Annotated in this window: 59 protein-coding genes, 2 pseudogenes and 1 riboswitch (1 of these 62 cut by a window edge); of the genes and pseudogenes, 23 read left to right on the top strand and 38 right to left on the bottom strand. The window is 45.4% G+C overall.

Annotated features, from left to right (window positions below; all coding sequences use genetic code 11):
- Positions 1 to 70: 70 nt before the first annotated feature.
- The gene (locus tag KE627_RS08655) at positions 71 to 616 is read right to left on the bottom strand and encodes a sigma-70 family RNA polymerase sigma factor (RefSeq protein WP_249291331.1); all 546 of its coding nucleotides are present in this window, start codon (positions 614 to 616) and stop codon (positions 71 to 73) included.
- A 219-nt stretch (positions 617 to 835) separates the two neighbouring features.
- Here KE627_RS08655 and KE627_RS08650 point away from each other — a divergent pair, with 219 nt between their 5' ends.
- Entirely contained in the window at positions 836 to 1,321 is a 486-nt protein-coding gene (locus KE627_RS08650) for a YbaK/EbsC family protein (protein ID WP_013727380.1), read from the top strand.
- Positions 1,322 to 1,413: 92 nt separating this feature from the next.
- On the opposite strand, the gene KE627_RS08645 is transcribed toward KE627_RS08650, so the two are convergent.
- From KE627_RS08645 to KE627_RS08620, 6 genes are all read right to left on the bottom strand, one after another.
- The gene (locus KE627_RS08645) at positions 1,414 to 1,830 is read right to left on the bottom strand and encodes a hypothetical protein (RefSeq protein ID WP_013727379.1); all 417 of its coding nucleotides are present in this window, start codon (positions 1,828 to 1,830) and stop codon (positions 1,414 to 1,416) included.
- An 84-nt stretch (positions 1,831 to 1,914) separates the two neighbouring features.
- The gene (locus tag KE627_RS08640; RefSeq protein WP_013727378.1) at positions 1,915 to 2,367 is read right to left on the bottom strand and encodes a hypothetical protein; all 453 of its coding nucleotides are present in this window, start codon (positions 2,365 to 2,367) and stop codon (positions 1,915 to 1,917) included.
- Between the two features lie 3 nt (positions 2,368 to 2,370).
- On the bottom strand, positions 2,371 to 2,817 hold the full coding sequence (locus tag KE627_RS08635; protein WP_056938809.1) for a hypothetical protein: 447 nt from the start codon (positions 2,815 to 2,817) through the stop codon (positions 2,371 to 2,373).
- Positions 2,817 to 3,332 carry a hypothetical protein gene (locus KE627_RS08630; protein ID WP_153188492.1) on the bottom strand — a complete coding sequence of 172 codons (516 nt, stop codon included), beginning with the start codon at positions 3,330 to 3,332 and terminating at the stop codon, positions 2,817 to 2,819. The genes KE627_RS08635 and KE627_RS08630 overlap by 1 nt, the downstream gene beginning before the upstream one ends.
- A gap of 341 nt (positions 3,333 to 3,673) precedes the next feature.
- Positions 3,674 to 5,629, bottom strand: a complete 1,956-nt coding sequence (locus KE627_RS08625; RefSeq protein WP_056938808.1) for a S53 family peptidase — start codon at positions 5,627 to 5,629, stop codon at positions 3,674 to 3,676.
- A 118-nt stretch (positions 5,630 to 5,747) separates the two neighbouring features.
- Entirely contained in the window at positions 5,748 to 6,038 is a 291-nt protein-coding gene (locus KE627_RS08620; protein WP_013727374.1) for a phosphocarrier protein HPr, read from the bottom strand.
- A 543-nt stretch (positions 6,039 to 6,581) separates the two neighbouring features.
- Here KE627_RS08620 and KE627_RS08615 point away from each other — a divergent pair.
- Positions 6,582 to 6,935 (top strand): annotated as a pseudogene (locus KE627_RS08615) (C40 family peptidase); the annotation flags it as partial.
- Between the two features lie 166 nt (positions 6,936 to 7,101).
- Here the strand turns inward: KE627_RS08615 and KE627_RS08610 are convergent.
- From KE627_RS08610 to KE627_RS08595, 4 genes are all read right to left on the bottom strand, one after another.
- Positions 7,102 to 7,425, bottom strand: coding sequence for a type II toxin-antitoxin system YafQ family toxin (locus KE627_RS08610; protein ID WP_225424187.1), 324 nt, complete (start codon positions 7,423 to 7,425; stop codon positions 7,102 to 7,104).
- Positions 7,407 to 7,655, bottom strand: coding sequence for a type II toxin-antitoxin system RelB/DinJ family antitoxin (locus KE627_RS08605; protein WP_153107379.1), 249 nt, complete (start codon positions 7,653 to 7,655; stop codon positions 7,407 to 7,409). The genes KE627_RS08610 and KE627_RS08605 overlap by 19 nt, the downstream gene beginning before the upstream one ends.
- A 101-nt stretch (positions 7,656 to 7,756) precedes the next feature.
- Positions 7,757 to 8,470, bottom strand: a complete 714-nt coding sequence (locus KE627_RS08600) for a TenA family protein (RefSeq protein ID WP_013727370.1) — start codon at positions 8,468 to 8,470, stop codon at positions 7,757 to 7,759.
- 103 nt (positions 8,471 to 8,573) lie between these two features.
- Positions 8,574 to 8,664, bottom strand: a riboswitch (TPP riboswitch).
- A gap of 84 nt (positions 8,665 to 8,748) precedes the next feature.
- Entirely contained in the window at positions 8,749 to 10,065 is a 1,317-nt protein-coding gene (locus tag KE627_RS08595) for an immunoglobulin-like domain-containing protein (protein ID WP_013727369.1), read from the bottom strand.
- Positions 10,066 to 10,357: 292 nt separating this feature from the next.
- Here KE627_RS08595 and KE627_RS08590 point away from each other — a divergent pair, with 292 nt between their 5' ends.
- Positions 10,358 to 10,774: a hypothetical protein gene (locus KE627_RS08590; protein WP_056938806.1), complete on the top strand. Its 417-nt coding sequence runs from the start codon at positions 10,358 to 10,360 to the stop codon at positions 10,772 to 10,774.
- Positions 10,775 to 10,987: 213 nt separating this feature from the next.
- Positions 10,988 to 12,258, top strand: a pseudogene (locus KE627_RS12525) (ISL3 family transposase).
- A 50-nt stretch (positions 12,259 to 12,308) separates the two neighbouring features.
- Here the strand turns inward: KE627_RS12525 and KE627_RS08580 are convergent.
- From KE627_RS08580 to KE627_RS08540, 9 genes are all read right to left on the bottom strand, one after another.
- Positions 12,309 to 14,273 (bottom strand): DUF5776 domain-containing protein, encoded by a 1,965-nt coding sequence (locus KE627_RS08580; RefSeq protein WP_225424202.1) that lies wholly within the window; start codon positions 14,271 to 14,273, stop codon positions 12,309 to 12,311.
- 214 nt (positions 14,274 to 14,487) lie between these two features.
- Positions 14,488 to 15,003: a DUF1836 domain-containing protein gene (locus KE627_RS08575; RefSeq protein WP_013727367.1), complete on the bottom strand. Its 516-nt coding sequence runs from the start codon at positions 15,001 to 15,003 to the stop codon at positions 14,488 to 14,490.
- A 15-nt stretch (positions 15,004 to 15,018) separates the two neighbouring features.
- Positions 15,019 to 15,885 (bottom strand): DegV family protein, encoded by an 867-nt coding sequence (locus KE627_RS08570; protein WP_013727366.1) that lies wholly within the window; start codon positions 15,883 to 15,885, stop codon positions 15,019 to 15,021.
- Between the two features lie 160 nt (positions 15,886 to 16,045).
- The gene (locus tag KE627_RS08565) at positions 16,046 to 16,360 is read right to left on the bottom strand and encodes a plasmid stabilization protein (protein WP_013727365.1); all 315 of its coding nucleotides are present in this window, start codon (positions 16,358 to 16,360) and stop codon (positions 16,046 to 16,048) included.
- Positions 16,360 to 16,611, bottom strand: a complete 252-nt coding sequence (locus KE627_RS08560; RefSeq protein ID WP_013727364.1) for an AbrB/MazE/SpoVT family DNA-binding domain-containing protein — start codon at positions 16,609 to 16,611, stop codon at positions 16,360 to 16,362. Before KE627_RS08560 ends, KE627_RS08565 begins: the two co-directional genes overlap by 1 nt.
- Before the next feature lie 128 nt (positions 16,612 to 16,739).
- The gene (locus KE627_RS08555) at positions 16,740 to 18,680 is read right to left on the bottom strand and encodes an ABC transporter ATP-binding protein/permease (protein ID WP_056939010.1); all 1,941 of its coding nucleotides are present in this window, start codon (positions 18,678 to 18,680) and stop codon (positions 16,740 to 16,742) included.
- Between the two features lie 176 nt (positions 18,681 to 18,856).
- Entirely contained in the window at positions 18,857 to 19,297 is a 441-nt protein-coding gene (locus KE627_RS08550) for a hypothetical protein (RefSeq protein ID WP_056939011.1), read from the bottom strand.
- A gap of 104 nt (positions 19,298 to 19,401) precedes the next feature.
- The gene (locus KE627_RS08545) at positions 19,402 to 19,932 is read right to left on the bottom strand and encodes a helix-turn-helix domain-containing protein (RefSeq protein WP_013727361.1); all 531 of its coding nucleotides are present in this window, start codon (positions 19,930 to 19,932) and stop codon (positions 19,402 to 19,404) included.
- A 92-nt stretch (positions 19,933 to 20,024) separates the two neighbouring features.
- Positions 20,025 to 20,354, bottom strand: a complete 330-nt coding sequence (locus KE627_RS08540; RefSeq protein WP_013727360.1) for a hypothetical protein — start codon at positions 20,352 to 20,354, stop codon at positions 20,025 to 20,027.
- A gap of 153 nt (positions 20,355 to 20,507) precedes the next feature.
- On the opposite strand from KE627_RS08540, the gene KE627_RS08535 reads away from it, so the two are divergent.
- Both KE627_RS08535 and KE627_RS08530 read left to right on the top strand, forming a co-directional pair.
- Positions 20,508 to 21,437, top strand: a complete 930-nt coding sequence (locus KE627_RS08535) for a glycoside hydrolase family 43 protein (protein ID WP_056939012.1) — start codon at positions 20,508 to 20,510, stop codon at positions 21,435 to 21,437.
- Between the two features lie 74 nt (positions 21,438 to 21,511).
- On the top strand, positions 21,512 to 21,886 hold the full coding sequence (locus KE627_RS08530; protein WP_056939013.1) for a hypothetical protein: 375 nt from the start codon (positions 21,512 to 21,514) through the stop codon (positions 21,884 to 21,886).
- Positions 21,887 to 21,963: 77 nt separating this feature from the next.
- On the opposite strand, the gene KE627_RS08525 is transcribed toward KE627_RS08530, so the two are convergent.
- The gene (locus KE627_RS08525) at positions 21,964 to 22,608 is read right to left on the bottom strand and encodes a GPP34 family phosphoprotein (RefSeq protein ID WP_013727357.1); all 645 of its coding nucleotides are present in this window, start codon (positions 22,606 to 22,608) and stop codon (positions 21,964 to 21,966) included.
- Between the two features lie 146 nt (positions 22,609 to 22,754).
- On the opposite strand from KE627_RS08525, the gene KE627_RS08520 reads away from it, so the two are divergent.
- Positions 22,755 to 23,096, top strand: coding sequence for a YisL family protein (locus tag KE627_RS08520; protein ID WP_225423923.1), 342 nt, complete (start codon positions 22,755 to 22,757; stop codon positions 23,094 to 23,096).
- A gap of 260 nt (positions 23,097 to 23,356) precedes the next feature.
- Positions 23,357 to 24,016, top strand: a complete 660-nt coding sequence (locus KE627_RS08515) for a matrixin family metalloprotease (RefSeq protein WP_013727355.1) — start codon at positions 23,357 to 23,359, stop codon at positions 24,014 to 24,016.
- A gap of 356 nt (positions 24,017 to 24,372) precedes the next feature.
- Here the strand turns inward: KE627_RS08515 and KE627_RS08510 are convergent, their stop codons facing one another.
- Positions 24,373 to 25,947, bottom strand: coding sequence for a hypothetical protein (locus KE627_RS08510; RefSeq protein ID WP_056939014.1), 1,575 nt, complete (start codon positions 25,945 to 25,947; stop codon positions 24,373 to 24,375).
- 244 nt (positions 25,948 to 26,191) lie between these two features.
- Here KE627_RS08510 and KE627_RS08505 point away from each other — a divergent pair, with 244 nt between their 5' ends.
- Entirely contained in the window at positions 26,192 to 26,683 is a 492-nt protein-coding gene (locus tag KE627_RS08505) for a hypothetical protein (RefSeq protein WP_225424201.1), read from the top strand.
- 107 nt (positions 26,684 to 26,790) lie between these two features.
- Here the strand turns inward: KE627_RS08505 and thiE are convergent, their stop codons facing one another.
- The 4 genes from thiE to KE627_RS08485 all read right to left on the bottom strand — a co-directional run bounded on the left by thiE (position 26,791) and on the right by KE627_RS08485 (position 30,637).
- Positions 26,791 to 27,447: a thiamine phosphate synthase gene (gene thiE / locus KE627_RS08500; RefSeq protein WP_056939015.1), complete on the bottom strand. Its 657-nt coding sequence runs from the start codon at positions 27,445 to 27,447 to the stop codon at positions 26,791 to 26,793.
- Position 27,448: 1 nt separating this feature from the next.
- Positions 27,449 to 28,264 carry a bifunctional hydroxymethylpyrimidine kinase/phosphomethylpyrimidine kinase gene (gene thiD / locus KE627_RS08495; RefSeq protein WP_013727350.1) on the bottom strand — a complete coding sequence of 272 codons (816 nt, stop codon included), beginning with the start codon at positions 28,262 to 28,264 and terminating at the stop codon, positions 27,449 to 27,451.
- A gap of 200 nt (positions 28,265 to 28,464) precedes the next feature.
- Complete coding sequence (thiM, locus tag KE627_RS08490; RefSeq protein ID WP_056939016.1) at positions 28,465 to 29,253, bottom strand: hydroxyethylthiazole kinase; 789 nt, start codon at positions 29,251 to 29,253, stop codon at positions 28,465 to 28,467.
- Positions 29,254 to 29,776: 523 nt separating this feature from the next.
- Positions 29,777 to 30,637, bottom strand: a complete 861-nt coding sequence (locus tag KE627_RS08485) for an oxidoreductase (protein ID WP_013727348.1) — start codon at positions 30,635 to 30,637, stop codon at positions 29,777 to 29,779.
- A 128-nt stretch (positions 30,638 to 30,765) separates the two neighbouring features.
- Between KE627_RS08485 and KE627_RS08480 the strand changes: the two genes are divergently transcribed.
- The 4 genes from KE627_RS08480 to KE627_RS08465 all read left to right on the top strand — a co-directional run bounded on the left by KE627_RS08480 (position 30,766) and on the right by KE627_RS08465 (position 34,255).
- Entirely contained in the window at positions 30,766 to 31,248 is a 483-nt protein-coding gene (locus tag KE627_RS08480) for a GNAT family N-acetyltransferase (RefSeq protein WP_013727347.1), read from the top strand.
- A gap of 42 nt (positions 31,249 to 31,290) precedes the next feature.
- Positions 31,291 to 32,139, top strand: coding sequence for an aldo/keto reductase (locus KE627_RS08475; RefSeq protein WP_013727346.1), 849 nt, complete (start codon positions 31,291 to 31,293; stop codon positions 32,137 to 32,139).
- A gap of 258 nt (positions 32,140 to 32,397) precedes the next feature.
- Entirely contained in the window at positions 32,398 to 33,783 is a 1,386-nt protein-coding gene (gene rlmD / locus KE627_RS08470; protein WP_013727345.1) for a 23S rRNA (uracil(1939)-C(5))-methyltransferase RlmD, read from the top strand.
- Positions 33,784 to 33,808: 25 nt separating this feature from the next.
- Positions 33,809 to 34,255, top strand: a complete 447-nt coding sequence (locus KE627_RS08465) for a hypothetical protein (RefSeq protein WP_013727344.1) — start codon at positions 33,809 to 33,811, stop codon at positions 34,253 to 34,255.
- A gap of 74 nt (positions 34,256 to 34,329) precedes the next feature.
- Here KE627_RS08465 and glpK read toward each other — a convergent pair whose 3' ends face one another.
- Together glpK and KE627_RS08455 are read right to left on the bottom strand one after the other, a co-directional pair.
- Positions 34,330 to 35,841, bottom strand: coding sequence for a glycerol kinase GlpK (gene glpK, locus KE627_RS08460; RefSeq protein WP_013727343.1), 1,512 nt, complete (start codon positions 35,839 to 35,841; stop codon positions 34,330 to 34,332).
- A gap of 191 nt (positions 35,842 to 36,032) precedes the next feature.
- Positions 36,033 to 36,272 (bottom strand): hypothetical protein, encoded by a 240-nt coding sequence (locus KE627_RS08455; protein WP_013727342.1) that lies wholly within the window; start codon positions 36,270 to 36,272, stop codon positions 36,033 to 36,035.
- 151 nt (positions 36,273 to 36,423) lie between these two features.
- Here KE627_RS08455 and KE627_RS08450 point away from each other — a divergent pair, with 151 nt between their 5' ends.
- Positions 36,424 to 36,630, top strand: a complete 207-nt coding sequence (locus tag KE627_RS08450) for a hypothetical protein (protein ID WP_013727341.1) — start codon at positions 36,424 to 36,426, stop codon at positions 36,628 to 36,630.
- Between the two features lie 889 nt (positions 36,631 to 37,519).
- On the opposite strand, the gene KE627_RS08445 is transcribed toward KE627_RS08450, so the two are convergent.
- Positions 37,520 to 38,140, bottom strand: a complete 621-nt coding sequence (locus KE627_RS08445) for a hypothetical protein (RefSeq protein ID WP_013727340.1) — start codon at positions 38,138 to 38,140, stop codon at positions 37,520 to 37,522.
- A 148-nt stretch (positions 38,141 to 38,288) separates the two neighbouring features.
- On the opposite strand from KE627_RS08445, the gene KE627_RS08440 reads away from it, so the two are divergent.
- A complete protein-coding gene (locus KE627_RS08440; protein WP_013727339.1) occupies positions 38,289 to 38,945 on the top strand; it encodes a YczE/YyaS/YitT family protein in 657 nt (218 codons plus the stop codon).
- On the opposite strand, the gene KE627_RS08435 is transcribed toward KE627_RS08440, so the two are convergent.
- Positions 38,923 to 39,780, bottom strand: a complete 858-nt coding sequence (locus KE627_RS08435; RefSeq protein ID WP_056939017.1) for an alpha/beta hydrolase — start codon at positions 39,778 to 39,780, stop codon at positions 38,923 to 38,925. The two genes, KE627_RS08440 and KE627_RS08435, sit on opposite strands and share 23 nt — an antisense overlap.
- Positions 39,781 to 40,602: 822 nt before the next feature.
- Here KE627_RS08435 and KE627_RS08430 point away from each other — a divergent pair.
- Together KE627_RS08430 and KE627_RS08425 are read left to right on the top strand one after the other, a co-directional pair.
- On the top strand, positions 40,603 to 40,872 hold the full coding sequence (locus tag KE627_RS08430) for a type II toxin-antitoxin system YafQ family toxin (RefSeq protein WP_013727337.1): 270 nt from the start codon (positions 40,603 to 40,605) through the stop codon (positions 40,870 to 40,872).
- Positions 40,873 to 41,043: 171 nt separating this feature from the next.
- A complete protein-coding gene (locus tag KE627_RS08425; protein ID WP_056939018.1) occupies positions 41,044 to 41,997 on the top strand; it encodes an MDR/zinc-dependent alcohol dehydrogenase-like family protein in 954 nt (317 codons plus the stop codon).
- Between the two features lie 248 nt (positions 41,998 to 42,245).
- Here the strand turns inward: KE627_RS08425 and purB are convergent, their stop codons facing one another.
- A complete protein-coding gene (gene purB, locus KE627_RS08420; protein WP_013727336.1) occupies positions 42,246 to 43,541 on the bottom strand; it encodes an adenylosuccinate lyase in 1,296 nt (431 codons plus the stop codon).
- Between the two features lie 228 nt (positions 43,542 to 43,769).
- On the opposite strand from purB, the gene KE627_RS08415 reads away from it, so the two are divergent.
- The 3 genes from KE627_RS08415 (at position 43,770) to KE627_RS08405 (ending at position 46,878) form a co-directional block, all read left to right on the top strand.
- The gene (locus KE627_RS08415) at positions 43,770 to 45,050 is read left to right on the top strand and encodes an adenylosuccinate synthase (protein WP_013727335.1); all 1,281 of its coding nucleotides are present in this window, start codon (positions 43,770 to 43,772) and stop codon (positions 45,048 to 45,050) included.
- Between the two features lie 372 nt (positions 45,051 to 45,422).
- On the top strand, positions 45,423 to 46,394 hold the full coding sequence (locus tag KE627_RS08410) for a GMP reductase (RefSeq protein ID WP_013727334.1): 972 nt from the start codon (positions 45,423 to 45,425) through the stop codon (positions 46,392 to 46,394).
- A 163-nt stretch (positions 46,395 to 46,557) separates the two neighbouring features.
- Complete coding sequence (locus tag KE627_RS08405) at positions 46,558 to 46,878, top strand: hypothetical protein (RefSeq protein ID WP_014939495.1); 321 nt, start codon at positions 46,558 to 46,560, stop codon at positions 46,876 to 46,878.
- A gap of 283 nt (positions 46,879 to 47,161) precedes the next feature.
- On the opposite strand, the gene KE627_RS08400 is transcribed toward KE627_RS08405, so the two are convergent.
- From KE627_RS08400 to KE627_RS08390, 3 genes are all read right to left on the bottom strand, one after another.
- Positions 47,162 to 47,776, bottom strand: coding sequence for a LysM peptidoglycan-binding domain-containing protein (locus tag KE627_RS08400; protein ID WP_013727332.1), 615 nt, complete (start codon positions 47,774 to 47,776; stop codon positions 47,162 to 47,164).
- 208 nt (positions 47,777 to 47,984) lie between these two features.
- On the bottom strand, positions 47,985 to 49,382 hold the full coding sequence (nhaC, locus tag KE627_RS08395) for a Na+/H+ antiporter NhaC (protein WP_056939019.1): 1,398 nt from the start codon (positions 49,380 to 49,382) through the stop codon (positions 47,985 to 47,987).
- A gap of 245 nt (positions 49,383 to 49,627) precedes the next feature.
- Entirely contained in the window at positions 49,628 to 50,182 is a 555-nt protein-coding gene (locus KE627_RS08390) for a GNAT family N-acetyltransferase (protein ID WP_013727330.1), read from the bottom strand.
- An 88-nt stretch (positions 50,183 to 50,270) separates the two neighbouring features.
- On the opposite strand from KE627_RS08390, the gene KE627_RS08385 reads away from it, so the two are divergent.
- The gene (locus KE627_RS08385) at positions 50,271 to 50,660 is read left to right on the top strand and encodes a hypothetical protein (protein WP_013727329.1); all 390 of its coding nucleotides are present in this window, start codon (positions 50,271 to 50,273) and stop codon (positions 50,658 to 50,660) included.
- Between the two features lie 8 nt (positions 50,661 to 50,668).
- Here KE627_RS08385 and trxA read toward each other — a convergent pair whose 3' ends face one another.
- From trxA to KE627_RS08365, 4 genes are read right to left on the bottom strand one after another with little or no spacing between them, the layout of a single operon-like run.
- Positions 50,669 to 50,998, bottom strand: a complete 330-nt coding sequence (gene trxA / locus KE627_RS08380; protein ID WP_013727328.1) for a thioredoxin — start codon at positions 50,996 to 50,998, stop codon at positions 50,669 to 50,671.
- Complete coding sequence (locus KE627_RS08375; RefSeq protein ID WP_081464591.1) at positions 50,973 to 51,734, bottom strand: TerC family protein; 762 nt, start codon at positions 51,732 to 51,734, stop codon at positions 50,973 to 50,975. Before KE627_RS08375 ends, trxA begins: the two co-directional genes overlap by 26 nt.
- A gap of 60 nt (positions 51,735 to 51,794) precedes the next feature.
- Entirely contained in the window at positions 51,795 to 52,415 is a 621-nt protein-coding gene (locus KE627_RS08370; protein WP_056939020.1) for a glycoside hydrolase family 73 protein, read from the bottom strand.
- Positions 52,416 to 52,447: 32 nt separating this feature from the next.
- Positions 52,448 to 53,428, bottom strand: coding sequence for a linear amide C-N hydrolase (locus tag KE627_RS08365; RefSeq protein WP_013727325.1), 981 nt, complete (start codon positions 53,426 to 53,428; stop codon positions 52,448 to 52,450).
- Positions 53,429 to 53,584: 156 nt separating this feature from the next.
- On the opposite strand from KE627_RS08365, the gene KE627_RS08360 reads away from it, so the two are divergent.
- Together KE627_RS08360 and KE627_RS08355 are read left to right on the top strand one after the other, a co-directional pair.
- Complete coding sequence (locus KE627_RS08360) at positions 53,585 to 56,296, top strand: MMPL family transporter (protein ID WP_056939021.1); 2,712 nt, start codon at positions 53,585 to 53,587, stop codon at positions 56,294 to 56,296.
- Between the two features lie 290 nt (positions 56,297 to 56,586).
- Positions 56,587 to 56,901, top strand: the 5' portion of a protein-coding gene (locus KE627_RS08355; RefSeq protein WP_013727323.1) for a C40 family peptidase. The gene runs 177 nt beyond the window's last position; the window shows 315 of its 492 coding nt (coding positions 1–315); it begins with the start codon at positions 56,587 to 56,589; its stop codon lies beyond the right edge, outside the window.

Below are 56,901 nucleotides of genomic sequence, written 5' to 3'. Positions count from 1 at the left end.
TTTGTAAGTCGTTGGCGCCAACCCTTACACTATTACTAACAAAATGAACCCCCAAAAGTGTTACCTTTTTTCAAAAGTTTTTTTGAAGCTTGTTAATAACCCGCTTCCGCCAAGCGTGCACGCACTTTCGACTGACACCACATTCTTTAGCAATCTCTGAGATATTCATCCCATAATCATAAGCAAGTACCAAATATTTGATTTCCTTTGGGTTCAACTCCGTCATTAGCTGTCTTGATAGAATATGCGTGTCATAGTAGCTTACAGAATTTTTCCCATCAGGCAGTTCTGCCAGCGGATCAACATTGTCATCCGGCACTTCAACATGCTCGGTGATCGTGATTTGTTTGTGCAGATAATTGATTAGATCCCAATACACGCCGCGATAGATGTAAGCCAGGTATGATTCAGGCTCTTTTTCCAGGTTGATGGCTCGAATATATTTTTCAACAAAGGAAAGCATCCCTTCTTGAACCATGTCATCATAGTAGGTATTTTGCTTGGAGATATGCAGCTTCTTCAGCACCCCATAGACCACCAGCTCATGGTCGCCGTCTAATAGGAAGTCAAATGCATCTTGGTACAATTCGATTTGCTTGTTGTTACGTTTCATCATGAATCCACCTTTGATTAGATTGGTGATCCATTGGCCAATGTCACAAGCAATGAGTATAGATGGAAGGTGATGGCGGAACAACGTGGGAGATTTAGGCGGCTTAGTGCCTGGTAATCCTGGGTTTGTGGGATTTGGCTGTGTTCAGTGCTGGCGACTTTTCGCTAAAACGCAAACTTTTAGCAACTTTTGCGTATAATATGTATTCAACGAGGTGATTGGATGAAAATGGCGACGGAACAAGAAGCATTGGATTTGTTGGCACAGGTTGGCGTGCACTATCGGCGGGTGGACCACCCTGCCATTTGGACGATGGATGATCCCAATGCACCCCAAGGCCTACCTGAGGTGAAGAATCTGCTGCTGAAGGATCGCAAGTCCGATCAGTTCTATTTGTATCTGGTCGACAATCACCGGGTCGACTTTAAGTCGTTGGCTGAGCAACTGGGGTTGGGCCACAGCCGGCTGAAATTCGCCAGCGAGGAAGAATTGGAATCCCTGCTCGGCGTCGTCTCCGGTATGGTCACCCCACTGGCATTGATGCACGACACGGACGACCAGGTGAAAGTACTGATTAATAAGTCACTGGAATCGATGCCGGAAATCTCTGCTCATCCGAATGTCAACACGGCGACGATTTTGATGTCTTACGCTGATTTGGTGAAGGTGTTGGCTGCCATGGGGAAGGTGCCGACGATGATTGAATAACATCCCCCACTGATTTCTGAGTCATCAATCAAAAAAGTCTAGCGCCACCATTCGAATTCAATCGAAGGTGACGCTAGACTTTTTAGTTGCGCTTAATCCAAGATATCCGGGTACTCATAATGAACGCCTGGTATCTGGAGGGTATTAATCATGTCAATGCCCAAGTAATCGAGAATTCCTTCCGGCACATCCGGCGCGACCAAGACGGCAGCGTTTCTCGAGGCGATGATGCCCTTCTCCAATCGGCGGTCTTTGCCGTCAACTTGGAAGTGGGTCTCGTCCACCGGGTCGTAGGAATAACCCAGACCGGATGGGACGGCACCGGTTAAGACTTCTTCAAGCGCCGTGTCAGGATAATCCTGGTGGTGCTGGATAACCCCAATGATTTCCCCGTGACCCCAGTCAAAGACTGAGAAGGTGCCGTCAGGGTCACTGATAACGTTGGTCAGGTCCGGCACGATTTCTGCTAATTGTTTGCGATCAATTTTACTGTGATCTTCATTTTGCATGTGTCTCACATCCCCCTTCTTTAATGATTCCGGCAACATTCTCACATGATCGATTACAAGATGATACTTGCATCCCGCCACCGACTAAGGATTCCTTTTATCCTTCTCAAATTCAAACGAGTCGGGAAAAGAAAATGACTGAATCGAAATTGCCGGTAAATAATCCAACAGCGATATTTGTCTAACAATCTCTTTAACTCGCGCAGACACGACGGCCATGACCAGTTCGCGAGACATTTCAAAAATGTCATGCTCACTGCTAACTTCACTATCCTCAATTAAAAAGGTCATCATCAAGTCAAATAATACCGATCGATAATTGGTCTTTTCTTCGTCATTTAACTGAGTCTGAACTTTGACGGTAGAGGTAAAGAGAATGTTGGCGTCTTCTTTTGAAATTCGCAAATGCGTGTTACTCAAAGAAGTTTGTCCGACCTCTGAATAGTCTGAAGGGCTGGTCACTCTCTTCTGGTCCGCTTCGGGGTTAATCTTATATTGTAGATTGTTAATTCTATAGTTATTATAACGAAATTTCATTCATTACCTCCAGCCGGTCAAAGATGTCACTTTCTCAGAACTACTATCAAAGCTGACACTCTTAGACAAAGCGGATACAGACTCATTAGCCGCCTGTGAACCCAGATCTTTAACAGGAACAGTAACTGAATCAGAGAGTGACTGAGAATTGCGGATTACGACTGTTAAATCCAAATCATCTTTTTGCTGGTCTTTTGCTTGATTTAACCTTCTAATAATAGAGTGGTATGCGTGCACATCAGTCGAGACACCCATTTCAAACTGCAGAAAAAGTTGTAACGACATCCCCAAAACATTAGCGGTTTGTTTTTGGTCAAGCTTTAATTCATGTTCAAGATTCATGATTTGCTGGGAAAGCTCAAAATACTCAGAATTCAAGAAATTATTGACACGATCTGAATTAAAAAGTTCCTGAAAGTTTTGTTTACGTTGTCTAATCTCATCGTTCATTATTGGGCTCCTCCTTCCAAATGTTTCCTAGAATATGGTGCGACTTTCCATCTTCTAAAAATGTCTTCAGAGAAATGCTGATTTTCAATTTTAGTAATAACGTCCACTGAATCACTGGCTAAGCCATTGGTCAATTCATTCATACGAACCGGATCCGTTAATTCACTTTTGGTAAATCCAAAATGAATATAATAACCGCCAGGTTGGTGTTCTTTTGGATCACTTAGTGTAGGCCTAGAAGTAATAAATAAGATTCGTCGTTTTTCGTATGCAGCATTAATCCGAATTTCATAGCAAGGCCTATCACTACGATTAAGCAACTCGATAATTTTTGAATTAACCAGCCGTCCAAACTTGTCCGTAACGTATGTGCTAAACACCAAATGCCCCTTAGGATCCTTAACCATCTTTTCAATAATGCCGGTATCAACATCATATTTAAGCTGAGACATTTTTGTTAAAATGACAATCAGCTGTCTGAAGGCATATTCATCATTTTGAATTTCACGTTCCACGTATTGATTAAAAATATATTGCTTGTGAGATGGCCAATATGGCAATCCGATCGTAAAGAAGTGTTCCATCACTTAGCCTTCCATATAAGTCTTTCATAGCAAAAATATAAATCTTGATTACATTAACTATGTCTAGAATAATTATAACCTAAGATAAAGTGATGATAAAACAAAAGTTGGCTAACTTGCAATCCATAACCTCGAGTTTGGACGATGACAGGATTATATATCCGGTGAGCAGGATATAGTAATATAAAACCCCTTGAATTAGATTTCTCCAATTCAAGGGGTTCAGTTCTCGTCGCTACCAAGCTCAGCACTCATTGTGACCTTACATATTGCTAATTATTAGCATTGTTGAACTTGTTATAAAGCTTGTTGAAGTTGATTGTGCCAAGTCCAGTAGCCTGGTTGTACAGCTTGCCCGGTTGGCCAGTGTAGTACAAGTTGTCGTTGAAGTCCGCGTCGTCAAGGACGTTAAATGGACTGTCGGATTCTTGGGCGTACTTGTAAATCTGTGGGTTCCAGAAACCGATTGGCGTCTGGCGGCCACTATTCATAACTGCATTAGCAGCGGCCATTTGTGGCGCGGTGAAGCTGGTTCCGCCATCGATCCGCCACAGAATTCCGTTGGCCTTGGTGGCCTTCTTAGTCTCAGGGTTAAAAGTGTACTTCGGTCCGGAAACAATTGAAGCGTAACCGGTCAATGGATCGGCGTTACCGGCAACGTCAGGCAGGTTCCAGCCAGTCTTGGTACCTGTGATGACGTGAGGATTCTTAGTGATCGAGTATTTACCATTCTTGAAGGTCAGGTAGTTCATGGCTCTAAAGGTATTAACCCCCGGAACGCCGATTTGATATCTCGGGGTTGGGTTGATGTCTGAGAAGCCACCGCCACCACCGGCGAAGCTGCTGTATTTGGTGTCATAGGCAGGTCTGGAGTAAGTGTCGCCCCAAGCCCGTTCCTTGTTCACGGAGATCAGATTGCCATCGATAATCTTTTGGTATGGCAAAGTGGTTCCGCCGACTTCAACTTCGTATGGTGAAGTGGACATGATGTGGTTCTCTTTGGCACCTGAAAGTGCATATGGACCACGGTCGCCGCTGGCTTTGAAGACGGTGATTCCTTGAACGGCCGCCTGTTCCAACAGCAGGTTAAATGCGTGACTGTATTGGCTCAGTGAAGCACTTGGGTCAGGCCAGTTGGATTTGGTTTCAAAGGCCGGCGCCATACTGGTGGTGATCTGCTTGTCGTTGTTGTCTGAGACTGCAGTCATGAAGTTGTTGTAAAAGGCTGATGTCAAAGTCGTCTTGGTGCCATACTGAACGGCTGTATAAAGGTCGATCTGGGCCTCTGGCGCAATCGCTGAAGCAGATTGAGCATCCAAAGTGGCCTCCATCTGAGCGGCACTGATTGACTTATTCAAATCAGCTTGAGCCTGAGCCTGGGTCGCCACGGTGTAAATGTGGTGAACCCGGCTGATGTCGTCGTTAACGCCGGCTTGCTTCCAGTAGGTCAGCATGTCGGCATCCCGCACGTCACTATCATTGATAATCCCGATGCGCTGACCGGACCCTTCAAGGCCTTGGTCGTACAAATCATCGACTTGGTAAGCTTTGGCAAATTTGGCAGCACCGTACTTCTTCGAGAAGGCATTGCCGGTGTACTTGATGTTCGGCTTGGTGTCGGTCGTCGACAAAGTGGTCGTGTCACTGTGGGTGGCAGACTTCTTAGTCGTCTTCTTGGCCTTGGTTGCGGTCTTGGTCGTCTTCTTAGTCTTCTTATTTGGGTTCGTCGAATACAGGCCAATCACGGCAACCACCTTATCGGACAACTGTCCCGGTAATTTGTAGGACGTGGTTGGATGATACCCCTTCTTCTTGGCTGGCACGTACTTCGCCTTGAAAGCCTTCTGCAGGTTGGTCGAAGTCCCGGTCAATTTCATCGACAGGTTGCCAGGAAACGCCTGGGCCTGGACGTGATATTTGGCTAAATAATCTTGAAATGCTTGTATGTAACTGTCTGACTGGCCGAATTTGTCTGCGAAGGCACTCGGTGTCAAATATTGATGATACTGGCTGCTGGTTGGATCAACCGTGTTGTAAACGTAGTCGGTCAGCTCGTTCTCATCGCTGGGCTTAAAGGTCACGTTGACAACCGATTTCTTCTCGGCAGCTTTGGCTTGATCGGCGCTGATTGCCAGCCCGGTACCCAGTACCAGCAGGCTGCTTAACGCTGTGATCACAATTTGCTTTCCCCTCAAATGAATCACTCTTTTCTTTAATATAGTATGCATTTATTATACCAATCCAGTGCGGTGATTACTGGAATTTAGTCTTTGAAGCCACATAAAAAGTGGTCGACAAACTGGATTGTCCGACCACTGGATTTGAAGTGCTGGATTTTAATCGACGTTATGCGTCCGCGTCCATGGTGACCTTTTCAACGATCTCTTCTTTTTGGAGGTAGTCCTCGATGCCTGCCATCGCTTCTTTTTCATCATCGCCATTAATTTCAATTTCAATGTAACTATCCTGGGGAATTCCCAGTGACATGACACCCATGATTGACTTGAGATTCACCGTGCGGTCGTTGTACGTTAACGTGACGTCTGATGTATATTCCTGGGCAGCCATGACCAACCGGGTTGCCGGCCGCGACATGATGCCCGTTTCTGCGAGTACTTTGAACCTACTTTTTTCCATGACATTTCCCTCTTTGTTAAAAGTATAGTAACCAGTTAAATTTATTTTATAGTGTAAGCGTTTTCTTACTGATAATCAATACTTTTAGGGTGGTATTGACCAATTTTAGTAAAAAGTATAAAGATTTGAGTATATTTTATAAACCAACCTGGTCATTTTAATGATTTCTAGCGGATCTCACCCAACAAAGTCAACGCTCCCAGAAAATTCTTTAACCTTTCGCTACCAAATCTTTAACACTATTTCAGCCTGACATCTTTCGTCAATAGACCACAAAATTCCTGTAACCTTCTTGAAAAGTTGCGGGCTTATGATGACCCTACCAAATCTAATAACGAGGTGTCTTCATTGAAATTCACGAAATTCATTCTGAGCTTTGCGGTAGCCGGTGCCATCATGGGTGGCGTTGCGACAACTGCCAGCGCAGATACTTATAACAACACCAACGCAACTTACAATCAACAAGCCAGCACCAACTATTACAATCCAAATGCCGGCACACCCAAGGCAACGGTCAACAGCAACGATTCAAGAGCCGATGCCGTGGTTAGCCTGGCTAAGCAGCTGGCAACCCAGAACATCCCCTACGTCTGGGGCGGCGAATCGCTCCAAGGCATGGACTGCTCCGGTTTGACCGACTACGTCTACCAAAAAGCAGCCGGCATCAGCCTCGGCCACTACACCGTGACTCAGGAAAGCCACGTTACCAAAGAAGCTGTCTCTGAAGCACAACCGGGCGACCTGTTATTCTGGGGTGATGAAGGTGCCACGCATCACGTTGCCATCTATATCGGCAATAACCAATTTGTGGCCGCACCGCAACCAGGACAGAACGTCGATGTTGAGACGATCAGTAGTGCGTTTATGCCAAGTTTCGCTGGGCATGTGAACGGATAGTGTGCGTAGTAAATTGGTTAGACTTTGAGCATTAGTCAAATACCTTTTCGGCCTTATGCATTCCGAGCCAACTTAATAGCACAAAGACCAGCTAAAAATGAGCTGTACCTCCAATTACCATTAGGAGATACAGCTCATTTTTATGTTTTAAAGGTTTTGCGAAGAATCATTTCAGCACATTAAGATTGCCCGTTTCAATCAAGATAAGCACTAATTCATCGCTATCGATTTGATAAACCACGACCCACTTATCAAGTTGACTACTCGCCTTTCCAATGCGTGCAGGATGAAACTCACGATACCCACGCCATTGCCCAACCAATGGATGATCGTGAATTTTGATCAAAGTGTCGTGATCTTTATTAAGAATTGCACGGAGACAGTCCTCAATCAACTCAACAGGATAATGCTTCTTTTTCAATCGTTTCAAACTTCGTACATATTGTCCAGTTGCCTTAATTTGAAGTTGAGTTATAATTTGTCCGACCACCGTTTGTAATCTTCAACACTTCCAATGTTGAGGGTCTGACCGTGTTCAGCTTCAAACTTCGCTTGCATTGCTTCTGGGGAGTTCAATAGATCGCTCACACCATCTTCTGCGGCTGAGATCAATGCCAATCGAAGATATTCCGAGACTGTAATTCCGACATTGGCTAAATTTTGTTTTGCCTTTTCTGCTATTTTTTCGTTGACTCGGGTAGAAATTGTCTTATTCTTCATATCCACTGCCAATGAAATCACCTCTTTTGATTGTGTAATACCTGCGTCTTACAATAATTATATTCGATTCACACATATCGTCAAGCAATTTATCTGCTTCATTACAACGTCACTCCGCCTTTACCACCTAATGCATTTTTCTTCCAGTCATCCCAAGTAATCAGTTTATAAGCCGCGTCCCAGAAATACCACTCCAAAAGGCAGCTCTTCAAGAATGTCTGCTTGGCTTGCTCCTGCTCACGTGGGGTCGCTGACTCGGCTTCGTGATCGATGATATCAAAGAATTGCTGGATATAGCCGTTTGGCCCCAGAAAATCATCCCCGCTCATTGAAAGGAAACTTTGGAAGGGCTCTTCTTTAACTCTGGTCTGAGTCGCAACAAATTTCCCCAATTCAACGTACATCCACTCCCCCGCCGCAAATGACGGCAAAATCTGCAGGACACTGTGAGTTTGAATGGTGGCTGCCATGTGCTGGCGATAGAGTTGGTTAATCGGCTGAATGGTGGTTTGCTTCAATGATTCCCAGTCATGGGGCATCGACGCCGGTTCCCGTTTGAGCCAATCATCCAGCATATGAAGCTGCATGTCCTGCCGTTTGTGGAACAACAGTGCCTGGTCGGTGGTCGTGCTGTGGTTTATGAGCGCATTGATGACCGCAACTTCGTTATACTCAAAGGCGATGTCCTGCTCGTCGTAGTAACGGAGTTGTTCCTGTGATAACTGCCCTTTGATAATTCCTTGAACAAATGGGTGTTTCTCGTTGGCAATCAAATAGGGTTGAGCTTCAAACAAGATATCTTGGGATAATGACATGGTATTTCCTCCTGTCGTGGCGGGTACCGGCAAAAAAAGACCAGCGGCAGCTAAATTGCCCCTGGTCTTTGCGTGTTTGATGATCCTCATTTGCGTTATAAAAAACATTTTGGATCGGTCTTCCTGCGACAGTCCTAACTGTATCAGGTTCCATGGGTATCATCTCAGCCGTTGGGGCACCCCAGACCACGTATTATATTGTGTTACAGTTTTGATTATAACGGGTTCGGGGTGGAATACAACCGGGAATTTAATGTTCTGTCCTTCAAGATGACAGGTCACTTCGTAACAGTGACAGTCGCCGTTGCCGTTGCGGTCATGCCGTCCATCAGTTTGAAAGTATATGTGGTGTGGTACGTTCCAGGAAGCTTAGTATTTACGTCAGTGGATATTTGAACTCGATCCAACCAATCCCCTCTCTGATAGCTGACACCGGTCCCATCCATCACAGACCAGAGGTAACTTTTTGGATAATAATCGTCCCCAGTAAGAATCTGAGCATCACTGACAAAGATTATCGGTTGAACCCAATTCAAAGTGATCGTGATCACATTCTTGTCTTTGTCAAAACTAACTGCAATTGAGGCATAGTTCATCGGAGTTGGGTCATTAGATTTCAACGTCTGCCCGTCACCAAGATCCTTGAGCTTAGTGGCCGCGGTATCGGGATTCTTGGTCAATTCACTCAAAACACTAGCGTACTGATCTTGATACATCTTCAAAATTTGATTGGAAACGGCTTGGTTCTGGGACGTTCCCAACTCATAAACATTGTAGTTAATTGTCAATGGATTTTTGGCTGGGACCTCAACAGTTTTCGTGACCGTATTTGTCACCGTGTTAGTCACAACCTCAGGCGGCGATTGCACATAATTGGTCACGGTCGTGGTCGTGTTGGTTGGTGGCGTTGTGGCGGCTTTCAGGCTGCTGCTGTTCAACCAACCGTTGAACTCAGGATGAGTGTCATCAACCACATAGTAGAAAGTGCCGTAGTATTGCCTGGTGAGCTGTTTGGCGGCCGTCACCCGCAATTCATCGTTAGCGTATGGCCTGGAGTCAGTCGTCTTTAACCGGGCACCGTATTGAGACCATGGAATTGCCGTCCAGGAGTTGCTCGTCCCCGAAATGCCTGGATTTCCCAGGGTAAATTTTGCGTTTTTTACATCGTCTGGTAACGGAACATCTTTGGTGGTCTGAACGCTGCGGATCCCACCTTGATAGTCGGCCTTGGTCTTTCCCCCGTAGATCCAGCCTCGCCACTTGCCTTCAAAGGAGACGACTTTGTAGTAGACTTGGCCTTTGTTGGTCGTTGCCATGCGGTAGACGTTGAAGAAGTCTTTTGACCGCTGGGAATTGCCGAGTTGCTTGAGCTGTTTGGCTGATGTCACCGCCTTGGCGTTTTTCAATACGCCGGCTTTGTTATAGATCTTGTTCTTGCCGGTAATTGCAACGTTCCTATTGGTGACTTTGGTTGCTGTAATGGGTACGTTTGACGTCACTTTGACCTTCTTAGCTGCGTCGGCTTGAGTTGTAAGGATCATTGTACCAATGGCAAATGCTCCTGCAAGTGCGCCCATAATTTTTAAGTTATTCATATGAATCCCCTCCATAACCCAACTAATATGTTATCACTTTAATTCCGATTATATTATATCAGTCCTACGGGCAAACGCGATGGATAATGCCCTCTAATTCAACTGGCTGTTGGGTTTAGGCATGATTTGCCTCGGTTTTATTACCCTAGGGGAATGGGCTCGGATCGGTATTATTTTATGCACATTCAAATCGCGGACTTGACCTTGCCAAACCAGTTTGTCAAAGTCGGTTAGCTATTTACCAACGAATTGTTCTATAATTAAGGACTAATGAACATTTGGGGGAATGGGCATGCAAACATATGGACTATTATTTGTCATCGCAATTGGCTGTTTTGGACTGGCCTTAATTTGTTTCAGCCTGATTAGCGGCGACCAGGACCCCATGAAAGCACATGCACCCGAAGAACCCCGCTTGTATGAGGGCGCCACCCCGCAATTTGACGTGGAAGTGGAGCCGGGAACCTATCAGTACGATCCGGCAACCGGCGAGACCAACATCCCCAAAAACGAATTTGACTTGTACATGCTCTACACCATCGACAATGTGGACAAAAGGCACCTGCGGCTGACGCCAGCCGATCAAGCGTTGACCGACAAATTGAAAAGTCCGGCAGGCCACTGGGATCAATTTCCCAAGGCCATTCAGCACATGCCGGCGCTCTGGACGATTGCCGGGCATGGTTTGGTGTTGCTGCGAATTAAATAAATCAGATACAAAAAGGACTTGAAGCCAATTTGGCTTCAAGTCCTTTTGCGTTCAGATATTAGGGCTCTACAATATCTGTTGTTGGTAATAGATTTTTATCTATTACTGATGACAGATTTTTTGTTTTTCATTAGAATAAAAAAAGCGGACATTTCCTGTCCGTTCATCAAAACCAACAACCACGAAGATTTTAGAGAAAGAAGGAAATGCCCTATGTCAAATGATACTACGAAAATGTTGTTAGGAATAGATGATGAACACTTAAAAATTGAGAATGGCAAAATAGGTGATGATGGGGTAATCAGATTAAATGGATCACTGAACTATTCTCCCAAGGCCTGCCGCAATTGTGGGGTTATTAATGATCACCAGATCATTGGCTATGGTTGGCGGAAGACCACCATTAGATTCGCTAAAACATTGGGCAGCACGGTTATCCTATGCCTCAATCGGCGAAACTTTCACTGTAAGGCTTGTCATACCAACTTCCTGGCGCAGACGAGTGCAGTGCCGAAGCACTGCACGATTTCAAATACAACCCGGAAACAATGTTTAGAGAAGTTAACGGAACCAGTGAGCCTCAAACACATTGCCAATGAATTGTCCACTTCGGATTCATTCGTTGGTCGGCAGCTCTTGCGCGCTGAACACGACTTTCAAACCAACTGCACTACTTACCCAAAGTTCTCCTCATGGACGAAGTTAAAAGTACTAAGAGCGCCACCGACGCGATGAGCTTTGAATTTATGGACGCGGAAACCCACGAATTGATTGACCTGTTGCCCTTTAGAACCATCTATCAGCTTCAAAAGTACTTCCAACATTATGACCAAGCCGCGCGAGAAAATGTGAAAATTATCGTTACCGATATGAACTATACCTATCCCAAATTGGTTGGGCAGATCTTCCCGAACGCCATCGTTGTCATCGATCCCTTCCACCTGGTTAACGCTTTAAACCGGGCTTTTAATAAGACGCGAGTGCGTCTCATGAAAACCCTGGCCACTTCCTCACGCCAGTATCACGCCTTGAAACGCTATTGGAAACTATTATTAACGCCGGCCAATCACCTTAACTACGAGGCTTTCCGTAAGTGGACAAACTTCCCTTATCCGGCAACTGCCACGGATGTGGTTGATGCTTTACTGGACATTGATCCCGAGCTCAAGCAAACTTACGACGTGATGAATCGGTTACGTGAAACCATCAAAAACCGCGACTGGCCCAACTATAATCAAGCCTTTCACCACCTGCAGGGGTGCTCGGAAGAGATGTTGGCAGCCCTCCAAACCTTGGCGGCTCATCATGATGAAATTGGCAACACTTTCACCCACCACTACACCAACGGGCCATTAGAAGGTTCAAACAACAAGATTAAAGTCATTAAGCGCACTGGATTTGGTTACCGAAACTTCTTCAGATTCCGGCTAAGAGTGCTGTTCGCTTTTCGAGTTCATACAAAAAGAGCCCTAATCACCAAGTGATTAGAACTCCAATATTTTGTTCACCAACAACAGTTGACGAAGAACCGATATTAGTAATTTCCTTGAATGACAAACTTTTTATTTCCTGTGACATAATGACCATTGGTTAACTGATAACGGGTGGTCAAATTATGCTTCACAAGCTTCTTAACGTGCAGTCGAGCACCCTTCTTGTAGTGTTTGGATTTGCCGGTCAAGCTGGCTGAGCGATAGGAATTGATCCCGTGCTTAGCAATTACGGTAAGCTTCTTGTTCTTGGGCATAGTCTGATAATAAGCGCCGCCGACATACTTGTTATTGGCAGTAACGTAGCCGGACTTACCATAAGTCTTCGATCCCTTATTAACATCACGAACCTTGTAGCGCAAAGCACCACCATTGGACTTGTCATACCCGGTCACAACAAACATCGGCCGAGTAGCCCGGGTCTTCTTGGTGTATTTGGCAATTCGGTTATGCTTGGTGAAGTTTGGTGAGCTGTACATGTAGATGGCCTTAGTGGCGTATACGGCGTCACCTTTTACAGCAGCGTAGTTCGGTAAGCCCGTGTTGCCGTTGGGTTGATTTGGTGTCGTTGGGTTCCATGAGTTGTTGGTACTTGGGGCGGTGCTAGCTGGGGTAGTTGATGAGCTACTGTTGCTGGAATTGCCACCGTTGCTTGAAGAACCGGGAATTGTAACCTTTAAAGTTGCGGATTGACTGCCTAACTTGAAAGTGACGTTGTAAGTTCCCGGAACCTTAGTGTTGACTTTGTCAGCGCCAGAAATGGTCATCCCCAATGCTTCAGCGTCTTTAAGACTGGTAATCGGGGCACTAATGGCATTTTCACCAGCATCAGTCAGGGAAACAAAGTAGCTATCAGCATCAAATTTGGCGCCCTGTTTCAAAGTAACTGGCGATTTCAAATTGATGTTGAGCTTTGGTGCCGTGTGCTTCCAGACATAGGTTTCCTTGGCTGGGCGCGGTGTGGCGGTTGGGGCGTATTTGGTGTCAAAATCAGCACTTGTCCAAGTGGCACCTTGTGGATTCGTTACCGTTCCGCTGCCGACGGCCTCCCAGTTGCCCGATTTATCGACAGGCATATTGATGGTCGTTCCAGAAGGTAGGCTTACTGGAACGTAAGTTTGTGTGGATCCAAAGGGGTTAAAGGTTGGTGCTACAACAGCAGTTGGCTCAGAAACCGGTACAAACTTGTCATCGGGTCCCAAAGTCAAAGTGGTCATTTTAGAGCCGGTGTAGCTTACCAATGGGCTTTGAAGGGCAATTTGGTAATCCCCAAACATATTTGAAGTGTCAGTGGCAGCATCCATGTGCCACGAGCTGATGTCCAGGTTGATCATGTTGCTGTTATCGAATAATCCTTCAAAGTTTTTTACACTGTGTACATCTGCAGTGTTAATAAAACTTTGAGCCAGCTGAGTCACCTTCGAGTTGTCTGCAGAGTTACTTGTCGCAAAAAGTTCATGCATATCGGTAACCTGACCAGTTTTCAAATCATTCAAACCAGTAATGGTCGTGATAGGGTCTTCCCAGAACATCGTAGCCATGTTTGAAACATTGCTGGTATCCCATGATGAGATGTTCACCGAATCGAGCTTTTGATTTTCACAGAACAAGGCCTGCATGCTGGTTACACCAGAAACATTCAAATTGTGAACATCAATATTTTCAACATTGGCAAAGTGACAAAACAAGTATTGGATATTCCCACTTGCAACGGGGCTACCAGTCAGAACGATCTTCTTAACGGCACTCACCACATCGGCAGGTAATTGATTAGAGATGTGGGAATTAATCGGCGAATTGTTACCGCCAAATACAAAACTTGCATTAGATAACGTCAATGTTCCATCATCACTGAGAGACCAGTCAAATTGATAATTGTCCTCGGAATTATCTTCGGTGTAATGGCCAGATTGAACTTTGGTACTTGAGTTTAACGTTGACACGTTTTGATTAGTTGGAATGCTTGCCCTGGTCGTCAGAGCGGGTGCACTTAATGCGACTGCTGCCATAACTGCTGCCCCAATAGAGAACTCCCTCAATAACATTTTATGATTACTATTCAAATTTACCCCTCCATAAATATTCAATAATAAATGAAAACGAATTCAATTCACACATGACTATCTTAGTTCACGGCAAACCCGATTTCCACACATTTGTAATAAAGTTATTGACTGACCCATTATGAATATATGTCGCCATAATAAAAACCGTGACAAACGCCTAAGCGCCATCACGGTCTTGTGGATCCATCATTTCATGTAATCGATTCTTCGCCGACAGCCAAAACAATATCGACTGGACGGCATCATACTGCATCAAAGTGGGCTGGCCGGCTGAAGCCAGTTCCAAGCTGGTGGGGTCCGACAATTCCTTGCCGGCCTTGGCAGCCTGCTCGTTAAACATAATCACAAAATTATTGTAGCCGGTCTTGGGCGTGCCATTTCCCAATAAGGTGATCAGGCCGGCCTTCACTTCGTTTAACGTGAAAATGTTCTTCAGCAGCCCCACTACAATTGCGCCGGCCAGCTGCGTCCGCTGATACTTCTTTTTGACCGGCGGCACCAGAATTTTAGCTTTGAAATAATTGTGGAGCATGGTCTTGGTAATTTTGTCGCCGATGATTGGTTCCAGATACTCGTTGGTCAGATCCAACAGCTGGTCCAAGTGCAGTGAAAATGCCGGCAGTTCTTCCCACATTGGCAATCTAATCTGAAGCTCGGTGGTCGTTTTTGGCATCGAACCCCTCCTTCGTTATTCGCCTTCGCCTACCTGCACACCAACCCCAACCAAGCCGGGACCAGTGTGAACCCCTAACGCAGGCGAAACGCTTCCTCGATATATTCTAAGTTGCGGGAAGGCCGAGTGCAAGCGATCATAGACTTTTTCCTGCAGGGGCACGTCGGCACCATTAGCGACGCCGACTCGGACACTCTTGTGGCTGGCGATTATATCAGAGACCAACTGAACCATTTTCGAGATGGCCTTCTGCTCGGAACGGGCTTTGGCAACCGGGAAATAGATTCCTTCAGAGTCGGTCGCGATCACCGGCTTAATGTTAAGCACCGAGCCGATCAGCCCGGCAACTCGGCCGATACGCCCACCTGCCCGCAGGTATTTCAAGCTGGGAATATAGAAAAACGTCCGGCTGTCCTCAACAGACTGCTTGAGAAATTTAATTGTTTCGTCAAACGTCTGACCGCTGTCAATCATTTCTTCAGCGTAGACCGCGAAAAGGCCACTGCCAATCCCAATATTTCTGGTATTGATCACGTCCATCTTGATGTCGGCGTTTTCCCTTGCCACATTGGTGAAAATGCCAAATGTCGTTGAGAGATGTGCCGAAACGGTGATGCCGATGATTCGGTTGAAGCCGCGTTCCTTCAAGCTGGCAACGTGAGCTTCCACGCTCCCTTGAGTGGGTGCGGCAGTCTTGGGAAACTGATCGGCTTGGCCGAGGCGGGCATAAAATTCTTCCGGGGTAATATCGACATTGTCACGGTATTCCTCGCCGGCCATGGTCACCAGCATTGGGGCAACTTCAATATTATCGTATTGTTTCAGCAATTCTGCCGGCACATCGGAACCGGAATCAGCGAGAATGGCAATCTTTTCGGACATTTGAAATCTCCTTTGATATTTACGTAGTTTCCAATACTATTTATGTAGTATTGTATACCACGTGGGTGGGTTGTCAATACTAGAGTGCAGCACAAGGCGCAGAAATGACTGACAATCAGTTATTTCCGCGCCTCTTAGAGTGCTGATCTCTCAGGAGAATCTAAAAAGTAATACCCATTTGTTTCAAATTATAAGTTGGCCCAATCTCAACTGTGTGTGTCGCTTCCTTTACTCGATACAAGATTGCGTAATGGTCGCCGATAATAATTTGCTTAGTCGGTACTGGAATGCGATATTTTTCATCGACGTTGGCAAAACGATTTGGAAATATCTTGAGTGAAGCCACTGCGGTATTAATATCTGAGACAAAGGTCTGAATTTTGCCGGCATCAATGCCAATGCTCTCCCAGATGGCGATTGTCTGTTTTAGGCTTATTTGAAAATCGTTTGAGAACGACAATTCATATGGATCCATTATTTATGCCAACCGTACTTGCCAAAGATGCGGACCATATCATCTTCAGTCAAAACATTTCCTGTTTCAAAATCTTTGAAGCTATTTTCAACAATCTCTCTAACTCTCGCATTTTGCGCTTCTTGTGTGTCTAAAATAATTTTGTCCCCCTCTTGAGTGTACTCCAGCTCATCACCCTCGTGGACACCGCTTTCCTTAGGTAGAAGAACCCCGAGTGAGTTGCCAATTTTTCGAACCTTAACTTTAGCCATTCGATCTCCTCCCAACTGATGTTATAACATAATTATAACATGAGCATGGTTCGATCAGCACATTCATGATATACGAAAAAAGCCCTCCCGTTTATTCGCAGGAGGACTTAAAATTGTCATTCAAACTATTATTCGTAACTTAAACTCTCAATTGGATCCAATCGAGCAGCCGAGGCCGCTGGGGCTAGTGCTGCCAGTAAGGAAATGACAATGGCAACCACAAAGCCGAAAATGACATTTCCGGGGGTGATTTGCATGATTGAATAATTGATTCCTCGCTGGGCAATGTTATTGGCCACTACCTGCAGCAGTTCCGCCAACGCAATCGCCAAAGCTGATGAGAACAAGCCAATGAAGAAGGCTTCTGAGAAGAACAGGTTTCGGATGCTTCCCTTTGAAGATCCCAAGGCCCGCAGAATTCCAATTTCCTTGGTTCGCTCGGAGACACTGATGTAGAGCACCACAATGATCATGATGGCAGATACCAACAGCGAGATTCCGGCAATCGTTGCCAAGACGTTAACTGCGAGGGTGATATAAGTGTTCAGCGTATCAACGAAGCCGCCGACACCGGTGATTTGATAAGCGGCCTTTTTCTTGTCGTTCTTGTAGGCCTTGATCTTATTCTCGACCGGCTTGACGTTCTTAACGTTACCGGCGATTTCGACGGTCACAAAATTAGGCTGAATCTTGATGCCCTTTGAGTTGTAAAGTGACTTCATCGTGCTGTATGTGACCGAGGTCGACCCGGTATTTGCTTTGGCAATTCCGCTGACCTTCAGTGATTTCGTCAGCATAACCGGACGTTTCTTCTTATTAAGCGTGTTCTGATAAAATGTGACCCGCTTACCGATCAACGAATATGGATGCTTTTTATTAAGCTTTTCAGCGTATTCCTTGGTCAGCATAATCTCGCCGTTCTTTGGCGCATGCCCCTTGGCAATGCTCTTGGTCAGCATCGTTTTATTATGGGTCTGCATAAATGAGATTGAAGCCGTTTTATGACCACGTCGCAGCTGGGTGCCACTCTGAACAAAGTAGCCATCGTCGATGCTCTTCACATTTTTGATATCCTTGAATCGGTTCTTGTCTTTGGTGGTCACGTTAATCTTGCTTGGATCGGTACTGGCATCAGCCGACACGTTTTTAGTGACCTGAACAGCGTTGGGGTTCACCTGCGAGTATATTTCATGGTTGATGTATCCTTGAACCCCATTACCCAGTCCCAGCATGACAATCACACTAAAGATTCCAATGGCGGCGCCAAAGACAATCAGCAGGTTTCGCTTGAGGTTATAGCGCATGTTTTCCAAGGCCATCTTCAAGGTTGCGCCAAATCTCAGCGTGTGAGTTGCCAGCTCATTGGCTTGAGACTTCTCATAACCTGGCTTTAAGGTGGTGTCTTCGCTGATCTTCCCATCAGCTAGGCGGACAATCCGCGTCCCGTGGTTGGCAACCGTCTCCGAGTGGGTCACGGTGATCACCAGCTTGCCGTCTTTGGCAATTTGGTCCAGTAAGGACAGAATTTCTTGGGTATTTTGGCTGTCCAAAGCACCGGTTGGCTCGTCAGCGATGATGATTTCAGGATCGGATGCCAATGCTCTGGCAATTGCAACCCGCTGCTTTTGGCCGCCGGAAAGCTGATTGGGATATTTTTTCATGTGGTCTTTCAAGCCGACCTGTTCCAACAGCTGGCGGGCACGGGCCTCCTGCTGCTTATGGCTGAGTTTGGTCATCTGCAGTGACACCATGACGTTGTTGAAAACAGTCAGGTGACTGATCAGATCAAAGTTTTGAAAAATAAAACCAATCGTTTGTCTCCGGTAGGCATCCAATTGCTTGGCAGTATCGTGGCGGAGCGATTTGCCGTTCAAAACGACGTCGCCGGCATAATTACTGTCCAAGCCGCCGATGATGTTCATCAACGTCGTTTTCCCACCACCGGATTCTCCGACAATCGAGACGAACTCCCCTTGATTAAAGGAAAGGTCGATCCCAGTCAAAACCGGGAATTCCTGGTTGGCAAGGTAATAGGATTTTTTAATGTTATGCAGCTCTAAGTAGCTCATGTGGTCCTCCAATTCGTGACGTTCATTTAACATATTTGTACATTCTAACGCAATTTACCAGCTTTGAATACGGTGTGATTCCTCATAGTGGTAATTATGAGTGCAAAAAATCGGTGCAAAGTGTTCACCTTTGCGCCGACTGTTGATTTGTCCTTTAATATTGAGATAGTTGCCTACTACTGCTGCTTTGCACCAAACAAAGTATCAATCAATTGCTCGCGCTTCAAAATGGTTGGCGTGCCAAATGCCTTTAAGCTTAAGTCTGCCAGGGTCGCGATTAAGTAATCGACAACCGGTTGGGCGAAGCTGTCTCGCAAGTTTTTGTCATCGTCAATTGTCTTTTGAATAGCATCGTTATCCGTCAAGCTGCCTGGCACCTGATACACACCGGCAATGGTTGCTGTGAAATAGCTTTTGGCTAATTCATCGTCATACAATTTGAAAGTCGAGACAACTTGAACGACACTCATGGTTGATTTGTCTGCCGGGTCGTTAGGCAATGCCAAACGGGTTTCAGCATTGATCTGCGGGCCCTTTTGCGGGTTAAAATTACTCCGGTCAAAGCCCAAACCATCCAAACGAACGCCCATTAACTGCCAATTATCATTTTCTGCCAATTTATTTACCACCTTATATTTATTCGAATGTACTACGCTTTCATCGTATCATATCCGGGAAATGATTTACATCAGTTAAGCAAAAATAAAGCCACATCGAATCTTCATGAATCCCAATTTTTCTCAGCATTTAACTTGTCAATAATTCGCTGGTACGCTTTCAGCCCATGACTGTTAATAATCAAGCCTTTATGCTGTTCGACAATCGTCGACAAAGTGTAGGTGTGTTCAAGCATTCGTAACAGTGTATCTTGAATTTGAGAATGTAATACTAATCCATTCTCAATTTCAGATAATGTACTATAACTTATTCCTAAAATGGCTGACACTTCACGTAAACTCAATCTCAGATGTTCTCTGACTTTTTTAATCTCTCTTGGTTGCAGGAAGCCAACTTTTTCACGATAGATCTGATAATCAGCCCGCAAATTCACATCAGGATTGTCAAATGGGACTTCAAAGTTCTGAGGATCATGAATGTCCAGCCCCTCTTCGACAAGGTAGTAGTGTGGACTGTTGAAAGATATATTTCTCACAGTCACGGATTCAGAAATTTGAATTTTCTGATATTTGATCTTTTGGTCAGAAATCGGATCATATTCAGTAATGACTGAATTTACTTTTACAGGATTCATATTAGTTGCCTCCCCTGTCATACATTCAACTCAATAAAATTTCCAAAGTCGTTTCTATCAGACTCATGAAATGATTCGAAAATTATGAATTGTTAATCATTGCGGACGACGAGTGAAAACTTGATGTACATATTAGAATCATAAAGCGGCACCAAAAAGTCATACACAACCCCATCTGATTGTCCCGGAAAATAACTGGGAGATGGGCCACGAAATCTTGTTAACTTCGAGGTACTCAGAGCCTGAACAGCATCTTTCAGTGCCTTTTGAAAGGTAATTCCGTGGTCTCGCAAGTAAGCTTCTGTCTTCTCAGAATGAAGTCCGTATCCATGTCGTCCAGGGCGCCTTAAAATATCACCCTTACGATATGCACTTTCAATCTGATTGATTGCCAATTTTGCATATTCTCTGTTAAATTGCATTTTCAAAATTCCGTCTGTTACTCTATGGTAACAATAATTTTACCATAGGAATCAACCTCACACAACAAAACAGCATTTACATCCCCACCTGTAAGCGCTATATTATTCACAACGAGTTTTTACTAAAACAAGCTAAAAAAGGAGCATTTGACATTGAATAATCAATCCACTAACGGCGGCTATCTCTTCGTGTTTTTTACTGGAACAGAAGACAGCCCATCCGCTGAACAACTATACTTTGCCTTAAGTCCAGACGGTCTTCACTGGACCGACATCAACCACAACCAGCCGGTTCTAACATCGACGATTGGTGAGCGCGGCGTCAGGGATTCCTTCATCATGCGCAGACAGGACGGCCATTTCACCATCATGGCCACCGACCTGTCTATTTATCATCGCGGCGGCTGGGGTCAGGCCAAAGCCACTACCACCGGGTCCAAGGATTTGATTTTCTGGGATTCAGCTGATCTACTGAGTTGGTCCACTCCTCGCGCCGTTCGCATGGTCGGTGAGGACACCGGCTGTGTTTGGGCACCGGAAGCAATTTATGATCCGGCTCATGAAGCCTACTTTGTCTTTTGGTCATCCCCCAACCAGCAAACCCACAAAATGGAAATCTGGCGGGCATACACTAAAGACTTCCAGCACTTCGAATCAACCGCAACTTACGCCGTTGCCAAGAATCCAAAAAATGATTTGATCGACATGACCATGGTCAAAGCTGGCGGCCAATTCGTCCGCGCATCCCGTGACGGAACAATTCCAATTGAACAGTCACCTTCACTAACTGGCGATTGGCAGCAGGTGACCGCCCTTCAAGATTTAGACTTGGGCATTCAAGGTGATACGGTAGAAGGCCCGGAAATTGTTTGGCTGGCTGATCAGCAAAAATGGTGCATTTACGTCGACCAATTCGACAACGGTCGCGGCTACCTGCCAATTTTGACGTCTGATCTAACCAGCAGCAATCCCACCGACTGGGAGGTCGCGCCAGACTATGACTTCGGCCAACTCAAGAAGCGTCACGGTTCGATCATGGCCTTAACCCCACAGGAATACGCTAACTTGGCTGCCAAATATTAATTCGATTAGAATTCTGCGTTGATTTGTCATATCATAGATAGGAAAGATTGAAAATAACGCAATGGAGTTGAATCATGACAATTAACGAAATGTTGGCTGAAATCAAGTCATATCAAGCAAAACTACACTTGGCGGACGATTATCTTTTCAATATCGTCGAATTTGACCCGGACGAAATCAAGGCCTACTACGCTGGAACCGCACCGGAAAGTGCTTACCGGCAGACTTTGACGCAGATCAAACGCCTTTATCTGTTGAGCCTCTTACCGGCTGAATTACTCAAGCGAATCAATGAAGCAAGAGAAGGTGCCGGGGTTTCTGAGGCGGATGCTTTCAAGACGATGGCAATTGATGACGACAAACTAGCAGATTTCAAGGCCGGCAACCTGCCAACGATGAACTACGTCACAGCGCTTAATGCACTGCAGGCGCAATATTCACATAAATAATAAACACGAAAAAGCCGGGATAAAGAAAACTTTATCTCGACTTTTTAGGTTATATGATGCAGTGTTTTTGATTAATCTCACCTGGCAAATGAGACCGCGTCAATAATCCCAGCCAGATCTTTATTGATCCGTTTGGTCACATCTGAAATCAAATGATACTGGTCGGACTTCATGACTTCTTTAAGCCGCAGTTCGATGGTTTCGGCCTCCTGCTTGGGAAAAATTTGGTGCACCAAACCTGAATTGACGAGCAAAATTGCCAACATGGAATTCTTCTCCGACGGTTCTTTTTTAGCGATCGCATCTTGATACAGTTGCGTTAAGATGCGATCCGTCAGTGTTTGATTATCGTAATAGGTCTTGTGGTCAACTTCCAGATAGCCTGCTTTAACCAGCGAATCACAAATCGCTTCGGCAATCTTGGTGACCCGGCGTTTCCGGACCGACAGAACCGCGTCGCGAACATAATTGTTGACTGACTCCGGCTGCCGTTTCTTGATGTCTTCAGTGAGCGGCACTAAATAATCCGCCGGTGCCTTAGTCACTTGGGCAACCACCATTCGATTGGCAGGCGTCAATTCCATCGCCCCAGCACGCAACAGTTCAACAATTTCTGATAATAACAAACACGCAGCGACTTTGCGGTCCTTGAATGCACTCAATTTTGGCTTTTGATTCAGCACGCACAGCACAAATTCCTGGGTATAATTCAGCCCGTCCATGATGACAACCCCCTCGTTTCGATTGTTTCAACTACCTAAAAAATAGCCTATTTGCAGAACCTAATCAAGAAATTACTTTTTCTTTTTGCCGGCAAAATACTATACTAAAATAGAAACACAGTTGAGGAGGTTACATTTTGCTTTATATGAATATCCATCTCATTTCATGGATCCTATTAATGATTACCGCAATTTTGGCATTTGTTCTGAAAGATAAGCTTTCAATGATTTTCATGATGATTACCCGTGTGCTGTACATTCCGATCCTGGTTTCCGGCTTCATGCTGGCCCTTTATCGGGTACCACGAGATCCGGTGCTGGGCAGCCTGAAGGTCATCTTGGGCCTGGCCGTCATCGCATTATTGGAAATCGGCTTTGCCCGCAAGAGTCATCATAACCTGGCAAGTAATATCGTCTGGACGCTGGTGGTTGTCTTCGCATTGACCAGTGTCTTGGGCCTTTATCTGGCTGACTGGTATTTCTTCTGATTACCAAATTGAATAGCGAGTCATCAGGCTGCGACAGAATGAAAATTGTGCCGCAGCCCTTTTTTGAATACCGCATTAGTCGTGGCGTATGCTGGCACTTTGAGGCATCATTGATTGAGAACGTGATTGATAAATGACCTGTTTGATTATCACTTTATCGTTATAGCAGTATTGTGTTTTAATAATATGATGATATAATGCTCTATTAAAGTAACTGTTTTGATATATCAGGTTACAAATTTTAATCCGGAGAAATGCTCATGAAAAGAACGATCATCCGACTGCTCACTATGTTCACCGTCACTGTAACCTTTGGTCTTTCCCATCCAGTTGTGGCCGAAACCACCGATGACACCCCGCAAATTAACACGGCCATCGAATACGTCAAACGTGTTAAAACGACAACCCAGCAGACAGAATCACCGGCCCAGGCTTCCGTCAGGACTACCAACGATTCCAACACCACACCTGCTAAATATCGGTGGGCGGACACAACCATTACATATAAGATTGATACTGGGTCAGCGTATTACCAAAACGTTTGGCAACAGGCTATCAACAAGTGGAACGATACCAACATTGTTCATTTAACCGCAGCAAGCCAGAATCCTGATATCACGCTGGCCGTTGATAATACGGATAATTTAGACTATGCTGGGATGACGACCGTCAAGTATTATCAGAAACAGAAGAACAATTTGTTCTTGTTGGCGCCATCCACTTCAACGATTTACGCCAATAACTGTAGTCTCTTCAAATACACGACGACAGAAAGAATCCACGTCGGCGAGCACGAACTCGGCCATGCATTGGGATTGCAGCATTCTGACGATACAGACAGCATCATGTATCCAACGGTTGCCGACAACGACATCACTTCGGCAGACATTGCCGGTTTGGCTCAGGCATATGCAGGGTAATAAAAGAGAGTGCGGCACGAGGCGTTTTGATCCCAGAATTTAAGCGGAGAAGCGAGTTATTCCTGTTTTTGGAATGACTTGTTTCTCCGCTTAAATGGCCGGGATCAGCCGATTGTTGCACGTTTAAACTAGATATCATTGGAGCCCAAGAGAGGCCGAGACGTAACCTCACAATAGTTATGTCTCGGTCTCTTTTTTGATTGGCGGACTATTTAATTGTTTTGACAAATTAGGCCTACTGCCTGGTAATGTCACCTTTGAGATGACGATTTTGCCCCAACAAAAAATAGCAGCCGCAAACTCGCGACTGCTACTCATAAACATCAAACAGGAAATTCCTGCTCTCACCTATTTAATTAATTCAAAGGATTAGTCGATTGCATCAACTCAGGTGGCCACAATGCCAGCAAGTATCCGTAACCGTCTTGGTCAAACGCTAAGCTTTCAAACTCACGACCGGAATCGAAGGCTTGATAGTGGATATCGTCTGCCGAGAAGTTTCCGCTTTGAACGCCTGATGTTGGCACTGAGGTCAAGATATCATCAGAAACGAAGTACAAACGGTTATTGGCAGGGTTAACGGCAACTCCTTGGTTCGTGGAACCGCCACGCTTGCCGACCATTGATGATGAAGCCTGGAAGCTGACACCATTTTCATCAAGCCGTCCGTAGAAGAACATGTAACCACCGTTCAACTTACGGCCCCAATAAGCATTTCCTTTACTGTCAAATGCCAGTGTGTGAAGCTGCAAGTTGGCAGAGTCGCCATGATACATCTTGAAGTTGTATTCACGGATTGGTTTCAAGGTATTCGGATCCATTTCAAGAACCGTGTTGTTATCATCCCGTGATGCCAAATCAGTCAACGTGTTATCTTCAGCTAAATAGATGTGCTTGTTTTGTGGGTTGTATGACAATGTTTGACCATGGCCAATATCAACTTCTGGAGACAACTGTGCTGTCTGGGCAATATCAACGTATTTGAACATGTCAGGGTTTTGCGCCTTGGCGTCGTCAATTTGTCCTTGATAAGTATCGATTTGAGATTGAATACTATTGATCTTGGTATTGTACTTGGCAATCTTAGCCTTGTGTGACTGATAAGATTTCATCCAAGTTGCCATCTTTGAAGTAGCTGTCTTCACAGTCTTCTTAGCCTTGGCCCGGGTATTGTATGAATACTTATATGACTTGGAAATCTTGGTATACTTGGCTTTCTTGTTCTTCCAGTAGTAATACCACTTTTGAGCGTTCTTCTTCCAGTTGTTCTGGTTATTTTGCCAGGACTTATTCTGATTCAAAGTCGTCGTCAAGGTCTGAACCTTGTCAAATGCACCTTGTAATTGCGCGTTGACCTGGTTGTACTCATCGTTATGAGCTTGACCGTCTGTCGTATACGGGTTGAAGTAATCAAATGCCCGCCACAGCAGTAAAACATCCGATCCAACGCCTAACTGTTGAAGCTTAGCCATGTTGAACTTAACAATTGCCCCCTGGTTGGTGTTGGTACCATTTGATTCGATGAAGTAAATGTTCCCATCGCCATCAAGTGTGACACTTTGGAAGTTACCATGTTGATAGTTGGAAACATTGAAGCCATCTGGTAAGAAGAACTTCGTCTTAAATGTATTGCTTTGTGAACTGCCGGCAATTGTATTGTACGAGTTGCCGTAGTTGTAACCAGTTGGATCCAATGAATACTTGGTATACTTCTTGCTTGTGTTACCCTGCGGTGTTGAGTTGTTAACCACGTTGAGTGAATTCTCATCGTAGTCCTTCAATACGTTCCCTGCATTGACCTGCGGAATCGAACCCGCAGTCCCAGGATTGGCAATCACGTCGGCGCTGGCAGTTGGTGCAGCGACACCAAAAATGCCGGCGGACACGAACAGGAACGCAGCCGTAAGGGCTAACTTAAAATGTCCTTTCATTCAATCTCACCCCAATTAAATATTTTGAAAATAAAAACGTGTTCATGTTCTATTAAAACGGCTTTCCGCCAAAATCACAAGTTTTATGCATGGATTTTATCCAAACCTAATAATTGTAACTTGGAGGTAATCTTCGAGTAATATCAATTTTGTACATATTTGATACCCAATGTTTACACTTAATTTACATTGCCGGAGTACCCTTTAGATGGTAATAGATAAGCATATTTGGGGAGCGTTTATCATGAAAAAATCGACAATCACGATTATCTTAACGCTGATTTTTGTAGGCACCATCGGGCTTTCCGGTGTCGTCTCCCATCATCGAGAAGATGCCTCGGCTTCAAATCCAAGCGAAGTGGCCCAACCATTTCGCGGTGCCTGGTATGGCAACCAATCTAACATTTATTTTGGAAAGCACAGTGTCAAAATTCATTCTGACGAGACTTCTTATGACCGCTCCGGCAGCTACTTCGTCTTCGGACCGACTTCGACGACTGACTGGAAAGCGTTTGGAACACCCAACACCAGCGACGTTAATTTGGCCCGGGTCACCAACAAAGATGTGGCCGGTTTTGTTCAACCGGTTCTAGAAACCTACAAGGGTAAGGTAAACGGGCCCGGCCCTTATCAAGTCTCGTATTACACCCGCAACAATACCGACGTCATGAAGACCATGACCGGCGAAGTTAACCACCTGCCCCACGCAACCGTTGAGGGCTTTAACATGGAATAATTGGCCAACATCACTCAATAGCAGCACGTAAGCGGATAGCACAATCCTGGAAAATCACAGGAGTGCGCTATCCGCTTAATTGTCTATTTCAACTGATTGCGAAGCCCTTACTTTTCAAAGGTTTCGTTCATTACTTTAACCGTTCTAAAGATATCATCACTTTGGGCAATCATGGAAATCACCGAAACACCGGCGACCCCGGTTTGGGGAAGCTCGACAATATTTTGCTCGGTAATGCCGCCAATTGCGACCACTGGCAGTTGGCTCGCCTTAACCAAAGTTGCCAGCCCATCGACGCCAATCACCGGATCGGCGTCGGCTTTAGACCCGGTTGGAAAGACCGGGCCGCTGCCAAGATAGCTGATACCGTCAATGTGATTGGCGATGTTAACCTGCTCTTTGGTGTCACAGGACAAGCCGACAAACATCGACTGGCCGACTGCTTCGATGACTTTGGTGACCCGCTCATCCTTTTGGCCGACGTGAACGCCGTCCGCGTTGGTTTTAACTGCCAAGTCAACGTCATCATCGACGATAAATGGAATCTCATAATCACTGCACATTTCCCGCAAGTCGGCGGCCATTTCGTCCCGCTTGGCACCGGATAAGGAGCCGGGTCCCTTCTCACGATATTGAAAGGCGGTGATGCCGGCCTCCATCGCTTGTTTGGCAATTTCTTGCAGCGTCTTGGTTTGATCCTTCACATCTTGGGTGCCGGCAATAAAGTAAGCTCGCAGCATCCCCGGTTCAAATTGCATGCCCATCTTAGTCACCGTCCCCTTCAAATGTGGCCCAGTGGTTCAGTGGCCCATGCCCATGACCGACTTGAATCCCATTGGCAATGGTTGCTTGAACGTACTTCTTACCAATCCGGATGGCCGTTTCAACATCGGCGCCCTTGGCAATCTCTGCGGTAATGCAAGACGAGAGCGTGTCGCCAGTCCCGTGAGTTCGAACCGTGTCAATTCGCGGTGAGCTCACCCAGAAGGATTTGCCGCTCTCAAGGAGAATGAAGTCTGAGGACTCTTTTGATTCAGTTTGGTGGCCGCCCTTGATCAAAACGTTTTTAACCCCCAGATCCTGCAGCTTCTTGGCGGCATCGATCATCTGATCCTTGTCTTCAATCTTCATGCCAGTCAATTCTTCGGCCTCAGGCAAATTGGGTGTCAAAATATCGGCCAGCGGCAACAACTGCTCACGAACCGTCTTAATCGCATCTTCTGAAAGCAAGCGGGCACCACCTTTGGCAACCATCACCGGATCAACCGTGAGAGTCCCCAAATCATATTTTTTCAAATTCTCAACCACTGCTTCAACCGTGGCGACGTCCGCCAACATCCCTGTTTTACAAGCGCGAATTTTCAAATCGTCTGCGACTGAGGCAAACTGTTCATCAATCAGTTTCTTGGGAATCGGCATAAAGTCCTGAACCCCAATCGTGTTTTGCGCCGTGACGGCCACAATCACTGCCGCCGAGAAAACGTGGCGCATCTGCATGGTCTTAATGTCGGCCATCACGCCGGCACCGCCACCACTGTCAGTTCCCGCGATTGTTAAAGTTTGAACTGTTTCGTTAACCATTATTTTGAGTCCTACCTTTCTTTGTTGAGCTTGTGATCATGTGGGTTTTTCCGTATATATCATACTTTGTGGAAACGTTCTCCAACGGCCCTGACCCCCTACTGTGTAAGGCAAAAATTCAAACGATGAACCAAAACCGTTCATCCTTTAAATTTCCGCCTTACACTCCGGGGTCAAACCGGGCCTCGTCGCACTCTTTTCTACTCAAAATTCGCATACTTCTCAACGGTCTTAGTATCAATCAAATGAAGCTCGTCGATCAACTGAACACCAAATGATCCTGCCAGCGGTTTGGGCATTGATTTGGCAACGACTTCACCGGCCACATCAAAGACCGACGTGGCCGTCTGGGCTGCTTCGAAATAGTCGTGCTCGACACCACAGAAGCAACCGATGGTACTGGACAGCATATCCCCGGAACCAACGTGCAGCTTGAACAAATCCGTTTCATTGTAGATTCGGACCACCGCCTCACCATCGGTAATGATATCGGTCTTGCCGCTTTCAACCACGACACAGTTGCGCTTCTTGGCTAATTTCTTGGCAATTTCTTCCAAGTCACCGCTGCCTTCACCGGCATCAATCCCCTTGGCATTCCACTCAACGTCCGCCAATGCAGCAATCTCACCCGCGTTACCACGAATGACCGCGACATCAATCTGATCCAGTAATTCATTGCAGCGTTCTTTACGGTAGTCAACCGCGCCCACAGCCACTGGGTCGATGATGATGGGTTTCTTGTATTGATTGGCGAAAGTCGTTACCGCACTAATCTGTTCCAACTGACCCTCGGTAAACGCGCCCAGGTTAACGGTCACCGAGTCGGCCATTTGGACCATTGGCTCGGCCTCGTTCTTTTCTTCAGACATAATTGGTGATGCACCCAACGCATTAATGCCATTGGCAACATCTTGAACGGTAACAAAGTTGGAGATGTTAAAAGCGATGGGGTTCTTTTTTCGTAATGTGTCTAATAAATCGATTTTCATTTGATCCTTCTCCTTTGTTGTTTTGCTTGCTGACAAAAATAGGAGCTGAGACACTTGGTGTCTGCAGCTCCTGGGTGATTGGTTTTGGTTGGTGGTTTCTGCTGGATTTTTGCTGTTATCTAGCGGAAACGTGCTCCAAGGCCCTGACCCCTACCGTGTAAGGCAAAAATTTAAACGATGAACCAAACCCGTTCATCCTTTAAATTCCCGCCTTACACTCCGGGGTCAACCCGGGTCTCGTCGCACTCTGCTGGATTTTTGCTGTTATCTAGCGGAAACGTGCTCCCAGGGGCAGTGGCCTGCATCTAAGGAACTTCGGCCGAAAATCTAACTCGATTTCCGTCCAAAGTCCCTTAGACTCCGGTCACTAACCGCCCGTGATCGCACTCTGCTTCCCTACCCCAGTCCTAGCTGACAGGTTCAAAGGGTTTCGACCTGGTTCAGGTCGGTCTCAGCTGCTACATAGCAGTTCCCCCAGTGTTTCTAAGTTAATGGTACTTTATTTAATTTCAGTGGTCAATTGCTATCTGTTTTGACCCGTTTCTCGGTTGACAACTTGCTGAGCGTACTTATTCAAGGCCTCAAAGAAGGCGTCCAGGCACTTGTCCGGCATGAAGCGCTTCATTAACATTGCCGGTTTAGCGCCCGTTCCAATCGCATACCTGGTCTTCGGTCGTCTGGAAAAGACTGCCCGGTCGACAGATCTGGCCACTACCCTCGGGGCTGCAGCAAACTTGTAGGAAATCGCAAAGAAAGCCGCCGATCGCCGGGCCAATTTGGCATAGGGACCGCTGCCAGACGCATCCATCATCCGGTCCATGGCACCATCCTTCCACTCGGACTGAATCGCACCGGGTTCGATGATTGCCACGTCAATGCCAAATGGTTTCAATTCCTGTCGCAGCGAATCACTGATCCCCTCCACTGCGAATTTGGAGCCGATGTACCAGCTGCCCAAGAGCATGTTGCCAATCTTGCCGGCCATGGATGACATGTTGATAATCCGGCCGCTATGCTGCTTTCGCATGATCGGCAGGACCGCTTGAATCATTTTGACTAAACCGAAGACGTTGACTTTGAATTCGTACTCGCCTTCCGTCAAGGTGACTTCTTCAACCGAGCCAAACGATCCGATGCCGGCGTTATTGACTAAGACATCAATCCGGCCGGTTTTGGCGACGATCTCACTGACGACCCGATCGATTTCATCGTGGTCGGTAACATCCAAATGCATGGTGTGGATACCCAAATCATCCAGCTCGTTCATCGCATACACTCTGCGAGCCAGTGCATAGACTTCCATACCGTTTCGATAGAGGTTCTTGGCAATCTGCATGCCGATTCCTGATGAAGCGCCCGTCACAATCGCAACTCTTTGATCCATAGTGATCCCTCCCGAACTTGTTCCAAATTAGTTCCAGTATATCACGATAAAGCGTTCACATGGGCTTTACTCTGCAATTCCAAAAGTGGTAATATGCTAATCAAACGTTAAGGACAGGAGCTGATAGAATGGTAAAAATACGGCCGATTAAACAACAAGATGACTTCGAGCTGGCAAAAATTATTCGGACCATTTTAAAATCATACGGACTGGATATTCCGGGGACCGCGTATTTCGACAAAGAACTTGACCATTTGAGCAGCTTCTATGGCCAAAAGGATGACCGGGAATACTTCGTTGCTGTCGATGACGCCGGCAACGTCCTGGGTGGCAACGGCATCGCTGAGTTCGATCATGCCAATCATGTGGCCGAACTTCAGAAACTGTATTTAACTGACTCGGCCCGCGGCCACCATCTCAGCTACAGATTGTTGGACACAGCGGTCGGGTTTGCCAAGGGGGCCGGCTATCAGACGGTCTACCTGGAGACCCACCACGCTTTGAAAGAAGCAATTCACCTGTACACTGAATACGGCTTTACCGATTTGGGGCATCCCCTGAATAACGGTGAGCACTCCTCAATGGATAAATTCTTTGTACTTCATATTTGATTTCTATAAAATAGTGTTAGAGACACAATAGGAGGTTCGAACATGTCATTAACAGATACGTACACCTTATATAACGGGGTCAAGATTCCCCAAGTCGGCTTTGGTACTTGGCAATCCGCCAATGGCGATGAGGCTTACCATGCCGTTTTAGCAGCTCTTAACGCCGGCTATCGCCACATTGACACAGCTGCAGCTTACGGCAACGAGGAAAGTGTCGGTCAAGCCATCAAAGATAGCGGCGTTCCCCGGGAAGATTTATTTGTGACAACCAAACTCTGGAATGCTGATCACGGTTATGAGAAGACCAAGGAAGCCTTTGGCCGATCCTTGGAAAAGTTGGGATTGGACTATGTCAATCTCTACTTGATTCATTGGCCCAATCCGGTTGCCTTTCGAGACAATTGGCAGGAAGCCAACGCTGAATCCTGGCGGGCCATGGAAGAATTTTATGCAGCCGGGACTGCCAAGGCAATTGGTGTTTCCAACTTCCGGCCAAAACATTTGGACGCATTGTTGGAAACGGCTAAGGTTAAGCCAATGGTTAACCAGATGTTCATCAATCCGTCGGACATGCAGCCGGCGGTCGTGGAATATAATGATGACCACGATATTTTGACCGAAGCTTACAGTCCTCTTGGAACCGGTGAAATTTTCAAGATTCCAGAATTGGCTACAATTGGTCGAAAGTATGACAAGACGCCGGCTCAGGTGGTTCTCCGCTGGTCACTGCAGCATGGATTCCTGCCGCTGCCAAAATCAATCCACGAGAAGTACATTAAAGAAAATGCCGATATCTTCGACTTTAACTTGTCAAATACCGATATGAAGACCATTGACGGCTTCCATGGTCAAGCAGGTTTGGCAACCGATCCTGATACTGCAACCTGGTAAGTCGATTGATTCAATTCAATCCAGAATTTATTTTAGAAAAAGCTCAATTCATTTGGTGCGCCACTTTTGTTACCCTCAATCCGCGGTAACCGTGGCCGCCAGCCATTTAAGGCAATCAATCTTTTGTCCGCAATTAAGGATAATCGATTGATTGCCTTAAATTCTTTGACGAAACACCTCGCGTCCGCCTGCTTCACATGCGAATAGCCCTCGTGATGTGCTATCATACTAGTAACTAAGAATATTAAGGACGGTTCAATGTATAACGATAATAATACGGTTCACGTTAACGAAGGTGAACAATTAACAATTGAAATTAAGCGAATGGGAATCAACGGCGAAGGCATCGGTTACTACGAACGCAAACTGGTTTTCGTTCCCGGTGCGCTCCCAACCGAAAAAGTCATCGTTGAAGTCACCAACGATTTAAATAACTTTATCCGGGCCAAGCTCGTCGAAATTTTGATCAAGAGCAAGGACCGGATTCAACCAGTGGACGACTACGCAAATGACGTTGGCGGTTTTGAGTTGGAAAATTTGGCCTACCCAAAGCAATTGGAGTTCAAACGAGACGTTGTCCGCCAGTCGCTGGAAAAATACCAGCCCACCGGTTATCGCCGCTTTAAGCTGCTGCCAACCATCGGTATGGATGATCCGACCCATTACCGGAACAAGGCGACATTCCAAATCCGTCACGACGAGAACGGCAACACGATTGCCGGCTTGTACAAAGCCCGCAGCCATGACGTTGTTGACCTCAAGACCTCAGCATTACAGTACCCACTGACGATGAAAGTCATGCGGGCAATTGTGACGATGATTGATGAACTGGGCATCCCCGCATATGACGAAGAGAAAAACGCCGGGATCATCAAAACCGTCGTTGTCCGAGCCGCCATCGCAACCGATCAAGTCCAGGTCACCTTTATCACTCAAAGCAAGAAACTGCTCAAGAAGCACCAGCTATTGGAACGCATCAAGGCGGAATTACCGGAAGTCGTTTCAGTCATGCAAAATGTTAATCCGGGCAGAACCTCACTGATTTGGGGCGATGAAATGATTCATCTGGCTGGTCGGGAAACCATCACAGAAGTGCTTAACGGCCTGAAGTTTGATTTATCCGCCCGGGCATTTCTCCAGGCCAACCCTGCAATGACCTCGATCCTTTATGATGAGGCCTTCAAAGCACTGGATCTCAAGGGCAACGAAAAATTGGTTGATGCCTATTCAGGTGTCGGGACCATCGGCCTTTCGGTGGCCAAGCAGGTCCGCGAAGTCCGCGGGATGGATACGATTGCCGAAGCGGTTCAAGACGCCAATGCCAATTCAGTGCGTAACGGCATCTTTAACTGTTTATACGAGGTCGGTGAAGCTGAGGAACTGCTTCCGGAGTGGGTTGACGACGGCTGGACTCCGACCGCATTAATCGTCGATCCCCCACGAACTGGTTTAGCGGATTCGCTGATTGACACCATTTTAGATATCGTGCCGAAGAAATTCGTCTACATTTCCTGTAACCCATCGACTTTGGCGCAGGATTTAGTAAAATTAACCGAGAAGTATAACGTTGAATATATTCAATCAGTGGATTTGATGCCGCAAACCTCCCGTTGTGAATGTGTTGTTAAATTCAAGAAAAAGTAACCATTAGTTCGAAAGGAGGCTCCCCATGCAAAACCCATTTGGTAATGGCAATAATGATGACAATAACCAAAATGATCCTAACAATCCAACTGGACTCCCGATTCCACCGAACTTTGCTACTGTCGTGAACAAAGAAAACGGTCAGATTCGGATCGCCAAAGTTGGTCCGTCATTCACCGCCCTTTTATTCAACCTCTGGGTGCCAATTTTCCGATCAGACTGGTATAACCTGCTGTGTATGGCTGGAGTGGAAATCATTGCCGGAATGGCGCTGTCACTTGGAATGGGCGAACCATTCCAAGTTGCCTACACCCTTGGCTCATATGGTCTCGGCATCGTTTGGATGCTGATTTATAACATGATGTACTTCAAGCACCTGTTCAACATTGGCTTTGTTCCCGCGGATGAACGGTCTAAGGAACTGCTCAGTAATGCTAATTATTGGAAAGAGCCAAAAGATAAAAATGAATAATATAAATAGAGTGCTCAGCCAAAAATCAATTTTTGACTGAGCACTCTATTTTTGTACACTATTAAACTGTAAGCCTAAATTTTAACCCGATATCCCCGAGTAGCCTGCACAGCAGCCTGCCAGCCGCGATACAGCTTTTGTCGGCGTGAATCTTCCATGTTTGGTGTGAAAGTTCGGCCCGGCTCTTGGAGGCTCTTGATTTCATCAATATCCTTCCAGAAACCGACTGCCAGTCCAGCCAAGATGGCGGCACCAAATGCAGTGGTGTTCTCATCAGCCGCCCGTTGGATTGGGATATTTAAAATATCAGCTTGGAACTGCATCAGGTAACTGTTCCGTGAAGCGCCACCGTCAGCCATCAGTTCAGGGATGTGCATGCTGGTATCTTTTTCCATGGTCTGAATGATGTCCTTGGTACCGTATGCGATCGACTGCAAGGTTGCCTTCACAAAGTCGTCCTTGGTCGTTCCGCGAGTTAAGCCGAAGACCGCCCCACGAACATCTTGTTCCCAGTAGGGGGCTCCTAAACCGTTGAATGCTGGGACAACATAGACTTCATCGTCGTCTTCGGAATTCATAGCCGCCTGACGGGATTCAGGAACGTTGTCAATGAGTTGCAGGCTGTCTGCCAACCAGGACAAAGCAGTTCCGGCAGCAAAAATTGAACCTTCAAGCGCATAGGTGACTTTCCCGTTGAAATTATAAGCAATCGTCGTCAGCAGGTTATCATCTGAAATCTCTGGTTTGGAGCCGGTATTCATCATAATGAAGGCACCATCACCATAAGTATTTTTAATCATGCCCGGTTCAAACGCCAGCTGCCCAATCAAAGCGGCCGACTGGTCACCGGCAATCCCGGCGATTGGCACTTCAATACCATAGAATTGATAATTCTTCGTCGTCCCATATAGTTCACTGGAAGTCTTCACTTCTGGCAGCATGGCCTTTGGAATGTTGAGTAATTTTAAAATATCATCATCCCATTGCAGGGTGTGAATGTTAAACAGCATGGTACGACTGGCGTTTGAGTAATCGGTAACGTGATACTCGCCACCGGAAAGTTTCCAAACCAGCCACGTATCAACCGTTCCAAACATCAACTCACCTTTTTCGGCACGCTCTTGAGCACCATCAATGTGGTCCAAAATCCAGCGGACCTTGGTTGCTGAGAAATAAGAGTCAATAATCAAGCCGGTCTTCTTGTGAATCATACCAGAATAGCCGTCATTCTTTAATTTTCGGGCCAAAGCGGCGGTTTGCTTAGACTGCCAACCAATTGCATTATAAATTGGTTCACCGGTCTCCTTGTCCCAAATAAGGGTGGTTTCACGTTGGTTAACGATGCCGATTCCCTCAATATCTTCTGGATGAATGCCGGCATCAATGAACGCCGAAGAAATCACATTCAAAACGGATGTCCAAATCTCATTGGGGTCTGTTTCAACCCAGCCATTATGTGGGATTGCCTGCTTAACGGGCTTTGAAGCTTCAATAACTTTCCGACCGCTGTGGTCAAAAATCATTGCTCGAGTCGAAGTCGTACCTTGATCAATTGATAAAACATATTTTGGTCTGTCTGTTAACATTAGATTCCCTCCAAACACTAGAAAGCGATTACATATTCCATTAAAAATTTTTCGGTAACTCGAATTTTCAAATCAATTTATAGCCTTTTGATTATATTAAAAAAGCACATTATGAACTATACCATAACGTGCATTACAATTCAAATTGCTGGTTCAATCACTTTTTGTGAAGTAATACTCAACTAGACCAATTAACGTTTTACCTGCACGTGAATGTCGTCGCCATTGTCATTAAGCTCTTCATCATAACTAAAGTTGGCATCAGTGAAGTAATGTTTGATTTCCTTGTTGACGTTCTCAAGCGGACGATTATCTCCGTCTTGGCGGTTGATCACAATTTCGTATTCCTTCTTGTCATCGTCGGTGTTGACAAAACTATAAATAACATCAACGGTATTTAAAATTTCTTGAATCATTTGGCGTTCAGTCATTTCAATACCCCTTTCACTTACCTATATATCCACTTTAGCGCTAAATGCAAAAAAATGTTAATAAATTATTCTTAAGCTTATGCTTGTGAGAAAAATTGTTTACATCCAGCAGAATTGTGAACTATAATTAATTTTATCATAAGAGGTGACAATGTTGACTATTGCGACAAAAGAAATTTCAAATGAATTGATGAATGCTTATAAGAATAAAAAATTAGTGCGCATTCAAACCGGCGACGGCACGCTGACAGGAAGTGTCGCTGCAGTCAATGACGATCAGGCTTTCATCGAGCGTCCTGCTAAAGGCGTCACGGTGGTCAAGTTGGGGAGCATTGATCGCGTTCAGGTTTTAAATTAGTTGTTGTTTGCTGAATATTATTTGTGGGCGCTTCGTGGCTGGTTGGCTGCGGAGGTCTTTTTTTGTTTGATGAATTGAATCAGCGCGGATGATAGTTAGGGTAATAGGTGATCCGAGTTAAAGTGAACCGACTTGGAATAAATGATTTCACCTTAAAGGAGACAAAAAAATTGTATTGGTGATTGATCCTTGCAGCATAATAATATAAGTTGCCACTTCCTTGATTATCCGAACTAAAAGTAAATTTCACGTGATTTGCTTTTCTCAACCATTCATAGGCGGCCGAGTTACTCATTTTCCTTAGCTTGTGGTATTGATGGTCGCGGATATTCTTGTTGAGATCTCTTTGGATGTAGCTTTCAGCATGCTCATCGAAAGTGACCATTGTCCATAAGAAGTACGAGCCTACCAGTAGGACGAGTGATGTGATTATGATTAATATTTTTTTGATTCTGTTCATCTCCTAAAACTGATATTAATTTCAGGATAAAACGATGTGGGTTTATCGGCAAGCTGAGTTTGTTTGGTTAAGCCGAAATTCACGAACTGAATCCACTCGTTTATCATCTGCGCCTACCAGCATTAAAAATACGCTCCGACGGCCGGCTGAAAGCCTGCCTAGTCCTGTGGGCGACGCCCCAGGACCCTACTGCATAAACAAGAAATCCCCAAGATGAACAGAACCCGTTCAGCACCCCCCCAGTTCCATGGTGTTGATATTACAAGGATTTGAGCACTTATTTTATCTACCGCTCCCTGCTGCTTCCAAAATACGCTCCGACGCCCCTGACCCCTGCTACACAAGTCAAAAGGACCAGTGATGAACGAAAACCGTTCATCACTGGTCCTTTTGACTTGTGCTCCGGGGTCACCCGGGGCTCGTCGCGCTCTACTTGTTGTTCTCATACATCACATTTTCGAATTTCTTTCTTAACTTCTCTGTCAGCAAAATAATATTCTTTGGCGGCCGATTGACGCTGAAGTCGAAACAGAACCTCAGCGGGACGCCCATATTATAATCTTCTTCGTACGCCGAGACCTTCTTGGGATCCACATCCTGCTTATAGCCCATCAGCACCTGCATGCCCAGTTTCTTGTGGGCATCCCAGTTGCTGGCATTCCGATGGCCATCCAACAGCTGACGCACCTTGATGCTTTCCAACGCTTTGATCAGCGTTTTTGCGTTGCTAATTTTGTGCTGCACACCCAGGAAGACAAAGTAGCGATGCATCACTGGGATAACGGATGTGAAAAAGACGTTGGTCGCTGCAATTTTTTCCGGAAATAAATCCATGACAACTTCTTTGACCGACTTTGCAGAATATTGTCGCGGACTTCGTAATTGATATTTATATGCTAAGCCAACAAATGCCTGAGTAATGTATCCAGCTGCTGCTCTTTCGGGTTTGGTTAACTTTCGAAATGAGCGGGTTGTTTGGAATCGCCGAAACCACAGACGATTATTTTCGAAATGCTTCTCAGCTTCTACTTCCGAATATTCTCGTTCCACAAGACCGCCTCCTCTACCGTGAATATTAACACGATTTGTGAAAGAACAGTATCAATTTGACCAGGAGGCTTTCAGTAAAGATGTTCAAACCAAATTAAATATTATACAATGGAATTCATGATCAATTGAAGGAGAATTTGAATACATAATGGCAAAAATGAAAGACTTCAAGCAGCGCCTTTATTACCTGGGGCTGTCAATTATTATTAACTCTGCGGGAAACGCCCTGGCAATTTCCTCCAACCTCGGAAGCGCGGTGTGGACCGGATCCGCTGTTAACCTTTCCAAATGGGTCAACATCCCCCTGGGAACGACGCTGTTTATCTACGGCATCATTGTTACTTTGAGCAATCAGTTACTACTGGGGTCCTTTGACCGCCGCCGGTTTTTCTCCAACCTGCTTTACACCGTGCCGTTCAGTTACCTGGTAGCGCTGTTCACATTCATCTTTAATTCACTAGGAGTCCCGGCAATGGACTTCTACGTCCGCCTCATTTTGGATATCATCGGCCTGTATTGCGTGGCAATGGCAGTTTCGATGTACGCCCGGGCCAACTTGATTATGCATCCCAACGACGACTTGGCATACATCATCCGTTTCAAATACATTCATGGCAGTGCCGTGTTATCCCAGTGGCTGAGCTACATTCCACCGGTCGTCATCATCTCGGCATCCTATTTATTTACCGGGAAACTTTATGCAATTGGTTTTGGAACCATCTTTGCCTTACTGTTCCAAGGCACAATGATGAAATGGTCCGACACCCATGCCTTCCCCAAGCTTAAGCACCACGTTGATCTTTAATGAATTCAGCAATTCGTCTAAAGGTCTTTTTTGTTTCGGACAATTTGAACCAAAGGGTGTAGTCATGATACCCATCCTTAAAGGCAATGACTTCTGGATCGGCTCCCTCGGCATTCTGTAATGCCTCAATGAACTGAAGATCGCAGGGAACCAGCATCTCATTTTCACCATAGAAGATTTGAACTGGGCCGACTCCTTTTAATCGATCCGCATCGGTATAATCGACCCATTTTTCAGGCGTGGCCCCTTGGTCAAACCAACGGCCAATCTCCTGCAATGTTGGTAGATCCAATAAGATGTCCTCATCAGCCCGCTCGGCAATCGCTGGGCTGGTCAACTTGGTGTCCAACCACGGCGAGATGAAACTGCTGCCAGCTGCTTTTCCTGGATTATCCACCAGCAGCTGCAAAGCAATCTTTGCCCCAGCCGAATCGGCAACAATGAATGTCGGCAGTTCCGACTCAATCACCAAGTCAAATGCTGCCTGGGTAAATTGTAAGATTTCGTCTGCACTGTGTTTAGGCAACAGTGGAAAATCAGCCACTTGGATCAGACTATTTGATTCTGTGGCAATCTTGGTAATCATTTCCAGTTGGTCTTCATTCATCGGCACTGTAAATGCCCCACCATGGAAATAGAGAATCTGGCTGGTGGGGTTTTGAATTGGTTGAATTGTGACCAACTGGCCATTTTTGACCGGACGAATTTTGTACTGATCAGCACTTTGACGAAAAATATTGATCTTCTGATTAGGCTTCAAGAAGCTGTGGGCGACGCTTTTTTTGTAGTTTTCAGCCCTAAATTTCTTGATAAACCGTTTAGCCATAAAGCTCATTTGAAATCCTCCTCATCTCGCTGTTTCTTACGGTCAATTTTAATCTTTTATAAATTTATCGGACAAATTGTGGTGAAATTCGCAAAAGTTCACAAAATCTTCACACTTTTTTCAAACTTTGGTCATATTCATTCTATATAGTGTAGATATAAACATAAAGTGATACGTCATTTTATGTGGCAATAAATTAAATCCCCCTTTAATTTATTACTTTTGTATTCATATTCTTCCCCTAGAATATAGGTAACTTGAGGTAAGGCATCCCCGTGTCTTATCTTTTTTTGTGCCCACTATCCAATCGATTGAAAAAGTTCACAAAATCTTCACAATTAATTCATACTTTAGCCTAACTTTTCCTGTATGCTTATTTTGAATAGAAGTTAAGGCTTCTCTTCACCTCATATTTGTCAGAAATGATAAAATCAATTTGATTTAAACCTTATCTCCCCCTCAAAAAAAGATTAGGTATAAAATGGACTGTCGCGAAGGTCACAATCTTTCGCCGCAGCCTTTTTTATCCGCCAAAATAAGTTTGCTAAAATTCACAAAAAGTTCACACTTTCGTCCAACTTTTTTTATATTTATCATGTATATTATAACCATGAGCAAGAGATAAACGAGATTTATTTCTACTCACCCCCCAATAACATTGAGCAGCAAATCAATCCCCCCATTGATTTGTTGTCCAGATTATCATATTCATATTCCCCTCAGAATATTGAACTGAAAGGTCCGGCTCCCCCGCCGGGCCCTTTTTCTGTCCTCAGATCCAGTCAAAAAAGCTATAATGAAAGCTATCATCATTCGAGAGGGAGTCAATTAATGCGCAAATATCAACCCAAGTACCAGTCCAGATTCAAGAAACATTATCAAAACATGATTCGTGCCAACCGATACACTGAGGCTGATTTCAGAACAGTAGAAGAGCAGATTTTGAGTGGTCAACCAGTCGCTGAAAAGTATGATGATCACGTCATTAAGAGCAGAAAGCCTCAACGAGCCTTGTTCATCAAGGGCAGTTGGTTATTAATTTATGAAATTGTCGGCGACACGGTGCGCTTTTTGGATACTGGCCGCCATGGCGAAATATAGTTGAGAGTGGAACGAGAGGCGTTTTGATAACTCGAACGTCTGCCAAATCGACATCCCACCAATTCAAAAGTCAATATCGTTGCAAAACCAACCGTCATCAATCATCATAAAGGCCATATTGAAAGCACACTTTCAATGATTCCATTTAAATGACAATTAAGGAGCATTCACATGAAAGCAGCAATTATTAATGATTTTACCCGTGGTCCGGAGTACGGCGATTTCCCCAATCCCAAAGTCGAAGATGGTGAAGTTGAGGTCCACATCTTGGCGGCCGCAGTCAGCCAACTCGCCCGCGCCAGGGCAAACGGCACTCACTATTCCGCAGCCAGCACCCTACCGATCGTCCCCGGCGTAGATGCCGTTGGTGAAACGGCCGACGGTGAACACGTCTACTTCAACAGCAGCAATAACGTTTATGGGACTTTGGCCGAAAAAGCAGTCGTCAACCGACGGGCACTGTTCCCAATCGATAATACCGCTGATCCGGCGGTTGTCGCCGCTACAGCTAACCCGGCAATGTCGTCGTTTATGGCGATCAAGGAACGCTTGGGCGAAGACAAGATCCGCGGCAAGCGAGTCTTAGTGCTGGGCGCAACCGGCGCTTCAGGCCAACTTGCTATCCCCATCAGCATTAGTTTTGGTGCGACCGAAGTAATCGGCGTCGGCCGCAATCCAGAAAAACTAGCAAAATTGAGCCAATTTGGTGTCACCTCAACCATCAAATTAACTGATAACGATGATCAACTAAAAGCTGACTTGGCCAAGATTGGCGACGTCGACGTGGTTTTGGACTATTTATGGGGCGACATTGCGGCAACTATGATTACCGATATGATTGCCCAGCGCCAAGATCCGCAACACACTTTAACCTGGGTTCAAATCGGCTCCATGGCCGGCCAGAGCTCACCGCTGAAAGGCAGCTTGTTTCGAAGTATTGACTTCCATTTAATCGGCAGTGGCTTCGGCTCGTTCACCGCAGCCAACTTGGCGGATGATATGCCGGCTTTATTGAAGATGATTACCGATGGCAAGATTGCAGTACCGTTGACTACCTTCCCACTCAGCCAGATTGCTGAAAAATGGAATGATTATGGCGATAATCGATTGGTATTTCTGCCATAAATGTCAGTGTGAAAAAATAAGCGCTTAGCTTCCAGAGTACAAGGGGGATTAACCCAATATCCAGGATTTGGACATTGGGTTAATCCCCCTTGTATGGCCGGAAGCTGCTTATTTTTTCACAATTCCGCTAGGTAAAAGCGAAAAAACTAAACGAGGGCTTGGACAAAACAGATCGTCTTGTCCAATCCCTCGTCAGTTAGTACTAATCGATTTCAGGTTAATTCAATTTAAAATTCACCGTCCGTTGGTTATTCCAAGCCAACTCGGGCAAAGATTTCACCAACATGGCGAATGTGGTAATGGTAATCAAAAGCATCGTTGATTTGATCTTCACTCAAAGCATCAGTGATCTTCTTATCGCCTTCAACCAAGTCACGGAACTGAATGCCCTTATCCCATGATTGTTTAGTCAATGGTTGAACCAAGTCGTATGCCTGTTCACGAGTCATTCCGGCATCGATTAACTTCAACATCACCCGCTGGCTGTAAATCAAGCCGTAGGTCAGGCCCATGTTGCTCTTCATCCGTTCTGGGAAAACGGTTAGTCGATCCAGGATCCTGGTGAAGCGGTGCAGCATGTAATCCAACAGTGTCAAGGTGTCAGGAATAATGATCCGTTCAGCTGATGAATGTGAGATATCTCGTTCATGCCATAAGGCAACATCTTCATAAGCAGTTACCATGTGGCCGCGAACAACCCGTGCCAAGCCACAAATATTTTCGGATCCAATTGGATTCTTCTTATGCGGCATCGCAGAAGAGCCCTTTTGGCCGGCATCGAAATGTTCTTCAACTTCATGAATCTCGGAACGCTGCAGTCCACGAATTTCAGTGGCAAATTCTTCCAAGCTGGTGGCAATCAGTGCCAAGGTTGAAATATAATCGGCGTGCAGATCACGCGGGAGAATTTGACTGGTAATTTCCTGGGCACGTAAACCAAGTGAGTCACACACGTACTGTTCAACAAACGGCGGCACATTGGCAAAGGTTCCCACAGCACCGGAAATTTGGCCAGCCTCCAGTTCCTTAGAAGCAGTCGCAAACCGACGCTTGTTACGGTTCATTTCAGAATACCAACGCGCCAGCTTTAACCCAAAGGTGGTTGGTTCAGCTTGAACACCGTGGGTTCGGCCAATCATGACAGTATCCTTGTATTTTTTAGCTTGTTTGGCAATCACATCAATAAATGCATCAATATCTTTTCGAATAATTTCGTTGGCCTGCTTGATTCGAACACCCCAGGCAGTATCAACGACATCGGTACTGGTAACCCCATAATGGATCCATTTTTTCTCTGGGCCAAGTGATTTGGAGACGTCGCGGGTAAATGCCACGATATCGTGATGGGTCACCGCCTCGATTTCGGCGATGCCATCAACGTCAAACTTGGCGTTCTTCTTAATCTTCTCAACGTCCTCAGCGGGGATCTTCCCCAGCTTGGACCATGCTTCATCAATGGCAATTTCAACTTTGAGCCATGAAGCGTATTGGTTTTGCAGTGACCAAATGTTGCTCATTTCAGGTAAAGAATATCTATCTATCATAACGAGTCCTTTCTACTAAATAATGACAGGATAATAATACCATATTGTTCACTTTTTGACTATATTATGAGAATAATAATTACCTTTCGTTCGTATTCGGTTTCAAAGTCGAATATTAAACGTTTTACTTGTAAAAATTATTAACCTTTTGGTTGATTAATGGAATACAAGTTGGTATTATTAAAAATGCTGGGTAGATTCCTGGCAATAAAATTTAGAGGTGTTCATATGTCATCTATTGTGATTGTTGGAAGTCAATGGGGCGACGAAGGGAAAGGTAAGATTACCGATTTCTTCGGCCAAAGTGCTGATATTATTGCCCGCTATCAAGGCGGCGACAATGCCGGCCACACCATTGTATTTAACGGCAACAGCTATCATTTACAACTGATTCCATCAGGTATTTTTGATCAGGAAAAGTACAGTGTAATTGGTAACGGTGTTGTCGTTAACCCCAAATCCCTGATCAACGAAATGGACAATTTGAAAAAGGATGGAATCAGTACTGATAATTTGAGAATTTCCAACCGTGCTCAAGTTATCATGCCATACCACATTCTCTTCGATGGTCTCCAGGAGCAAAAGAAGGATTCTAAGATTGGGACAACCAACAAAGGAATTGGCCCTGCTTACATGGACAAATACGAGAGAATTGGCATCCGAATTGCCGATTTACTTGATAAGGATATCTTTGAAGAAAAGCTTCGAAGCAATCTACAAGTTAAGAACGAATTACTCACTAAAATCTATGACCATGAACCATTAGAATTTGAACCGATCTTCAATGAATATAACGAATACGCCGATCGCATCCGCCCATACGTTGTTGATGCTTCCTATATTATTAACAACGCGCTGGACGATCACAAAAATGTTTTATTTGAAGGCGCTCAAGGGGTCATGCTTGATGTTGACCACGGAACTTATCCGTTTGTCACTTCATCGAACCCAAGTGCTGGTGGTGCCGCCGTTGGAACCGGGGTTGGCCCTAATCGGATCGACCACGTGATCGGTGTCTGCAAAGCCTATACTTCACGTGTCGGCGAGGGTCCCTTCCCAACCGAACTCCACGATGAAATCGGTGATCATATCCGGGAAGTCGGCCATGAATATGGCGTTGTAACCAAGCGCCCACGCCGAATCGGCTGGTTCGACAGTGTGGTTTTACGCCACTCGGCGCGTGTCAGCGGCTACACCCATTTGGCACTGAACTGTTTGGATATCCTAACCGGTATTAAAACTTTGAAAATCTGCGTTGCTTATGAATTAAACGGCAAGAAGATTGACCATTATCCCGCAACCTTAAAAGAACTCGATGCCTGCAAGCCTGTTTACGACGAATTGCCGGGATGGGACGAAGACATTACCAAGTGCAAGACATTTGATGAACTACCAACCAACGCTCAAAATTATTTAAACCATGTCCAAAAAGCAGTCGGAGTCCCTTACGCAACCTTCTCAGTCGGTCCTGACAGAGAACAGACGAACGTCGTGGAAAAAGTTTGGTAAAAAACAGTGAGCGGATCCAAGCGGTTAGAAGTCGGAGCCTAAGTTCCTCTAACGGAATTCCGGGCCTTGGAATTTTGTTAGAGGTGCTTAGGTGCAGACTTCTGCTTGGAGGAGCTGTCCTAAAACAGTGAGCGGAGCAAAGCGCTTAGAAGTCAGTGCCTAAGTCTCCTCTAACAGAATTCCGGGTCTTGGAATTTTGTTAGAGGTGCTTAGGCGCAGACTTCTGCTTTGCGGAGCTGTCCTAAAGTCGCAAGAAGAGTCAGGCGCTTATAAACTGTCTACCTGACGGAGCTGTCCTAAAGTCGCAAGAAGAGTCAGGCGCTTATAAACTGTCTACCTGACGGAGCTGTCCTAAAACCTCGGAGGTAAATCATGGAAGTATTTGATTACGAAGATATTCAACTCATCCCTAACAAGAACATTATTAAGAGTCGGAGTGAAGCTGACACTTCAGTAAAATTCGGACCTAAGACATTTAAGATCCCCGTTGTTCCTGCCAATATGGAAACCGTTATCGATGATGACCTGGCCGTTTGGCTGGCACAAAACGGTTACTTCTACATCATGCATAGATTTCAACCTGAAAAGCGTGAAGGTTTCATCAAAATGATGCATTCAAAGGATCTTTATGCTTCTATCAGTGTTGGAATCAAGCCAGAAGAATATGAATTCATCGACAAGTTGGTTGCCGACAACGAGAAGCCTGAATATATCACGATTGACGTTGCTCATGGTCATTCAGACTATGTTATCCAGATGATTCATTACATCAAGGAACAATTACCAGACAGTTTCTTGATTGCCGGAAACTTGGGAACACCTGAAGCTGTCCGCGAAATTGAAAATGCCGGCGCTGACGCTACCAAAATTGGTGTGGGACCTGGTAAAGCATGTATCACCAAGCTCAAGACCGGGTTTGGTACCGGCGGCTGGCAGTTAGCTGCACTGCGTTTGTGCTCCAAAGCAGCTCGGAAGCCAATGATCGCCGACGGTGGTATTCGTTACAATGGCGATATCGCCAAGTCTGTGCGGTTTGGTGCTTCAATGGTGATGATCGGTTCATTATTTGCCGGTCATGAAGAAACTCCTGGTAACCTGATCAGTATTGATGGCAAGAAATACAAGCAATACTGGGGGTCAGCATCCGAGCGTCAAAAGGGTGCCTACCGCAACGTTGAAGGCCGACAAATGTTGGTTCCTTACCGTGGTCACATCTCAGATACTTTGAACGAAATGCAACAAGATCTGCAGTCGTCGATTTCATATGCCGGTGGCCGCAAGTTGAATGATATTACCAAAGTTGATTACGTGATCGTTAAAAATTCAATCATGAATGGTGACTAACACCGTTTAGATGGTAATAAGGTGCCGTGATACAGCTGAATGGCTGCGTCACGGCACCTTTTTAGATCGAATTTATCAACAGAACGATATAATACTTGCCTTTTGAATATGCAAACGGCTACACTTAATATTAAATGAATCATCATGAAGGGACTTGTTGTCAATGGATAACCTGTTTGACGTTTTACAAATGGTGCGCTTTAACCATTTAGCATTCGATTCTTCGCAGGTCGTTATCACCGATGTTGAGGGGAAACCTAACGGGATTTTAACCGACCTGTTCCGTGACGTGGTCAACAAAGTCAATTTATTCATCGACTTATCTGAAGCTCACGATGCCGGTGATGTGGTTGCGTCCCTCAAGGCCCACACCCCACTGCCATCCGATGTTTTGGATGAGTATGGAAAGATTTTGCGCGAACCACTTGTCGGAATTAATTTCGCGCCTCAAAAAGGTCAAATCGAGTTGTTGGTACGGGGATAATTGAATTTTTATGTAGGAAAGATATCCGCAGTGAGGCGGATATTTTTTATTTGGTAATTGGCATCTTTGACCTTGTACCGCTGCCACCTGGTTAAAATACGCTCCGACAGCACCACTGCTACCTAGTGGAAAATGCGCTCCGACAGCACCACTGCTACCTAGTGGAAAATGCGCTCCGACCCCCTGATCCCTACTGCACAAGAAAAGACGACCAACGATGAACAAGTTCATCATTGGCCGCCTTCCCTTGTGCTCCGGGATCAACCCGGGGCTCTTCACGCTCTTAATTTAATGCCCAAGCACCCATTCCTTGTGAATGGTAAATCCGTGCTGCGTCGTTTACTTGTTCGCGCCAGTCATTACTTGTTGTGTAAAGTGATTGGTACAAACCGTGAGCAGTTGAGCTTGGGTTTTGTGCTGTTGGGTTGTTTCTTGATTCACGGTAACTGATGGCCATCCAAGTTGATGCTGAAACACCAGTCTTTTGTTCCATCAATTGAGCTGCTTGTTCAGCAACTGAACCGCTGGTAGCAGTGCTAGTTGAAGTTGATGCTTGGCTAGTCTGTGCTTGGTTGGTTTGAGTTTGAGCTGGTTGGCTGTAACTCTGAGTCTGTTGAGTCGTTGCGGTTGCTGCATGTGCACTACCTTGAGTATTTGATGCGGTGTCAGCTGAAGGAATTGTTAATTGCTGACCAACTTGAATGACGTTTGCATCCTGAAGGTTGTTTGCGCTCTCGATAGCCTTTACTGAGGAATTATATTGTTGTGAGATTCCCCAAACGGTGTCGCCTGACTTAACTGTAACTACTGTGCTTGCTGAAGCATATGCGGATCCTGCGAAGAATAAACCAATAGCTGCGGCTGAAGTAGCGAAGATCATAGATAATACTTTTTTCAAAATTACACACTCCTATATCTGTGTTCTGTGTCTAGAATTTTTGTTGACCTCGTCGATCAACAATACATAGTGTATAGTTACGAAGTTACCATCCAATATCACGCGTATTAAGAAAAACCGTCTCCGCGTAACTAATGTAACGAGTGAGTAATGTTTGTTAAATTAAGAATGACCAGTATTTAGGTAAAACGTTGTTAAAGTAGCAATGCTAACCGTTTTCATGCATTTTCAAATGTTTCAAACCGATGCCGGTGAAACCGCTGATGATCGAAAAAATTGGTGAAGAAAGACTAAATATCGCAAATGGCAGGTAAGAAATCGTGGAAACTTGAAGCGTATTGGCGGCAAAAACACCTGCCACGCCCCATGGAATCAAGTAATTAATCACCGTGCCGCCATCTTCAAGAGCCCGACTCAGGGCAACCGGCGCTAATTTTGCTTTATCAAAAGTTGATTTAAAGGCATTCCCAGGTAAAATGACCGATAAATACTGTTCCCCAACAAAGACATTGACACCAATGCCACTGAGGATAACGGCCAAAATGAGCGAGCCATTTGACTGCAGCTTCCGTGATAATGGCCCCATCACAGCATCAATCACACCGAATTTCATCAACAAACCACCCAGGGCCAGGGCTGAAATGATCAAGGCAATGGTCGCCATCATGCTGGCAATTCCGCCACGAGTCAATAATTGATCGACATTTTTATTGCCAGTATGGGACACATAGCCATTGGTCAACGTGTTGACGACTGCTTGAATCTTGGTCTTGGGTTCCTCAACGTACAGCATCCCGACCGCTACCAAAATATTGATAAACAGTGTTGGAATGGCCGGAATTTTTCGCCAAGCACATAAGAACATCAACACAATAGGAACAAATGCCCACAAGGAAATGCTGAAATGCTCGGTCAAAACGTTGATCGTTCGGTCAATTGAAGCGGTATTGAGTTGCGCATTGGTGCGGCCAATCAAAAAGAAGACAATCAATGATGTGAAGAACGCCGGAATCGTTGACCACATCAGATTGCGAATGTGACTGAATAAATCAGCACCCACTACCGCAGCAGCCAAGTTGGTTGAATCCGACAACGGCGAGGTCTTATCGCCAAAGATTGCCCCGGAAATGACCGCCCCGGCAATCATGGCCGGATTAATGCCCATGGTGAGCCCCATCCCAAGAAAGGCGATCCCGATGGTCGAGACAACCGTAAAGGCACTCCCAATGGCGGTACCAACAATCGTACAAACCAGAAAGACCGATGGCAGGAACCACTCGGCACTAATCAAATGAAAACCATAGACCATCAGTGATGGAATCACCCCGGCAGCGATCCATGAGCTAATCAAAGCCCCGATCAAAATAAAAATAAACATCGGAATAATCCCGGTTGAAATCCCGTTGATGATGCCCTGATTGACAGAGTCCCAAGAAAAGCGGCGAACTTTAGCCCAGGCAATCAACAGCAGAATCACAAACAAAATTGGAATTTGCGGTGAAATTTGCAGCTTGATCACACTGAAGCCCATAATCAATAGCATCATCAGTAGAACGACAATGCCCTCGGTTAAACTAATCGTTGGTTCTTTAACATCATTTTCCATTACACATACTCCTCCATATAAAAAGCGTCCCTCAATCCAAAAATAGACTAAGGGACGCTTCAGCGTGGTACCACCCAGTTTAGCTGCACATGTACAGCTCACTCACTAGATGATATCGGCTCTAGTTATTATCCGTTAAACTCCGCCACGGTATTTCGTTAATCCATCCTGACCGATTCGCATCTCCCACCGGCTTTCTGACCCTCAGATGAATGAACTACTTCATGTGGCATTGAATGATTAAATTAATAGTTGGTGCTGCGAATCCCAAAGAATTCTTCGGGATAGTAAATCTTGCCGCCCTTTTGATATAGGGCCCCGTCGAACAATGGCTTGATCAAATTATCATTGAAATCAACCGCCACCGTTGGCAGGATATTGAAATTATCAGCAGGCACATAGTTGTTTTTAAAGAAGAAATCAGAATGATCGATTGCGCTGACCGCATGATAGCCGGCTAAGCGGGCCCGAGTTTCTAATTCGATGACCATTTCCTGACCAATCCCGTCGTTTCGATAGCCGTGTAAAACACCAATCTCAACAATGGAAACAATTGGAAATTTGCCTGTCGCAGAACGAACTTCGGCCGGGACCATCAATGCATGGCCAACCACTCGATGATCGTGATCTTTGGCCACCACTTCAAATTGATCATGATAGGATTCACTGTCGCGCAGACGATCAACCATGTCAACCTCGTCACCATCTGTGTTGGGCCCGTCATTTTGATAACTATCTGCGATAATACCTCGTACAGCCGCATAATCTTTGCGATCAATTGTCTCTACTGAAAATTTCACAATTTCATCTCACTATCTATATTTTTCCAACTTGTCTATAATTATATCTAAATGGTATCACAAATTTCGTTATGAAAGTTGGTCAATCATGTCAACAAAATCTAAACTAACCATAATTAGCATTTTAACATATTGTGCCTTTATTATCTTGGCTTTCTTCACCAATATCCTGTCCCCAGCCAAAATTGGCATCACTTGGACAATCTTTTGGTATATTGCCGCCGCTGGAATCATCTACTACCTGTGGTTCAAAAACCTGGTCTTTCAGCGAGTCATGTATTACAGCAAGGCACTTCATCTCACCCAAACCGACTTGGCGAAAATGCTGCCCAATCTCAAAGAAAGCCAAGTGGTTCCCGATCCTGCCAAACGAGCCATTATCGCGCCGATATTTAACTTTCCGCTTCAAGGCTTGGACATCCTAAATGCCAAGTTGACGCCCATGGCAAAACAAAAGGGCATCAAACCATTTCGGTAGACTGCCCGTCAAATTGATTGAACTTCTGATATTTTTTGATCGAAATATTTTCTTAATTTATCTTTGGGGTAAATGCCACTCACCTTTTCAGCAGCTTTGCCATTTTTGAAAATGACCAGGCTGGGAACGCTTAAGACATGGTACTTCTCAGCAATTTCCTGGTTGCCGTCGACATTCATCCTGCCAAAGTGAATTTGATCACCGTAGTCAGCTTCCAAGTCAGCCAAAATGGGGTCCAAAATCTTGCAGGGACCGCACCAAGGCGCCCAGAAATCGATCACGGTGAGTGGATTGTTGGTTTCGGCCGCTAAATTATTCGGCGTTATTTCCGTGCTCATCGTTAATCCTCCGCTTTTTTCTTACATAGTGAATAATCAAAGTAATGATAACCGCTGCTATCACGATCCCGCCAAAAGCCGTCGCTGGAATTTCAATGTCAATTGCCGGAATCGACAGGAATAATTTCAAGGCAATAATGGCAATTAACACGTAGGCCATCGGCTGAAGCTCAGGGATAATCCCCATCAACTTCATGATGACTTCAGCGACGCCCCGCATGGCCAGAATTCCGATCATCCCACCAAGCAGGACAATCACCGGGTTGGACGAAATCGCCAACGAAGCCAGAACCGAGTCGATTGAAAAGACCACATCCATAAACTCGATTTGGGCGACCACCGACCAGAATAGTGAAATGCCGTGGCGTTTGCTGCCAGCCAGTTTCTTAGTTCGAACAATCTTGGTTTTTCGGAAAAATTGGTAAACCAGATAAAACAGGTACAGCGAGCCGATAACCTTAATTTCCCAAAAATGAATCAGGTAAGTCCCCACCCCAATGATCAGGAAACGGAACAGGTAGGCGCCCCATAAGCCATAGAACAGGGACTTTTCCCGCTGAACTTTAGTCGGCAGCGCCTGTGTCTGGGCAGCGAGAACCACCGCATTATCGACCGACAACAAACACTCAATCGTGACTAGCGACAGAATAATCAGCCAGTCACTTCCGCTGGTAATCACCGTTTCCCAATTATGAGGATCAAAAAATGGACCATATAAATTAGAAACCCAATTCAACAATGTGGCATTCACCTCAACAAATTTTCATTTAAACGTGGTCAACAATGTAATCGCTAGTCATACACGTTCATTAATTGCTTTTAAATCATAACGGCTCAGCTGATATTTGACAATTAGGCGGTTTAATTTGGCGGCATAATGAGGATCGGTTGCGTACCCATTGGCCTGCAGCAAGCGCGTCGACTTTCGATAACTCAAAATATTTTTAGCTTTGATAAACTTCTCGCTGACCAGTTGATTGTGATCGGCAATTGAGGCCGCCAAATTCGGATACTTTCTGAACTGAGCCAGGACTTTGATTGATTTACCGTTCTCGACCTCTCGGGTATAGAACTGGACCGACTGACCGTGGTAAGTCCCCTTGATGCCAAATAAATTATTGGCGGTGGTTGTCAGTTCAGAAGTGCCAAACTGAGATTCCAAAATGGCTTGAGCGATCACGACGCTCGGTAACACTTGCCGATTCTTCAAGTACAGCTTGACGGCCGGCGTGCCAACGCGGTTGATAAAGCTTCGTTTTTGGCGAGTCGAGAAATGATCAGGCCTTTTTTGAACCAAAGTTGGCACGGAATTTCGCTGTGCATGGTGACTTAACTTCCCACGCAGGGAAACGCCCGCGATCAACACCGCAAACGTCACTAATAATATGACAATAACCCGCCAACTTTGTTTTCGCAACTTGATTTCTCCCCGCTCATATCCTCAATACATTAGTTTAACTCATTGAAGGTGATTTGGTCAGCTACTTTAAAAAACTTTACTTCATTCGATTTGATCAGGTCATCCGTCAACTGAATTTTGGCAACTGATTTAGCGTGATATGGCTGATAGTAGTAATTTCGGCTCTCACAGCAGACGGCTGCCCGGTAGACGGAATAAGTCGGCTGGTGCTCCTTACTTTTGGGAACATTCACTGAGTCCAACAGGTGCCAGCAATTATCCACGGCCTCATTTTCATTTTGGGGGATGTCAATTCTTTCCTTCAGGTATGCTGCCCGAATAAATCGCGATCCTGGTGAATATGAGCCGGGCGGAATTGACTTGCCGGACACGTTGCCGGTCGTCACCCGCGGTGTGTTGAGAGGGACGGTTCCGTTGACAAAATCCGGGGTAAAATCCAAATACTTGTTTAATTTGTCAATTTGCCGATCGAAATGGTTGCTGTTGGTCAAGACTCCCAAGGGATTTTCAATGATTTCAATTGGGGTGGTGACCGGTTCGATGACGACAATTCGCCCGGTTGGATCGCAGGCAGCAAAGTGCAATTCACTGTGGCCATACTTCATTAAGCTGTACTTGTCAGCCATCAGTTCAATTTCTTCAATATGGTCCTCGATGTCTTTAACTGATCGATAATTGGACAGCAAAAAGAACGACAGCTCAAACGGTGCCAGATGGATTTTGTTCTCACCCGGCGTTTCGACTAGCTGGCTGCCGTTGGTAAAGGTCAATTTTTGAACCGCCAGGCCAAATTCATTAACCCCGTCAGACATATCAATTCGTTTGGCGTGCTGGTGGCCGGACCCAAGCGTCGCATATTTAGTGACGTAACGTTTGTCGTCATATACCGAGTGCCAACCGTAGTTGCGGGGCACAAAGACGGGATGAGCTCCCAGCTGCGGCCAGTCCATCGTCCGTGACAACACATGGGCGCCGTCTTCATGGCCAATTTGAAAAATACTTGTACACACGTTAAGAACCTCCCATCAAAAATGGTCGACTAAATTTCACAACAATTTTCCCAATATAACACAAAACGCCCAAAACGTATCGCACTAGCCTTTATAAAATGGTAAACTCTTAATATATGAGCCTTTTTCATACATACATATTTAGGGGACGAATCAATGAAGGAAACTATCGCAAAATTACACAAAAATCGCTTATTCACGCTGTTAGTATGGCTGATTATTACATTTATTGCAATTATAACCGCTCCAAACGTGACCGATACACTGCAGTCATACAGCCAGCCCACCTTTTCCAAAGACTCACAACCGGCGCAAGCTCAGCAGCTGCGAAATGATTGGGGGTACAATCTGGGAAAAGCGTCTACCATTAACGTGGTCTACACGAACCCAAACGGCAAGATCACCGCTAAGCAGCAGACGAAGATTGACAATGCCTTGAATAAACTCAAAGCCCATCAATCATTTTACAGTATCAAGAAGATCGTTACCATCAACACCAACGTGGCCGGCAAACAGCAGTTGTTGTCTAAAGATGGTTCCACCCAAATTGCCAGCTTGGATATCGATGCCAAAAGCAGTACCCTGCGCGTTTTGACCAATGAATTGGTTGGTGAAGTCCAGGTGTCTGGATTAAAGTCCTACGTCACCAGTCCGGAAATTGTCCGCGACGTCAATAATGAAAAAACCGCGCAAGTTACCAACATCATTTTGATCACATTATTTGTGGTTTCAATGCTGATTGTGGGAATTTACTTCCGGTCGTTATTTGCACCGGTCATTTCTTTCATTACATTATTTGCGGCATTTACGACTTCATTTAGTATCTCAACGGCATTGGCCAAACATTTTCACTTTGCCTTCACTCAATACACGCCACTTGAAATCGGAATTGCCACCGTGGTGATCGGCACCATTTGGAACATCTACATCTACCGCAAACTCAGAAGCGTGCTGGCACTCCAACGAGAAGCGCGTTACGCCACCCAGCAGACAATTGCCGACCTACGCTTTCCAATCACCATTGTCGGCAGTGCGTTGGCCATCATCTTCGCCTGCTGTGGCTTCATTAACTATGACCAATTACAATCACTGTGGGTTCTTGGCATCACCTACGTTGTCTTAATGCTGGCCGTCTTGACCCTGAACGCTGTTTTCCTGGCCGCTTTAGGGGAAAGTATTTTCTGGCCGTCCAGTGCCCCATTGAGTGCGATGAAGTCCCACTTCTGGAACCGGGCAACCGATTTTTCACTCTGGCAGCCGATTGCCGCCTTTCTGGTCGTTCTATATCTGACCCTACCGTTCATTTACTTCTACCATACCAGCCTGAACTTTTCTCCAATGACCAACTTAACGCAGACTAATCAAGCCGTTAAAGGGGCCCACGTTCTCCAGGCACATTTTTCACAGGGTAAAGCCACGCCGATCACGATTTACCTTAAAAACGATCAGCCCTTGGATAACGAAAAATACCTGCAGCATTTGGACCAACTAACCACTAAACTTCAGCATACCAAAGGGGTTAGTGCCGCTTATTCATTAACGCAGCCAAGTGGGATGCCGATCGAAAAGTATTACGTTTCCAATCAACTTGAGTCCATCGGGTTAAACGCCAAGCAGGCAACCGGACAACTTTCACAGGCCTCCAATGGCATCGAAACCAGCGGCAGCAACCTGAATTTGTCCGGCCTCAAGCAACAGGTCAAGGACATGCAGAGCCTGGTTAAAAAGAGTAATCAAATTGTGGAAGACAGCTCCAGCTTAGCCTCACAGGTTAACAGTGTTGCTGCCAACTCCAGTGTCGCCGTCCAGCGGGGCGCCTCACGCAGAGTCCGCATGTATCAGCAGAAGATTAACGAATTGAATCAGTCCTTACAAAGTGTTTCGTCAGGCATCAGCCAACTGAACGCGGAGGGATCGGTCATTCAAAATTACGGTCAAAACAGCGCCAATAATCTTGAGAGTTACAGTCAACAAATTAGCCAAGTCCAGAAGCAACTAAAACAGGTCAGTTCCCAGGTTAATTCCTCGACTGATCAGTTAAACAACATCTATGATTATTTGAATGGTCTCCAAAAGTCCGGTGCGGCCAATGTCTATTACATTACCAAAGCGCAGCTGGCGGACACCGACTTCTTGCAGACGATGCTTAACTACACCAGCCAGGACAAGAAGATTACCACCATTCAAGTTGTCATGAACAACGCCCCATCCAGCAAAACCAACCTTAAGCAGGTTAAGATGCTCGAAGCTCAAGTTGGCTTGCAGCTGCGGGGAACTCCGCTGTCGTCAGATGAGGTTGCCTTCACTGGCGAGCCGATTACACAATCCATTAACCAGTCCAAACTCAATCATCATTTCATTACTTTATTGGCAATAGTGATTATCGGGATTTTGGTGACTGTCTTCGTTGTCAGTCGTTCGATTCTCCAACCGCTGTATTGGACCGTTGCATTCGTAATGTCTGCGATCACCGGCTTTCAATTAACCTATCTGACCATGCATTATGTCACGGGCACCAATCAATTTGACTGGCAGGTGCCAATTCTTGCAATCAGCATCCTGACCGCGATTGCCGCCTGGCAGATCATTGCGTTGGGCTTGTCATTCAGATACACGGAATTGTCACTGCTGGAATGGATTCGGCCAACCATGGCCAGTTACGGCAAGATTGTCCGCTACATTCTGCTAGTCGTGATTGCCTTGGCAATTGGCCTCACATTTGGTGCATCGTTTGCAATGATTGAAACGGCATTGATCGTCATTTACACGGTCTGCGTCTACTACCTGATCTTGCCAATGATTGTCACTTCGATGGGGAAATTGGCCGTAACCTTGCCCAATAAAGACAATCTTTTGAGGAATAAATAAATAATTTATTAAGATTTCTATTTTTGCCACGTCATCTTCAGACAAATTTAATCCAAATCATGGCGACATTTTTCAAAAAAGTCACTCAATTCACATTGGGCGGCTTTTTTAATTGCTCAGTTATAAACACCCTCAAATCAGCTTGTGGAAACGGTTATTCACAAGCCAGGTTACCAATGTTTCAACTGCCATATGACATTTAACTGCATTGCAAATTGTTTGTTACACTTTTGCAACAATTCATTGGTATTGTTATCACTGTAGATTTGATAGGGAGTTGTTGATAAAAAATGAAATTACATACAAAAATATTACTTACGCTAGTAGCATTCTTCACATTATCATTTGCCGGTTTCCAAGATGCTCAAGCATCCAAAGCTGCCGACACTGATGTTTCATATTCAGCCGTTTATAAAGTTGCTAAGCAAAACCTCGGCAAGCCATATGTTTATGGTGCCACTGGTCCTTCAGCATTTGATTGCTCAGGCTTTACCAGTTACGTTTACAAAAAGGCTGCGAGTGTCACCCTTCCTCGTACTGCCCAAGCACAATACAACGCCGGCCAGAAGGTATCATACAAGAACCTGCAAAAAGGTGATTTGGTA

Source organism: Lentilactobacillus buchneri, from assembly GCF_018314255.1.
Classification (GTDB): domain Bacteria; phylum Bacillota; class Bacilli; order Lactobacillales; family Lactobacillaceae; genus Lentilactobacillus; species Lentilactobacillus buchneri.
This window is presented reverse-complemented; position numbering and strand designations above follow the sequence as displayed.

What these genes read in the sequence shown, in the direction of transcription:
- KE627_RS08655 (WP_249291331.1), bottom strand. Translation starts at nt 616, where the DNA reads ATGATGAAACGTAACAACAAGCAAATCGAATTGTACCAAGATGCATTT.
- KE627_RS08650 (WP_013727380.1), top strand. Translation starts at nt 836, where the DNA reads ATGAAAATGGCGACGGAACAAGAAGCATTGGATTTGTTGGCACAGGTT.
- KE627_RS08645 (WP_013727379.1), bottom strand. Translation starts at nt 1,830, where the DNA reads ATGCAAAATGAAGATCACAGTAAAATTGATCGCAAACAATTAGCAGAA.
- KE627_RS08640 (WP_013727378.1), bottom strand. Translation starts at nt 2,367, where the DNA reads ATGAAATTTCGTTATAATAACTATAGAATTAACAATCTACAATATAAG.
- KE627_RS08635 (WP_056938809.1), bottom strand. Translation starts at nt 2,817, where the DNA reads ATGAACGATGAGATTAGACAACGTAAACAAAACTTTCAGGAACTTTTT.
- KE627_RS08625 (WP_056938808.1), bottom strand. Translation starts at nt 5,629, where the DNA reads ATGCATACTATATTAAAGAAAAGAGTGATTCATTTGAGGGGAAAGCAA.
- KE627_RS08620 (WP_013727374.1), bottom strand. Translation starts at nt 6,038, where the DNA reads ATGGAAAAAAGTAGGTTCAAAGTACTCGCAGAAACGGGCATCATGTCG.
- KE627_RS08605 (WP_153107379.1), bottom strand. Translation starts at nt 7,655, where the DNA reads ATGAAGAATAAGACAATTTCTACCCGAGTCAACGAAAAAATAGCAGAA.
- KE627_RS08600 (WP_013727370.1), bottom strand. Translation starts at nt 8,470, where the DNA reads ATGTCATTATCCCAAGATATCTTGTTTGAAGCTCAACCCTATTTGATT.
- KE627_RS08595 (WP_013727369.1), bottom strand. Translation starts at nt 10,065, where the DNA reads ATGAATAACTTAAAAATTATGGGCGCACTTGCAGGAGCATTTGCCATT.
- KE627_RS08590 (WP_056938806.1), top strand. Translation starts at nt 10,358, where the DNA reads ATGCAAACATATGGACTATTATTTGTCATCGCAATTGGCTGTTTTGGA.
- KE627_RS08580 (WP_225424202.1), bottom strand. Translation starts at nt 14,273, where the DNA reads ATGGCAGCAGTCGCATTAAGTGCACCCGCTCTGACGACCAGGGCAAGC.
- KE627_RS08575 (WP_013727367.1), bottom strand. Translation starts at nt 15,003, where the DNA reads ATGCCAAAAACGACCACCGAGCTTCAGATTAGATTGCCAATGTGGGAA.
- KE627_RS08570 (WP_013727366.1), bottom strand. Translation starts at nt 15,885, where the DNA reads ATGTCCGAAAAGATTGCCATTCTCGCTGATTCCGGTTCCGATGTGCCG.
- KE627_RS08565 (WP_013727365.1), bottom strand. Translation starts at nt 16,360, where the DNA reads ATGGATCCATATGAATTGTCGTTCTCAAACGATTTTCAAATAAGCCTA.
- KE627_RS08560 (WP_013727364.1), bottom strand. Translation starts at nt 16,611, where the DNA reads ATGGCTAAAGTTAAGGTTCGAAAAATTGGCAACTCACTCGGGGTTCTT.
- KE627_RS08555 (WP_056939010.1), bottom strand. Translation starts at nt 18,680, where the DNA reads ATGAGCTACTTAGAGCTGCATAACATTAAAAAATCCTATTACCTTGCC.
- KE627_RS08545 (WP_013727361.1), bottom strand. Translation starts at nt 19,932, where the DNA reads ATGAATCCTGTAAAAGTAAATTCAGTCATTACTGAATATGATCCGATT.
- KE627_RS08540 (WP_013727360.1), bottom strand. Translation starts at nt 20,354, where the DNA reads ATGCAATTTAACAGAGAATATGCAAAATTGGCAATCAATCAGATTGAA.
- KE627_RS08530 (WP_056939013.1), top strand. Translation starts at nt 21,512, where the DNA reads ATGACAATTAACGAAATGTTGGCTGAAATCAAGTCATATCAAGCAAAA.
- KE627_RS08525 (WP_013727357.1), bottom strand. Translation starts at nt 22,608, where the DNA reads ATGGACGGGCTGAATTATACCCAGGAATTTGTGCTGTGCGTGCTGAAT.
- KE627_RS08520 (WP_225423923.1), top strand. Translation starts at nt 22,755, where the DNA reads ATGAATATCCATCTCATTTCATGGATCCTATTAATGATTACCGCAATT.
- KE627_RS08515 (WP_013727355.1), top strand. Translation starts at nt 23,357, where the DNA reads ATGAAAAGAACGATCATCCGACTGCTCACTATGTTCACCGTCACTGTA.
- KE627_RS08510 (WP_056939014.1), bottom strand. Translation starts at nt 25,947, where the DNA reads ATGAAAGGACATTTTAAGTTAGCCCTTACGGCTGCGTTCCTGTTCGTG.
- KE627_RS08505 (WP_225424201.1), top strand. Translation starts at nt 26,192, where the DNA reads ATGAAAAAATCGACAATCACGATTATCTTAACGCTGATTTTTGTAGGC.
- thiE (WP_056939015.1), bottom strand. Translation starts at nt 27,447, where the DNA reads ATGGGCATGCAATTTGAACCGGGGATGCTGCGAGCTTACTTTATTGCC.
- thiD (WP_013727350.1), bottom strand. Translation starts at nt 28,264, where the DNA reads ATGGTTAACGAAACAGTTCAAACTTTAACAATCGCGGGAACTGACAGT.
- thiM (WP_056939016.1), bottom strand. Translation starts at nt 29,253, where the DNA reads ATGAAAATCGATTTATTAGACACATTACGAAAAAAGAACCCCATCGCT.
- KE627_RS08485 (WP_013727348.1), bottom strand. Translation starts at nt 30,637, where the DNA reads ATGGATCAAAGAGTTGCGATTGTGACGGGCGCTTCATCAGGAATCGGC.
- KE627_RS08480 (WP_013727347.1), top strand. Translation starts at nt 30,766, where the DNA reads ATGGTAAAAATACGGCCGATTAAACAACAAGATGACTTCGAGCTGGCA.
- KE627_RS08475 (WP_013727346.1), top strand. Translation starts at nt 31,291, where the DNA reads ATGTCATTAACAGATACGTACACCTTATATAACGGGGTCAAGATTCCC.
- rlmD (WP_013727345.1), top strand. Translation starts at nt 32,398, where the DNA reads ATGTATAACGATAATAATACGGTTCACGTTAACGAAGGTGAACAATTA.
- KE627_RS08465 (WP_013727344.1), top strand. Translation starts at nt 33,809, where the DNA reads ATGCAAAACCCATTTGGTAATGGCAATAATGATGACAATAACCAAAAT.
- glpK (WP_013727343.1), bottom strand. Translation starts at nt 35,841, where the DNA reads ATGTTAACAGACAGACCAAAATATGTTTTATCAATTGATCAAGGTACG.
- KE627_RS08455 (WP_013727342.1), bottom strand. Translation starts at nt 36,272, where the DNA reads ATGACTGAACGCCAAATGATTCAAGAAATTTTAAATACCGTTGATGTT.
- KE627_RS08450 (WP_013727341.1), top strand. Translation starts at nt 36,424, where the DNA reads ATGTTGACTATTGCGACAAAAGAAATTTCAAATGAATTGATGAATGCT.
- KE627_RS08440 (WP_013727339.1), top strand. Translation starts at nt 38,289, where the DNA reads ATGGCAAAAATGAAAGACTTCAAGCAGCGCCTTTATTACCTGGGGCTG.
- KE627_RS08435 (WP_056939017.1), bottom strand. Translation starts at nt 39,780, where the DNA reads ATGAGCTTTATGGCTAAACGGTTTATCAAGAAATTTAGGGCTGAAAAC.
- KE627_RS08430 (WP_013727337.1), top strand. Translation starts at nt 40,603, where the DNA reads ATGCGCAAATATCAACCCAAGTACCAGTCCAGATTCAAGAAACATTAT.
- KE627_RS08425 (WP_056939018.1), top strand. Translation starts at nt 41,044, where the DNA reads ATGAAAGCAGCAATTATTAATGATTTTACCCGTGGTCCGGAGTACGGC.
- purB (WP_013727336.1), bottom strand. Translation starts at nt 43,541, where the DNA reads ATGATAGATAGATATTCTTTACCTGAAATGAGCAACATTTGGTCACTG.
- KE627_RS08415 (WP_013727335.1), top strand. Translation starts at nt 43,770, where the DNA reads ATGTCATCTATTGTGATTGTTGGAAGTCAATGGGGCGACGAAGGGAAA.
- KE627_RS08410 (WP_013727334.1), top strand. Translation starts at nt 45,423, where the DNA reads ATGGAAGTATTTGATTACGAAGATATTCAACTCATCCCTAACAAGAAC.
- KE627_RS08405 (WP_014939495.1), top strand. Translation starts at nt 46,558, where the DNA reads ATGGATAACCTGTTTGACGTTTTACAAATGGTGCGCTTTAACCATTTA.
- nhaC (WP_056939019.1), bottom strand. Translation starts at nt 49,382, where the DNA reads ATGGAAAATGATGTTAAAGAACCAACGATTAGTTTAACCGAGGGCATT.
- KE627_RS08385 (WP_013727329.1), top strand. Translation starts at nt 50,271, where the DNA reads ATGTCAACAAAATCTAAACTAACCATAATTAGCATTTTAACATATTGT.
- trxA (WP_013727328.1), bottom strand. Translation starts at nt 50,998, where the DNA reads ATGAGCACGGAAATAACGCCGAATAATTTAGCGGCCGAAACCAACAAT.
- KE627_RS08360 (WP_056939021.1), top strand. Translation starts at nt 53,585, where the DNA reads ATGAAGGAAACTATCGCAAAATTACACAAAAATCGCTTATTCACGCTG.